The following is a 56,231-nucleotide window of genomic DNA, read 5'->3' on the forward strand; positions in this document are numbered from 1 at the left end:
GCAGGCCATGAAAGATTGGTACCAGACCCACCCGCACCTGTTTCACAAGCGACCATATGATCGTACGGGATGCGACACCTACCCCTTGAAACCTGGCCGAATTGCCTTATTATTAGCACTCGTTGGGTATGAGTGCTAACAATCCTCTGTCCCACATTGCTTCGAATGCCGGCCCGCCGGGCCGGCAAGTCTTTGTTTCAACTTTGTTGATGATTTAGGAGTTGGTATGAACCTGCGTCCCCTGCACGATCGCGTGATCGTCAAGCGCCTCGAAAACGAAACCAAGACGGCTTCGGGCATCGTGATCCCCGACAACGCCGCCGAGAAGCCCGACCAGGGCGAAGTGCTGGCAGTGGGTCCCGGCAAGAAGAACGACAAGGGTGAAGTGATCGCCCTGAACGTGAAGGTCGGCGACCGCGTTCTGTTCGGCAAGTACAGCGGCCAGACCGTCAAGGTCCATGGCGACGAACTGCTGGTGATGAAGGAAGACGACCTGTTCGCGGTCGTCGAAAAGTAATCCACGCGCTTCGAAACCGCACTTTCCAACTGAATCCGGAGAATTGAAATGGCAGCAAAAGACGTAGTTTTCGGCGGCGAAGCACGCGCCCGCATGGTTGAAGGCGTGAACATCCTGGCCAACGCGGTCAAGGTCACGCTGGGCCCCAAGGGCCGCAACGTGGTGCTGGAGCGCTCCTTCGGCGCCCCCACCGTGACCAAGGACGGCGTGTCGGTCGCCAAGGAAGTGGAACTCAAGGACAAGCTGCAGAACATGGGCGCCCAGCTCGTGAAGGAAGTGGCCTCCAAGACCAACGACATCGCCGGTGACGGCACGACCACCGCCACCGTGCTGGCACAGGCCATCGTCCGCGAAGGCATCAAGTACGTGGCCGCCGGCCTGAACCCCATGGACCTCAAGCGCGGCATCGACAAGGCTGTCGCCGCCCTGGTGGAAGAGCTGAAGAAGCAATCCAAGGCCACCACCACCTCCAAGGAAATCGCCCAGGTCGGCTCGATCTCCGCCAACTCCGACGAATCCGTGGGCAGCATCATTGCCGAAGCCATGGACAAGGTCGGCAAGGAAGGCGTGATCACCGTTGAAGAAGGCAAGTCGCTGGCCAACGAACTCGACGTCGTCGAGGGCATGCAGTTCGACCGCGGCTACCTGTCGCCCTACTTCATCAACAACCCCGAAAAGCAGGTTGCCCTGCTGGACAACCCCTTCGTGCTGCTGTTCGACAAGAAGATCAGCAACATCCGCGACCTACTGCCCACGCTGGAAGCCGTGGCAAAGGCCGGCCGTCCCCTGCTGATCATTGCAGAAGACGTCGAAGGCGAAGCCCTGGCAACGCTGGTGGTCAACACCATCCGCGGCATCCTGAAGGTTGTGGCTGTCAAGGCTCCTGGCTTCGGCGACCGCCGCAAGGCCATGCTGGAAGACATCGCCATCCTGACGGGCGGCAAGGTCATCGCTGAAGAAGTGGGCCTGGCGCTGGACAAGGTGACCCTGGAAGACCTGGGCCAGGCAGTGCGCATCGAAATCGGCAAGGAAAACACCACCATCATCGACGGTGCTGGCCAAGCTGCTGAAATCGAAGCCCGCGTCAAGCAGATCCGCATCCAGATCGAAGAAGCCACCAGCGACTACGACCGCGAAAAGCTGCAAGAGCGCGTGGCCAAGCTGGCCGGCGGCGTGGCCGTGATCAAGGTCGGCGCTGCCACCGAAGTCGAGATGAAGGAAAAGAAGGCCCGCGTTGAAGACGCCCTGCACGCTACCCGCGCTGCTGTGGAAGAAGGCATCGTGGCCGGCGGCGGCGTGGCTCTGCTGCGTGCCAAGCAAGCCGTGGGCGAACTGAAGACCGGCGACGCCGAGCAGGACGCCGGCATCAAGCTGATCATGAAGGCCATCGAAGCGCCCCTGCGCGAAATCGTGGCCAACGCCGGTGGCGAGCCCTCGGTGGTGGTCAACGCCGTGCTGAACGGCTCGGGCAACTACGGCTTCAACGCCGCCAACGACACCTACGGCGACATGCTGGAAATGGGTATCCTGGACCCGACCAAGGTGACGCGTACGGCCCTGCAGAACGCCGCTTCCGTGGCATCGCTGCTGCTGACGACCGAAGCCATGATCGCCGAGTCCCCCAAGGCTGAAGGCGCCCCCGCCATGCCCGACATGGGCGGCATGGGTGGCATGGGCGGCATGGGCATGTAATTGCCCGCCGCAACCGGGCAGGCCTTGCGCCATGCCCGGTTTGCCCCGCAAGAAAAAGGCCGCCCTCGGGCGGCCTTTTTCATTGCATGAACGCTGTTGCCGATGTCCTCAGGACACGGCCTGGCCCCAGGCCCGGCCCAGGCGCGCCACGGCCTCGGTGATCTGGGGCACGGTGGGCGCCGCATACGACAGGCGCATGCACAGGCCGGCCCGCTGCGCCGCCTCGGCCGGGAAGAAGGCCTTGCCTGGCACATAGAGCACGCCCTGCTCCACAGCGGCCGTGAACAGCGCCCGGGCCAGGGCCTCGGGCTCGCCCGCATGCCGTTGTGGCGGCAGCAGCTGCGCCCAGACGAACATGCCGCCCGCAGGCCGCACGAAGCGGATCTGCTCGCCCAGGGCCGATTGCATGCCCGAGCACAGCGCATCCATGCGCGCCGCGTACTCGGCGCAGGCCTGGGCCAGCTGGGGTGCATAGCGGCCCGAGCGCAGATAGTGCGCGGCGATCATCTGCGCCAGCGGCGAGGTGCACAGGTCGGCCGTCTGCTTGGCGATGGTGCAGCGGCGCAGCAATTGGGCGTCGGCCAGCATCCAGCCGATGCGCAGCGCAGGCGCCACGGTCTTGGACAGGCTGGACAGGTAAACCACGGGATTGGCCTGGGCGCCGCACAGCGCCAGGCCCGTTTCGTAGATCGACGGCTCGCGCTGGCCGGTAAAGCGCAGCTCGCCATAGGGATCGTCCTCGACGATGGCAAAGCCGTGCTGGCGCACCAGCGCCACCAGGGCCTCGCGCCGCGCCGCGGGCAGCAGCGTGCCGCCCGGGTTGGAGAAGTTGGGCACGGTGTAGAGCAGCTTGGGGCGGCGCGCATGGGGCCACTGCGCCAGCAGGCTGGCCAGGGCACCGGTGTCCAGGCCGTGTTCATCCGTGGGCACGGCCACGACCTGTGCCTGGGCCAGCTTGAGCGTCTGCAGCGTGGCCGGGTAGGCGGGCACCTCGACCAGCACCGGATCGCCAGGCTCCACCAGTACCTTGACCAGCAGGTCGAAGGCCTGTTGCGAGCCCGTGGTCACGATCATGTCGGCCGGCGTGCAGGCAATGCCGCGCGTGGCGCACAGCGCGGCCAGGGCTTCGCGCAGCGGCAGCTGGCCTTCGCTGGCGCCGTACTGCAGGCTGGCGCCAGCGTCCTGCTGCAAAGCGGCCATCGCGGCCTGTTGCAGGCCTTCGGCATCGAACAGGCTGGGCGAGGGATAGCCGCCCGCCAGCGAGAGCATGCCGGAGCGGCTCAGATAGGGAAACAGCTCGCGTATGGGCGAGCCTTCGGGATGTGCGAACAGCGGGTTGAACAGATGGGCGGTGGGCGACTGAATGCCCAGGTCTGCAGTGCTCATGAAGGCCTCTTGCGGCTTTGCAAAAAACAAAGGGGCGCGTGCACAGGCCTGGCGCCTGCGCATGCGCCCCGGGAAAGGGGATACAGGGTGGATGCCGGCCAAAGCCGGCCTCCAGGCAGCCGGTCAGGCCACAGCCTGGGCGGCCTGGGTGCGCAGCGCGCTGCGCAGCTGGTCGATGGAGCGCTGCTGCGCCTGCTCGTACAGCGCGATCTCGTCATGCACGCGGGCACCCAGGTCGGCCTCGAAGGCCTGCTGGGCCGCATGGGCCGCGTACTGCTTTTGCTCTTCGCCGCCCAGGTTGGACTGGAAGATGCCGGCCGCGCTCACGGGCAGGAAGTCCTCGTAGACGATGGGCTCGGCCTGGGCCAGGCCGCGGGCGATCAGGGCGTCCAGGTCCGAGGCGGCGGCCGCGGCGGCCTCGCCTGCGGCCAGGGCGGCGCCCTCATCGCTCAGCGTGAAGCGGTAGAAGGCCAGGTCCTGGCGGCGCAGTTGCTCATGGGTGTCGGGGAAAGCCTCGAAGACCTGGGCCAGGCGGCTGCCGTAGTCGGGTGCGGCACTGCCCGCGCTGCCCATGTCGCGCACCTGGGCCAGCAGCTGGTCGTAGAGCGCGCGGCCCTTGCGCGTAAGCGCAACGCCGCGCTGCTCGATCTCGCCGAAGCGCGCCGTGTGCGAGCCTGCGCCCGTGGCATCGCCGGCGAAACGCACGGTCTCCTTGAGCGCCTTGAAGCTGGTCTGGCGCAGCAGGATGGGGCAGTCGCGGCGCGGCGGGCCTTCGACCACGTCCTTGGCGTCCATGCCGCGTGCGGGCATGGCGGCCTGGGCGGCATCGATGTCCAGCGTGCGCGGCGTCAGGTGGTTGATGTGCGGGCCCTTGAAGCAGACCACGTCGGCGATCAGGCGGTGGGCCTTGTGCAGCGCGTCGTAGGTGGTGCCGTCCACGGTGGACTCGCTGTGCCAGCGGAAGGTCTCCAGCGCCTCGCCGACGAATTCATCGGCCTCGGCATCGGTGAGGCCGCCGTTGGCCTCGGACTGGGCGATCAGCGCCAGCGCGCGCTCGGTGAAGATGTTGCGGCGCGCCAGGATGGCGGCAGCATGGGCGCGCAGCGCCTCGTCGGCGATCAGGTCCAGGCGCAGCAGCGAGGTGAAGACGCGGAAAGGGTTGGCCAGCAGCGCGGCATCGCTGACGGGACGGAAGGCCGTGGAGTGCACGGGCACGCCGGCCACCGACAGGTCGTAGTAGCCCACGGGCTCCATGCCCATGATGGCGAACAGGCGGCGCAGCATGGACAGCTCGGTGGCCGTGCCCACGCGGATGGCGCCGTGGCGCTCCACGCCCAGGCGGGCCAGCTCGCCACTGCGCTGCATCCGGGCCAGCAGCTCAGGCTCGGCCTGCAGCGTGCGCTGGTTGATTTCGGCCACGAGTTCGATCAGCGTGCCGTACTGGGGCACTTCATCGCGGTACATCTCGGACATGGCGCTGGAAAAGCGCGCGCGGATCTCGTCGGAAGGCACGAAGGCGTTGGCGGACGTAGAGGACATGGTGCTCGTGGGGACTGATGGTGGGGCCGCAGATCAGCCTGCGGCATGGTGAATTCCTGGCACGCATGCTAGGTCTGCGCCTTGAGCCTGGTCAAACGATAATCGGGCCCATAGGTCATTCCCAAACAGAATGCCCCTCCCACGATTGCCCCACCGCTCCCTGCCATGCTGCTGTCCCGCCGTTTCCTGCCCCCCATGTCCCTGCTGTGCGCCTTCGAGGCAGCGGCCCGGCACCAGAGCTTCACGGCAGCTGCAGCCGAGCTGCACCTGACGCAAAGCGCCGTCAGCCGCCAGATCCGAGCGCTGGAGGAGCGGCTGGAGGCAGAACTCTTTGTGCGCGAGCGCCAGACCGTGCGCCTGAGCCCGGCCGGCCAGGCCTATGCGCAGGAAATCCGGGGCGCGCTGATGCGCATCTCCACGGCCACGCTGGGTTTTCGGGCCAACCCGCGCGGCGGCAGCCTGAACCTGGCCATCCTGCCCACCTTCGGCACGCGCTGGCTGGCGCCGCGCCTGCCGCAGTTCTTCAGCGCCCACCCGGGCATCACCATCAACCTGACGACGCGGCTGTCCCAATTCGACTTCCAGCTCGAAGCCGTGGACGCCGCCATCCATTTCGGCCTGCCGCACTGGCCGGGCGCCGAGCTGGCCTTTCTGATGAGCGAGACCGTGGTGCCTGCCTGCAGCCCCGCCCTGCTGGCCCAGCATGGCTTTGCCCAGCCCCAGGACCTGCTGCAGGCGCCGCTGCTGCACCTGGCATCGCGCCCCGATGCCTGGCAGCGCTGGCTGTCCGTGCACCACGCGCCCATGGCCGAGGGCCAGGGCATGCTGTTCGACCAGTTCGCCACCGCCGCCCAGGCCGCCATCGCCGGCGTGGGCGTGGCCTTGCTGCCACGCTTTCTGATCGAGCGGGAACTGGCCCAGGGCGACCTGGTGCGTGCCCTGCCCCATCTGCCCGAGATGGAAAGCGCCGAGCGCTACTACCTGGCCTGGCCCACGAGCCGCGGCAACTACCCGCCGCTGCAAAGCCTGCGCGAGTGGCTGCAGCAGGCAGCCCAGGATTTCATGCGGGACGGCCCGCAGCCCTGACGCCCGCAGCGCCTGCCACCAGCGCCTGCAGCGCCGCCACCGGCAACTGCCCGGCCAGGCCGATGGCCACGATGGCGGGCACCTGCTGCTGCGCGGGCGCGGGCGCTGATGCGGCACGCAGCCGGCCGCTGCGCCCGGCAAACTGAAGCTCGCTCCACTGGCCCGCCCCGGTCTGCACCACGCCCTTGAGCCGCAGCACGCCAGCCGGCATGGCCTGCAGCCACGCCTGCAGGGCCGTCTCGGCCAGCACCCCGGGCGGCTGGCAGGACCAGGTCTCGAACTGCCGGCCATGCATGGGGCGCGCAGTGCTGGCACCCCATGAAACTTCCCGCACGCCACGCAGCAGGGCTGCGCCACTGAGCAGCTCCACGGGCACCCGGGCTTCGTGCACATCGCAGCGTTGCGCGGCTGGCGCGTGGCTGGCTATCCAGCCGTGCACGCGCTCCAGGGTCCGGGCTTCGGCCAGATCGGTCTTGTTGACGATGACCAGGTCGGCCCTGGCCACCTGGCGCTGCAGCGTGTCGGCCAGCAGCGGATCGGCCGCCTGCCCGGGCAGGGCAGCGGCATCGACGACCACGATGACGCCGTCCAGCGCCAGTGCGGGATCGGCCAGGCCCAACTGGGCAATGCGCCAGGGGTCGGAGACGCCGCTGGCCTCGACCACCACGGCGTCGAAGCGCTCGCGCTGCTGCAGCACGCCGATCAGGGCCATGGACAGGTCATCGCCGATCTGGCAGCACACGCAGCCATTGGTCAGTGCAATGGTGTCGCCGCTGTGGGCCTTGATCAGGCCTGCATCGATGTTGAGCGCACCGAAGTCGTTGACCAGCACGGCCAGCCGCTGGCCATCCGCATGGCGCAGCCAGTGGTTGAGCAGCGTGGTCTTGCCGGCGCCCAGGAAACCGCCGATGACCGTGAACGGCAGCCGCTGCCCCATGTCATGCCGCCTTGAAGACGCGCCCCGACAGCACCGTGCCCCAGACCTTGAGGTCCTTCAGCACCATGGGGTCCAGGGACAGCGGATCGTCCTCCAGCACGCAGAAGTCGGCGCGCTTGCCGCATTCGATGCTGCCGATCTCGTGGTCCATCTTCAGTGTCCAGGCCGCGCCCAGCGTGACGGCATGCAGGGCCTGGGCCACGGTCAGGCGCTCGGCAGCGCCCAGCACGCGGCCCTTGGGCGTGATCCGGTGGACCGCGCACCAGGCGGTGAACAGCGGCCCCAGCGGCGTGACGGGCGCATCCGAGTGGATGGCCAGCGGCACGCCGGCGGCCAACGCGCTGGCGCAGGCATCGAGCCGCATGGCGCGGTCCGGCCCCATGGTCATCTCGTAGTGCTGGTCGCCCCAGTACCAGATGTGGTTGGCGAACAGGTTGGCGCACAGGCCCAGCGCCGCCATGCGGCGAAACAGCGGCGCATCGATCATCTGGCCATGCTGCAGCGTGTGGCGGTGGTCGGGCCGGGGGGCGCGGGCCAGCACGCGGCCTATGGCGTCGATGGCGGCCTCGCTGGCCTCGTCGCCATTGGTGTGCGTATGGATGAGCAGGCCTGCGCGGTGGTAGGTCTCGAAATCGGCCTCGTACTGCGCGGGCGCGGTGACCCAGATGCCGTTGGGCGCGCCGTTGTAGTGACCGGGCCAGCGCAGGCGCGCCGAAAAGCCCTGGATGGAGCCGTCCAGCATCATCTTGACCAGGCCGTAGCGCAGCCGGTCGGTGTTGCGCGCCATGAGCGTGCGCACATGCTCGGCACCGGCCTCGGCGCCATGCGTGCCGTGAAACGCCTGGAAGGCGGGCAGGATGCGGATGGGCACCTGGTCGTCGGCCAGCGCGGCCTCCAGCACGCGGCAGTCCTGCTCGCCCAGCCTGTTGACCAGGTCGGTGGCGGTGGTCACGCCCTGGCGGCAGGCCAGGCGGGCAAAGGAGCGCACGCCGGCCTCGGTCATGGGCGCCAGCAGCCCGGCGTTGCCGATCTTGCGCAGCACCAGGAACATGGCGGCCGGCTCCTGCAGCTCGCCCGTGGGCTCGCCGGCCAGGGCGTGGCCGGGCGCAAAGCGCACCACGCCCTCGACCTCGTTGTCGCGCGTGATCTCGGCCAGGCACAGCATGGCGCTGTTGACATTCATCAGATGGCCGTTGGCGTGCGAGATCACGATGGGACGGCCTCCTGCAGCCCGGTCCAGGTGCTCCACCGTCATGCGCTCGCCGCCAAAGTAGATGGGATCGAACCCCCAGGCGATCAGCGGCTGCCCGGGCGGCAGGCCCTGCGCATCCATGCGCGACGCCACCTCGGCCAGGCGGTCCACCACGGCATCCATGGAGCGCAGGCCGGGCCAGGTCTTTCCGTCGGGGTCGCGCCGTTCGAACCAGCCCGTGTATGTCCAATCCCACATGCTGCCTTCCTTGAGGTGACAGTGACCCTCCACCAGCCCGGGCAGCAGCACCTGGTCGGCAAAGCGCTCGTCGATGCGGCATTCGCCCCAGGCCGTGCAGCGCGCGAGGTCCCCGACAGCGAGGATGCGCCCGTCGCGCACGGCCACGTGCGTGGCCTCGGGCTGCATGGGGTTCATGGTGATGATCTTGCGGGCGGCGTAGACGGTGATACTCATGGTGGCGGGTGCTCCGGGTTCAAAGGGCCAGCGGCGCGCGCGGCACGCCATAGATGTGGTCCACGCGGATGCATCGCACCCAATGGCCGGGGGCGGCTTCGCGCAGCGGTGGCGCCTCGGCCGAGCACGCAGGCACGGCCACGGGGCAGCGCCCGGCGAAGCGGCAGCCCGCGGGCGGGTTGATGGGACTGGGCGGATCGCCGGCCAGCCGTATGCGCCGCGCCGCGCGCTCGCGCCCGCCGCGCACCGTGGGCACGGCCGACATCAGGGCCACGCTGTAGGGATGCAGCGGCCGCGCAAAGAAGGCCTGGCGCGGTGCGCGCTCCACGATCTGGCCCAGGTACATGACGGCGATGTCGTCGCAGATGTGCTCGACCACGGCCATGTCGTGCGAGATGAACAGGTAGCTCAGGCCCAGCTCGCGCTGCAGCCGCGCCAGCAGGTTGAGGATCTGGGCGCGGATGGCGATGTCCAGCGCCGACACGGGTTCGTCGCAGACCACGAGTTCGGGCCGCGTGGCCAGGGCGCGCGCGATGTTGATGCGCTGGCGCTGGCCGCCCGAGAACTGGTGCGGGAACAGCTGGCGCTGTTCGGGCCGCAGGCCGACCTGGGTGAACAGCTCGGCCACGCGCGCCTCGCGCTCGGCCGGCGTGCCCACGTCCATCAGGTCCAGCGGAGCGCGCACCGCATCGCCCGCGCGCTGTCGCGGATTCAGCGAGGAAAACGGGTCCTGGAACACGATCTGCATGCGCCGCCTCGCCTGGCGCAGGGCCTCGCCCGACAGGCCACCCAGGTCGGTATCGCCCAGCTGCATGCGGCCTGCCGTCACGGGCGCCAGGCGCATCACGGCCAGCGCCGTGGTGGTCTTGCCCGAGCCCGACTCGCCCACCACGGCCAGCGTGCTGCCGCGCCGCAGGCTGAAGGACACGCCGTCCACGGCCTTGACCACCTCGGGCCTGCCGAACAGGCCCTTGCCCGGGCGCGGAAAGTGGACCTGGAGATCGTCCACCTGCAAGAGGGTATCGTCCATGCGTGCGTTCATGCCAGGGCCTCCGTGTGGGCGCGGATGCGGGAAGCGGGAGCGTGCAGCCAGCAGGCCACGCCGTGGGATGGATCATCCAGCGCGACCAGCGGCGGCGCCTCGCTGGCGCAGCGCGGCTGGGCCTCGCGGCAGCGCGCACGGAAGGCGCAGCCGCTGCCCAACTCCCAGATCGAGGGCACGACGCCGGGGATCTCGGGCAGCTCGGTGCGCCCGCCTGCCTGGCTGCTGCCCAGCTCGGGCAGGCAGGCGATCAGGCCGCGCGTGTACGGATGGGCGGGCGCCGACAGCACCTGCTCGCAGCGGCCCTGCTCGATCACGCGGCCCGCATACATGACCATGACGCGGTCGGCCATCTCGGCCACGGCCCCCATGTCGTGCGTGATCAGCACGATGGCCGTGCCCTTGTCGCGCTGCAGCTCGCGCAGCAGGTCGAAGATCTGCGCCTGCACGGTCACATCCAGCGCCGTGGTGGGCTCGTCGGCGATCAGGATGTCGGGCCGGCAGGCCAGGGCCATGGCGATCATCACGCGCTGGCGCATGCCGCCCGACAACTGGTGCGGGTACTCGTGCACACGCCGCTCGGGTGCGGGGATGCCGACCTGCCGGAGCATCTCCACGGCGCGCTGGCGCGCGGCAGCCGCGTCCAGGCCAGCGTGCAGGCGCAGCGGCTCGGCGATCTGCTCGCCCACGGTGAGCACCGGGTTCAGCGAGGTCATGGGCTCCTGGAAGATCATGGAGATGCGGTTGCCGCGCACCTGGCGCATATGGGCCTCGCCGGCGGCCACCAGGTCCTCGCCCTGGAAGCGCACCTGCCCGCCCGTGATGCGACCCGGAGGCGAGGGAATGAGGCGCAGCAGCGCCAGCGCCGTCATGCTCTTGCCGCAGCCGGATTCGCCGACCACGCACAGGGTCTCGCCCGCGCGCAGATCGAAATCCACGCCGTTGAGCACCGTGGCCTGGCCGCGCCGGCCCTGGAAGGCCACGCGCAGGCCGCTGACTTGCAACAGGGGGGTGTCGGTGTCCATCAGCGCTCCCTCAGCTTGGGGTTGAGTGCATCGTTGAGGCCGTCGCCGATCAGGCTGACGGCCAGCACGGTGACGAAGATGGCGGCACCGGGAAAGGCCACGGCCCACCAGCACGACAGCAGGTACTGGCGGGCCGACCCGATCATCAGGCCCCAGCTCATCTGGTTGGGGTCCCCCAGGCCCAGGAAGGACAGGCCGGCCTCGAACAGGATGGCGGCGCCCACGGCCAGCGTGGCCGACACCACCAGCGGCGGCAGCGCATTGGGCAGGATCACCTTCCAGATGATGCGGCCGTGGCGCGCGCCGATGGCGCTCTCCGCGCGCACGAATTCAAGCTGGCGGATGCGCATGAACTCGGCCCGCGTCAACCGCGCCGTGGCCGGCCAGCTCACGCTGCCGATGGCCAGCGTGACCGTCACCAGCGAGGGCGAGAACAGCGTGACCACCACCATGGCGAACAGCAGCGCAGGCAGCACCTGGAAGAACTCGGTCACGCGCATCAGCAGCGCATCGACGCGGCCGCCGTAGTAGCCGGCCATCGCCCCCAGCGTCACGCCGATGCACACCGACAGCAAAGCCGCGAAGGCGCCCACCAGCAGCGTGGCGCGGCCGCCGTGGATGATGCCCGTGAGCACGTCGCGCCCCAGCTGGTCGCTGCCCAGCCAGGCCTCCTCGCTGAACGGCGGGCTCAGCGGCATGGTGCGGATCTCGAACGGGTCCGCAGGCCAGATCCAGGGGCCGGCGATGGCCACCAGCAGCACGATGAGCAGCATGGCCATGCCGGCAATGGCCGAGGGGTTGCGCAGGAACATGCGCAGCGCTTCGCGCGCCGGGTGCTCGGCATGGGCTGCGGCCTGCGGCGCGGCGACGGTCGGCACGGACACGGAAGGTGGTGTGATGGCATTCATGGTCTCAGGCCGCCTTGATGCGGGGATCGATCAGCCGGTAGCACAGGTCGGTGACGAGGTTCATCACGACCACGACGATGGAGGAGAACAGCAGCACGCCCAGGATGGTCGGGTAGTCGCGCCGCAGCACCGAGTCGAAGGCCAGCCGCCCCAGGCCCGGCCAGTTGAAGACCGTCTCCACGATGATGGCGCCGGCCATGACGTTGCCGAACTGCAGGCCCAGCATGGTCACCACGGGCAGCAGCGCGTTGCGCAGCGCATGGCGGTAGAGCACCACATGCTCGGCCAGCCCCTTGGCGCGCGCCGTGCGGATGTAGTCGGCGCCCAGCACGTCCAGCATGGACGAGCGCGACAGCCGGCTGTACTGCGCCAGGTAGACCAGGGCCAGTGTCAGCGCGGGCAGCACCAGGTGCCGTGCCACATCCAGCAGGTCGGCAAGGCCTGCGCCGCCTGCGGCATCGGCAGAGCGCATGCCCGACACCGGCAGCACGGGCCACCAGGAGGCAAACGCCAGCACCAGCAGCATGCCGGTCCAGAACACGGGCGCCGCAAAGCCCACCAGGGACAGCACGGTGATGCACTGCGACAGCAGGCCGTTGGGCCGGCGCGAGGACAGCACGCCCAGCAGCGTGCCCACCACGAAGGCCGTGAGCACGGCGGCCAGCACCAGCAGCAAGGTGGCGGGCACGCGCTCGGCAATCATCTGCGCCACCGGCAGGTTGAAGAAGTAGGAGTAGCCCAGATCACCACTGGCCACGCGCGCCAGGTAGATGCCCAGCTGCACGGGCAGCGGCCGATCCAGCCCGTAGCGTGTGCGCAGCTCGGCCATGAGCTCGGGCTCCATGCCGCCGCTGGCGCCGGCAATGGTCTCCACGGGGTCGCCGGGCGCCGCATGCACCAGCATGAAGTTCAGCACCACCACGGCCAGCACCAGCGCCAGGCCCTGCAGCAGCCGCTTGAAGAGTGTGCGGAGAAATGCCATGGCCGGGTCCTCCTGGATTACTTCAAGAAAATCTCGTCATAGGGCGAGGCCGGCCCCCAGACCGTGGTCGGCAGGTTGCCCACGTTCTTGCGCGCAGCCGTGTGATAGGGCGAGTTGTTGATGAAGATCACCGGCAGCTCGTCCGTCACGGTCTTCTGGAAGGCCGCATAGAGCTTCTTGCGCTCGGCCGTGTCCAGCGTGCCGCTGGCCGTGTTCAGCAGCTCGTCCACCTTGGGATTGCGGTAGGACTGGGTGTTGGTCCAGACCACGGGCTTGATGTTGGTGGACAGGTAGCTGCGGTGCACGCCGATGACCGGATCGCCCCAGTTGAAGACGATGTCCATGGACAGGTCGAAGTCATGCGTGGCCAGCCGCCGGGACCAGGCCGGGAAATCGGCCGAGGCGCGCACCTCGACGGCGATGCCCACCTTCTTGAGCTGGGCGCGCACGTACTCGGCCACGTTCTTTTGCTGCTCGTCCGTGCCCGGCAGGTAGTCGATGGTGATCTTGAAGCGCTCTCCGTTGGCGCCGGGCTTGAGGCCTGCCTCGTCCAGCAGGGCCGCCGACTTCTTGAGGTCCAGCGGATAGCGCACCAGGTCGGCCGAGGCAAAGGGGCTGGCCGCCACGATGGGGCCGTCGGCCACGCTGGCGAAGCCGCCCATCAGCGCCTTGGTGATGAAGTTCTTGTCGATGGCATGCGCAATGGCCTTGCGCACGCGCACGTCGTCCAGAGGCTTCCTGTCGGTGTTGATGGCCAGCCAGTTGATCGAGCCTATGCCCTCGAAGCCCTTGCCGGTCAGCGTGATCTGGGGATTGGTGGACAGGCGCTTCAGGTCGATGGAGGCCTGCAGGTAGGGCACCATCTGCACGTCGCCGCGCTCCAGGCTCAGCAGCAGGCTGGAGGAGTCGGGCACGATGTTGAAGACCAGCTTGTCCAGGTAGGGCCGGCCGGGCAGGAAGAACTTGTCGAAGCGCTCCATCACGATGCGCTGGCCCGCGCGGAACTCGGTCAGCTTGAACGGCCCCGAGCCCACCACGTCGGCGCTGTTGCGCGCATGGGTCTTGAGGTCGGCACCGTCGCCATAGATGTGCCTGGGCAGTATGGGCGCCAGCGCCGGGCTCATGGCCAGCAGGATGGCCGGATGCGGCGCGTTCATGCGGATGATGGCCGTGTAAGGGTCCGGCGTGTCCACCTTCTCCACGGGCCCCAGCATGGTCTGGAACGGGTGGTTGGCCTTGATGGCCATGATGGAGAAGGCCACGTCGGCCGAGGTGATGGGCTTGCCGTCGTGGAACACGGCATTCCTGCGCAGGTTCAGGGTCAGCGACTTGCCGTCCTCGGCCAGCTTCCAGGACTCGGCCAGGTAGGGCTGGGGCTTCCACTGGTCATCGAAGCGCAGCGGGCTGGCGAACAGCTGGGTGGAAGGCATGGCCGTGGCAATGCCCGATTGCACGGCGCCGTTCAGGTGCCGTGGCACCTGGGTGCTGCCCACGATCAGGGTGCCGCCGCGCTGCGGCTCCTGGGCCTGGGCCTGCAGCGGCGTGGCCGCCAGGCCCGCCAGCGCGCCGGCCAGGGCCAGGGCCGCCAGGGCGCGGCGTCGGAAAGTGATGGTGTGCATGGACTGTCTCCCTCGTTGGATCGCCAGGCCGCGCGGCTCGCTGCCTTCAATCCAGAATACGCAACAAGGGCGCGGGCCGCGGGGGCCACAGCCGTCCAAACGTAGGAGCCAGAGGCCCGGTGTTTACCCGCGTCGGCCGGCCCAAACCTTTACTTGCCCGCACCCGCACCGCAACATGGCGCCGACCGCGCGCCCTCTGCCCGGCCGCGCCAAGAACGCCCCCCGATTGCCTCCGTTGCGCCATGAGCACCCCTTCCGTCACAGACCCACGCCACCAGTGGGCCCGCCTGTTCGCGCTGCCCGAGCAGCCCGGCCTTCCCCTGAAGGACCGCCTGCGCCTGGCCCTGGTCCAGCCCATCCTCGAAGGCCGCCTGCCGCCCGGCGCGGCCATGCCACCCTCGCGCGAGCTGTCGCGCCTGCTGGAGGTGTCGCGCAATACCGTGACCACGGTCTACGAGCAGCTCGTGGATGAAGGCTTTCTGGAAGCCCGCCCGCGCAGCGGCGTGTTCGTGGCCCGGGATTCGCGCCTGGCTGGTGTGGACGGCGCCGTGGCCCTGCCTGCGGCAAGTCCCGGGGAGCCCGCACCGGACTGGTCTGCACGCGTGCTGCGCTCGCTGACGGACAGGCACACGCTGTCCAAGCCGCTGCAGTGGCGCGAGTACCCCTACCCCTTCGTCTACGGCATGCACGATCCCGCGCTGTTTCCCACCGAAGGCTTCCGGGAATGCTGCACGCGCAGCCTGGCGCGCGCCCAGCTGCCGCAGTGGACGCCGGACTTCGAGACCGACGATGTGCCCGACCTGATCGAGCAGATCCGCCTGCGCCTGCTGCCCCGGCGCGGCGTGTTCGCGCTCAAGGATGAGATCCTGGTCACCGTGGGCGCGCAGCAGGCCTTCTACCTGCTGGCCGACGCGCTGCTGGACCCCTCGCAGCGGCTGGGCTTCGAGGAGCCGGGCCACCCGCATGCGCGCAACACCTTTTCGCTGCGCCGCCCCCACTGGGTGCCCGTGGCCGTGGACGAGGAAGGCGTGGTGGTCGATGGCCTGCCGCCGCTGGACTATCTGTTCGTCACGCCCTCGCACCAGAGCCCCACCACCGTGACGCTGAGCCTGCAGCGGCGCGAGCAGCTGCTGCGCCGCGCCGAGCAGGGCGATTTCGTGATCATCGAGGACGACTACGAGGCCGAGAACCTCTACCAGGGCACGCCCATGCCCGCGCTCAAGAGCCTGGACAAGGGCGGGCGTGTGATCTATGTGGGGTCGCTGTCCAAGAGCCTGTCGCCCGCGCTGCGGCTGGGCTACATCGTTGCGCCGCGCGCGCTGATCGACGAGTTGCGCGTGCTGCGCCATGCCATGGTGCGCCACCCCAGCGCCTTTCTGCAGCACGCCTATGCGCTGTTCCTGTCGCTGGGCCACCATGAGGCCCATGCGCGCCGCGTGAACCAGGCCATGCTGGAGCGCGTGGCGCAGGTGGACCGCTCGCTGCGCGCACACCTGCCGGATTTCATCTTCCGCCAGCCCCAGGGAGGCGCATCGCTGTGGGTGCAGGCGCCGGCCTGGCTGGACACCGATGCGCTGGCCGCCGTGGCGCGCCGCCACGGCGTGCTGATCGAGGCAGGCAGCGCGTTCTTTGCGACGCCGCGCCAGCCCTGCCCCTTTTTCCGGCTGCGCCTGTCCTCCATTGCCACCGATCAGATCGATGCAGGCATTGCGGCACTGGCACAGGCGGTGGCCGAACTGGCCCGGTCGCGATGACCGGGTCCGGGCCCGTGGTCACTGCTGCGCGTAGGACTCCAGCGGCTTGTCGTTGGGCTTTTGCAGCAGCTGCTTGAGCATGTCGCTCATGGGCAGGTTCAACGGGGCATTCTTGGGCGGAATGGGCTGCACGAACCACTTGTCGTAGATCTTCGCCACTTCGCCCGAGGCCATCATGCCCACCAGCACGTCGTCCACGGCCTTCTTGAAGGCGGGATCGTCGCGGCGAAACAGGATGGCGATGGGTTCGGAGCCCAGCACCTCGCCCACGATCTTGAAGCCTGCAGGGTTCTTGGAGTTGGCGATGACGCCGGCCAGCAGGTTGTCGTCCAGCACGAAGGCATCGGCACGGCCCGATTCGAGCATCAGAAAGCTCTCGAAATGGTCCTTGCCCAGCGAGGTGGGCAGGTTCACGCCATTGTCGCGCCCGTACTTGCGCAGCAGCTGCACGGCAGTCGTGCCGGCCGAGGCCGCCACGGGCTTGCCGTCGAGCTGCTTGAAGGAGGTGATGCCCGAGTCGGCACGCACGGCCATGCGCACCTGGCTCACGTAGGTGGTCACGGCAAAGGCCACCTGCTTTTGGCGCGCGAGGTTGTTGGTGGTCGGGCCGCAGCCGATGTCCACGGTGCCGTTCTGCACCAGGGGCATGGTGTTCTGCGAGGTCAGGGCCATGTACTCGATCTTGGCCTTGGGCACGATCTGGGCCAGCACCTTCTCGCACAGCTCGACGTGGTAGCCCACGTACTTCTGCGTGGTCCCGAAGGCATAGGCCATGGGCGCCGAGCTTTCGCGCACGCCCATCACCACCTTGCCTGTGCTCTGGATTTTGTCCAGCGTGCCGGCCGCTTCCTGTGCATGGGCAGCGCCAGTTGTCGCCACCACACATGCCATCGCCACATGGGCCAGTACGAATCGCATCGAGGGTCTCCTTGGATAGTTGTTGCAGGTCCGAAGGCGCGCTGCGCCTCCACCCTGCCGAGCCGCCGTCACTGGCTGCATGCAAGCAGGGCCGCCGTCAAGGCGATTGCATCAACTATCGAGCAATCAGGCGCCTGTGCATAACGATGAAATGGAAGAAGGTCATGCTCCACCCACATGACCCGGCACCCTGCTGGTGCGCTGCGGGGGCCACAGGCCCGCAGCGCCCGGTCAGCCGGCCGACCCTGCCGCAAGCCGGTGCATGAGGCCCTGCGTCGAGGCATCGACGCCCTGCCAGTCGCCGCAGTCCTGGCGCGCATGCAGCTGGCGCGCCAGGTGCTTGCCCAGCTCCACGCCCCATTGGTCGAAGCTGTTGATGCCCCACACCGCACCGGCCGAGAAGACACGGTGCTCGTACAGTGCGATCAGGGCACCCAGCGATGCCGGATCGAGCTGCTGCAGCAGCAGGAAGCTGCTGGGCCGGTTGCCCGCGCAATGGCGCTCCGCACCCTCGCCGTGGCGCCCCTCCATCAGGGCCTGGGCCTGGGCAATGGCGTTGACGACCAGGCTCTGGTGGTGGGCGCCCAGGTATTTGCCGCCGTCGCGCAGTGCGATGAATTCCACGGGAATCACGTCCTGGCCCTGGTGCAGCATCTGGAAGAAGGCATGCTGGCCATTGGTGCCGGGCTCGCCCCAGATCACGGGCGCCGTGCGCACGGGCAGTGTCTGCCCGTCGCGCGTCACGCCCTTGCCATTGCTCTCCATCTCCAGCTGCTGCAGATAGGCGGTCAGCCGCCGCAGGCCATGGCTGTAGGGGGCAATGCAGCGGCTGGAGAAGCCGCAGAAATCGCGATACCAGACGTCCAGCAGGCCCAGGCGCAGCGGCAGGTTGCCCTCCACGCCGGAGGAAAAGAAATGCGCGTCCATGGCATGGGCGCCGTCCAGCAGCGCACGGAACTGCGCCGCCCCGATGGCGATGGCCACCGGCAGGCCGATGGCCGACCACAGCGAAAAACGCCCGCCCACCCAGTCCCAGAATCCCAGCGTGCGGCGGATGCCGAAGTCGGCTGCGGCCTGCACATTGGTGGTGAGCGCCACGAAGTGCCGGTCGATGGAGCACGCGGCCTGCGCATCCTCGCTGCCGCCCTGCTCCAGGAACCACCGGCGCGCCGAGTGCGCGTTGAGCATGGTCTCGGCCGTGGTGAAGGATTTGGAGGCGATCAGGAACAGCGTGCTGTGCGGGCGCACGCGGCGCAGCACATGGCCGAGCTCATGGCCATCGACGTTGGAGACGAAATGGAAATTCTTGCCCGCATCGACCCAGTCCTCCAGCGCATTGACCACCACTTCGGGGCCCAGGTGCGAGCCGCCGATGCCGATGTTCACGATGTCGGTGATGCCCCCGTCGCCACGCACCTGCTCGGCCAGGGCCAGCATGGCGTCCAGCGTCTCGTGCACCTGGGCCAGCGCCTCGTGCATGGCCGGCTGCCACTGCTGCACGGTGGCGCAGTGACGCAGCTGGCCGCCGTCGCGCGGCATGCGCAGCAGCCAGTGCATGACGGCGCGGCCCTCGGTGCAGTTGACGGGCTCGCCGGCCAGCATGGCGTTGCGCTGGGCCAGCACGCCGGCCTGCTGCGCCAGCTCGCGCAGCAGCGTCTCGGTGGCTTCGGTCCAGAGGTTCTTGGACAGGTCGGCGAAGACATGCGGGGCCTGCTGGCTCAGCGCGTCCAGCCGGCCCGCGTCCGCGGCAAAGGCCTGGCGCAGATCCAGGGACCGGATGTCTTCGTTGAAATGGCGTTCAAGTGCCGACCAGGCCGGCAAGGTGTTGCACAAAACGGGCAAGATCTTCATCCAATCAGTCTGCGGCCTGCTGCATCAATGCTTCGAGCTTGCGGGTGTCGGCAGCGAAGGCGCGTATGCCTTCGGCCAGCTTCTCGGTGGCCATGGCGTCCTCGTTGAGGGCCAGGCGGAAACCGGCCTCGTCGTAGTGCACGGGATCGAGGGCCAGGGTCCGCGCGGCCTCGGGGTCCAGGGCGCGCGCCAGGGGCGCATCGCTGGCGCCCAGCTGGGCCAGCAGTTCGGGGGCGATGGTCAGCAGGTCGCAGCCCGCCAGCGCCACGATCTGGCCCGTGTTGCGAAAGCTCGCGCCCATGACCTCGGTGGCGATGCCGAAGTGCTTGTAGTGCTCGTAGATGGCGCGCACGGAGCGCACGCCGGGATCGTTGGCGCCGGCCATGGCGGCCTCGTCCCACTGGGCGCCGGCCTGCTTCTTGTACCAGTCGTAGATGCGGCCCACGAAGGGCGAGATCAGCTGCACCTTGGCCTGTCCGCAGGCCACGGCCTGGGAGAACGAGAACAGCAGGGTGAGGTTGGTGTGGATGCCGCGCAGCTCCAGCTGGCGTGCGGCCTCGATGCCTTCCCAGGTGGAGGCGATCTTGATGAGCACGCGGTCGATGTGCACGCCTTCGGCCTGGTACAGCTCGATCAGGCGCTCGGCACGCGCCACGGTGGCCGAGGTATCGAACGACAGGCGCGCATCGACTTCGGTGGAGACGCGGCCCGGAATGGTGTTCAGGATCTCGCAGCCGAAGCGCACCAGCATGCGGTCCATGACCTCGTCGAGGCGGCGGCCCTTGTACTGGGCCACGGTGGCGCGCATCAGCGGCGCGTACTCGGGCTTTTGCACCGCCTTGAGGATGAGCGAGGGATTGGTGGTCGCGTCCCGCGGCTGGAACTGGGCCAGTTGGTGGAAGTCGCCGGTATCGGCCACCACGGTCGTGTACTGTCGAAGCGCATCAAGCTGGTTCATCGGTCATCCTTTGGGCGGGAGCCTGGGGGAAAGGCGGCGTCGCACCACAGCGGTGCGCTTGTACCGGCAAATCCTCAGAGTGTATGCGCCTGCATGGTTTGCATCGGCGTCGCGAAAGTAAGCAGAGGCTGCAGCTCATGCAAAATGCGCGCTGGACCTGCCTTGCGGCAACCGCCCCCTTCACCCACAGAACACCGCCCACCGCCTAATGCTGGACCGCATCACCGCCTCGCTGCCCTCGCTTGCTCCCGCCGAACAACGCGTGGCCCGCCTGGTGCTGGCCGATCCACGGGCCTTCGCACGGCAGCCGGTGCGCGAACTGGCCGAGCGAGCCCATGTCAGCAAGCCGACGGTGGTGCGTTTTTGCCGCAGCATGGGCTACGACGGCCTGGCCGACTTCAAGCTCAAGCTGGCCGGCAGCGTCAGCGAGGGTGTGCCCTTCATCCACCGCAGCGTGGACACCGACGACAAGACCAGCGACGTGATGGTCAAGGTGGTGGACAACGCCGTGGCCGCCTTCCTGCAATACCGCAATGCCGCCAGCACCACGGCCATAGAGCAGGCGGCGCAGGCCATCGCCTCGACCTGGCAGACAGGCCGGCGCATCGAGTTCTACGGGGCAGGCAACTCGGGCATCGTGGCGCAGGACGCGCAGCACAAGTTCTTTCGCCTGGGCGTGACCAGCCTGGCCACCAGCGACGGCCACATGCAGGTGATGAGCGCCACCCTGCTGGGACCCGGCGACTGCGCGGTGATCATCTCCAACTCGGGCCGCACGCGCGACCTGATGGACGCCGCCGACATCGCGCGCAAGAACGGCGCCACCACGATTGCCATCACCGCCAGCGGCTCGCCCCTGGCCTCGGCCTGCCACATCCATCTGGCCGCCGACCATCCCGAGGGCTACGACCGCTACAGCCCCATGGTGTCGCGCCTGCTGCACCTGCTGGTCATCGACGTGCTGGCCACCTGTGTGGCGCTGCGCATCGGCCCGGCCCTGCAGCCTGCGCTGGAGCAGATGAAGAACAACCTGCGGGCCAAGCGCTACACGTAGCACCAACCCCAGGCCCACCCGCCTCGTTCAGCCCTGCCAGCGCCTGAGCACCAGCGAGGCGTTGACGCCACCAAAGCCGAAACCGTTGACCAGGGCATGCTCCATGGCCCAGGGCCTGGCCGCGCCGGCGATCAGGTCCAGCCCCTGGGCCAGGGGATCGGGCTCCACGAGATTGCGCGTGGCCGGCGCCATCTGGTCGCGTAGCGCCAGCACCGTGAAGATGGCCGCCACCGCGCCCGCCGCGCCCAGCAGATGGCCCGTGGCCGACTTGGTGGAGCTGATCGCCACGCCGCTGCCCTCGCCAAACAGGGAGCGCATGGCCGCCAGCTCGCCCCGGTCGCCCACGGGCGTGGAGGTGGCGTGGGCATTGAGGTACTGCAACTGATCCGGCGACAGCCCGGCCATGGCCAGCGCCTGTGCCATGCTGCGGCGCGCGCCGTCGCCATCTTCCGGGCCCGAGGTGATGTGATAGGCATCGGCACTGGTGCCGTAGCCCACCACTTCGGCCAGCGGCACGGCGCCACGCGCCAGGGCGTGGTCCAGTCCCTCCAGCACCAGGGCGCCCGCGCCCTCGCCCATGACAAAGCCGTCGCGGCCCGCGTCGAAGGGGCGTGAGGCCTCTTCGGGCCGGTCGTTGTATCCCGTGGAAAGGGCCTTGGCCGCCGCGAACGCGCCCAGGCTCACGCGGTCGATGGCCGCCTCGGCGCCGCCGCACAGCGCCACATCGGCCTCGCCCGAACGGATCATGCGCAGGCCGTCGCCCAGGGCCTGCACGCTGGCTGCGCAGGCGGTGACGGGGGCTCCCAGCGGTCCCTTGAGCCCATGGCGTATCGACACATGCCCGGCCGCGAGATTGACCAGGAAAGACGGTACGGTGAAGGGCGACAGGCGCGACACCCCCCGGCTGTCCGTGGTGCGCACGGCCTGGGCAATGGCGCCAAAGCCGCCGATGCCCGAGCCAATGATGCAGGCCGTGCGCGTGCGCTCCTGCTCGCTGGCCGGCTGCCAGCCGGCCTGGGCCAGGGCCTGGTCCGAAGCGTCCAGTGCCAGCGGAATGAAGCGGTCCATCTTGCGCTGGTCCTTGGGCGAGACCACGGCATCGATGTCCCAGCCGCCTTCCGGGTCCCGGGCCAGGTCGGGCACCTGGCCTGCCACCTGGCCCGGCACATCGGGCGCCAGATCCTCGGGCAGCCGGCTCAGGCCCGATGCGCCGGACAGCAGCCGCCGCCAGGCCAATTCAGTGCCCCGACCCAGCGGCGAGACCATGCCCATGCCCGTGATGACCACGCGGCGTGCGAGAGGACCCGTGCTCATGAACGCTCCCTGATGGACCATGCAGAGACTGCAGCGCGCACGGGGCACAGGCTGCTCGGGATTGAAGAGGCGTTCATCGGTTCTTCCCTGTAGAGTGCACAGCCCCTGCCGCAGATGGTGAGCATTGCCTGCAGGCACGGACTTATGATGATGGCCGTCATCATAAACGCATTTTGATGACAACCATAATCATTGGACAGTGCACATGAAAGTCACGAAAGCCCAGGCCGCGCAGAACCGGCAGGACATCCTCGAAGCCGCCGCACGGCTGTACCGCGAGCACGGGCTGGACGGCGTCGGCGTGGCCGAGGTGACGCGCGGCGCGGGGCTCACGCACGGCGGGCTCTATCGCCACTTCGAATCCAAGGATGCGCTGGTGCGCGAGGCCTGCGCACGCGCCTTCGACTGGTCCATCGCGCCGCTGGACGGCCTGCAGGGTGTACAGGCCGGCAGCCTTGCCGCGCGCGTGCAGTCCTATCTGTCGCCGCAGCACCGCGACAGCCCCGGCGAGGGCTGCCCCGCTGCGGCGCTGGCCGTGGACGTGGCTCGGGCAGGTGGTGATCTTTCAGCGGTGTTCGCCGAAGGGGTGGAACGCAACATCGGCAGGTTTGCGCGCGTGATCGGCACACTTGGCGACGATCAGGCACCCGATGCCGCACAGCGCGCCCAGGCCATGGCCATGCTCAGCAGCATGGTGGGCGCCCTGGTCCTGGCACGTGCCACGGTCGCCGCCAATCCAGCCTTGTCCGACGAGATCCTGGAAACGGTAAAGGCCCACCTTCTTGCGACCGAGGGACCGCCCCGCTGACCGGCTCCGCCTGCGCTATACGTCCTGCGAAGGCAGCGGCATGGCCTGCTCGATCAGGCTGGCGTGCAGGGCAGCGCCCAGCGGCAGCACCTCGTCGTTGAAGTCATACCGGCTGCTGTGCAGCGGCACCCCGGGCTGGGCGCCCGTGGATTGCCCCAGGCGCAGGTAGGCGCCGGGTTTGTGCTGCAGCATGAAGGAAAAATCCTCCGCGCCCATGCTGGGCTCCAGCTGCCGGTCCAGGTTCTCCACGCCCACCAGCGCCTGGGCCACGTCGGCCGCAAAGGCGGCCTCCGTGGGGGAATTGATGGTGGCGGGATAGATGCGCTCGTAGTTGACCTTGGCCGTCGCACCCAGCCCCAGCGCCACCGCGCTGCACAACTCCTGCAGGCGCTGCTCGACACGGTCCTGCACGGCGGGATCGAAGGTCCGCACGGTTCCCACCAGCGTTGCCGTGCCCGGCATCACGCTGAAGGCGCCCAGGTCCCCGGCCTGCACGGCACACAGGCTGATGACGGCACTGTCGATGGCGCGCACATTGCGCGAGACGATGCTCTGCACCGCCGTGGTGATGTGCGCGGCCGCCAGCACCACGTCCACCGTCTGGTAGGGATGGGCGCCGTGGCCGCCGCGCCCCGTGATCTCGATGGTGATGCGGTCGGCCGCCGCCATCATCGCGCCCATGTTGATACCGACGGTGCCGGCGCGCATGGCGGGCCAGTTGTGCATGGCGTACACGGACTGCATGGGAAAGCGGTCGAAAAGCCCGTCATTGATCATGGCCCGCGCGCCGCCCCGTCCTTCCTCGGCAGGCTGAAAGACCAGCACGGCCGAGCCGTCGAAACGCCGTGTCGCAGCCAGGTAGCGGGCGGCGCCCACCAGCATGGCCGTATGGCCGTCATGCCCGCAGCCGTGCATCAGCCCCTGCTTGCCCGATTTCCAGGGAAATTCGTTGTGCTCGACCATGGGCAGTGCATCCATGTCGGCACGCAGGCCCACCATCGCTCCCGAGCTATGCCCCTGGCCACGGATCACGGCCACCAGGCCCGTGGTGCCCAGGCCTTCGTGGATCTCGTCCACGCCGCATTGCCGCAAGGCCTCCTTGACGCGCGCAGCCGTGAAGCGCTCCTCGAACCCCAGCTCAGGATGCGCATGCAGCTCGCGGCGCAGCGCCGTCAGCTCGGGGTGGTACTGAGCGATCTGGGCAAAGACCCGACCGCCTGCCTTGTATCGAGTGGCTTCCATCGCCTTGGTTCTTTCGCTTCATTGGCCTGCGCATTACCTTAACGCAGGAAATCGCGCCCGCCCACCGTCAGCCCATCGACAGGAAACAAAAAGGCCTCCCGAAGGAGGCCATCCGTTGCGCAAACGCCGCGCGCTCAGAAGCGATGGCGCAGGCCGACGGTGAAGCCCGTGCGCTTGGTGGCGCCATTGGCGTCGAGCATCACGCCCGAGCCGCCACTGGTCTTGGTGTGGTCCAGGGCCACATAGGCATCCGTACGCTTGGAGAAGGCGTAGTCGAGCACCGCCACCAGGAAGTCTGCCTTGCCATTGAAATTGCCCGTGCCCGAGCCCGACTGCTTGGCATGGTAGTAATGCGCGCCCACATTGATCTGGGGCGTGATCTGGTAGCCGAAGCCCATCTTGTACATCTGGCGCTTGTTGGCGTCGCCGGCCACGAAGCCGCCGTTGGACGAACCCGTCCAGAAGGAGTTGAGGATGGCCTGGTCGAATCCACCGCCTGCGGTTGCCGCCGGGAATGCGTCCTTGCGCTTGTTCAGGCCGTAGCCCAGGTTGACGTACCAGGGACCCACGCGGTAGGAGCCGCCCAGGGTATAGGCATCGACCTTGGTGCCGGCCGGCAGCGTCGTGCCCAGGTAGCCGGCGCCTGCGGAAATGCCGCTTTGCGAGTAGCGCAGATAGCCGCCGGCCGTCTTGATGGCGCCACCGGGCACCACGCCAGTGCCGACCTTGTCGAAGGTGTTGTTCTCGTCGAACGAATACTGCAATGCGCCGCGCACGGGGCCGAACTCGGCCAGGTACTTGACCATGTTGCTGGCGCGCGCGCCCATGGACATGCCGATTTCAGGCTTGTAGGCCTCCATGTACGGCGAATACGGGAAGGAGGCATAGGTGGACGTCACCAGATCGAACAGCATGTTGTACTGGCGACCCAGGGTGATCTGGCCGAAGCTCTTGCTGCGCAGGCCCACCCAGGATTGCTGGAAGTAGCTTGCCGCAGCCTGCTCGCCGGTGTCGGTGAGGAAACGGGCTTCCAGGTTGGCAATGGCTGCCAGACCGCCGCCCAGGTCCTCGGTGATGTTGATGCCCCAGCGGCTTTGCGACATGCCGCCGCCGATCATCTGGGTCTTGCCGCTCTTGGTCGGGCCTTCATTGGTGGTGTGGCGCACGCCGGCATCGACGATGCCGTACAGCTGTACGCTGCTTTGCTGGGCGAATGCTGCCAAGGGTGCCGTTGCTGCCAACACCGCCAGTGCCACGCTCTTTTTCACGAATGAAGAATTCATTGTGTTGTCTCTCTCTTGTTAACGATTGGTTGGTGGAAATTTCATTCTAGAAACGCTTTTCCCGCCTCGTCACCGTTGGCACAAGCACAACACAGGTCTTTCCCTAGCACAAAACAAAAGAGCCAGTCCGAAGACTGGCTCTTTTTTGCTTCAAATGGCAACTGGCTTACGCCAGCCGTTCATTAGAAAGCGTGGCGGATACCGACTTGCACGCCAGTCTGGCTTTCGCCAGCTTGCACGCCACCAGCGTACACGCCCTTGGCTTGCAGGCCCAGGGTCGAAGCATCCTTGTTCTTCAGGAATGCCAGGTTGCCGTACAGAGCGGTGCGCTTGGACAGGTTGTGCACGTAGCCCAGAGTGATCTGGTGAGCCTTGGAGTCGATGGCCTTCTGGTCGTACAGAGCGTACTGCAGCTTGACTTCGCCCACGCCGCCCACGGGAGCCGAAGCGCCCAGCATGTAGGAGTTGGTCTTGATGTCGCCGCCGATGTCGCGCTTGAACTTGGTCTGTTGCAGCAGGCCGCTCAGCTTGGCAACGCCGAAGTTGTACGAAGCACCCAGGGTGATTTCGTCACGGTCGGTAGCCAGGCCGCCAACGGCAGTCTTTTGCTGGGCAACGCCCAGGCTGGCGCTCAGGGGGCCGTTGTCGTATGCAACGTAACCGCCGATGTAACGGCCGACGCTGTCAGCAGTACCGATGGTTTGCTTTTCGTCGAAAGCGTAGCCAAAGCCGGCGTTGAAACCGCCGAAGTTGGGGGTGTAGTACGAGATCAGGTTGTTAGCGCGGATGCCGTTGTCGTCGGCGCCTTGGCCAGCAGCCCAGTTACGGAAGCCCATGAACTGGCCGATACCGGTGGCGCTGAACAGGTCGTAGGAGGTCAGCTTTTGGAAGGTCGGAACTTGGTCACGGCCCAGGCGCACTTCACCGAAGTTGCCCGACAGGCTCACGGTGGAACGACGCTTGAAGTTGAAGCCGCTGGCGTTGCCATCGTCACCGAAGATTTCGCCTTCCAGCCAGAAGCCAGCCTTCAGACCACCACCCAGGTCTTCCGTGCCGCGCAGGCCCAGACGGCTCGTGGAAGCGCCGCTGGTGCCCAGACCATAACGGCTGTCGCCAGCTGCGTCCTTGTTCACGTAGGCAACGTTGGTGTCCACGATACCGAACAGGGTCACGGAGGATTGAGCCATTGCGGCGCCGGAAGCAGCCAGCACTGCCAGGGCAATCAGAGATTTTTTCATTACGAGTTACTCCAAGGTTTAGAAGGGCGCCGGTCGTGAGGAAGAGAGGCTTGGCCTGAGGCTCCACCGGTTTCCCGCGCCAACCTCCTGGTGGGGAAGTTAGGGCCTATTGCACCAGACCGCCGCTGCCCATGCAAAGAAATTCACCCACAAACGGGCTTGAACCCCCGTTTTTCGTTGCACTGCCGCAACAAACCTGCAGACCAACACAATCAGGCCCAACCCGAACATCGCGCCGGCCTTGTTGCGCTTGCACAAAGAGAGGGCATGTCGTCCTGGTGTACCGTTCAGACCCTGAATTTGCCAAGATTTTCCGCTCTAGGGACCGCCCATGGACAAGATACTGACTGCCGCCGATGCGGCGCTTCGCACCCTGTTTGCACAGCCTTCCGCGGCCGAGCGCTCGCCCGCCACCGGCATCGCGGAAGGTGAGCTGACCGAGGCACAGCGCCGCCTGTCGGGCGCCTTGATGCGCGTCAATCATGTCGGAGAGGTCTGCGCCCAGGCGCTGTACAACGCCCAGGCCATGGTGACGCGCGACATGGTGCTGCGCGAGCATCTGCTGGAGGCAGCCCGCGAGGAAACCGACCATCTGGCATGGACCCGCGACCGCCTCAACGCCCTGGGCGACCGACCCAGCCTGCTGAACCCGCTGTGGTTCGCCGGGGCATTCGCCATCGGCGTGGTGGCCGCCAAGATCAGTGACGCCGCCAGCCTGGGCTTCGTGGTGGAGACCGAGGAGCAGGTTTCCGCCCACCTGGAATCCCATCTGGGCCGTCTGCCCGAGGAGGACCGCCCTTCGCTGGCCGTGGTGGCCCGCATGAAGGACGATGAGGAGCGCCATGCCGCCGCTGCGCGTGAAGCCGGCGCACTGGAGCTGCCGCCGCCCGCCCGCGCCTTGATGCGCCTGGCCGCCAAGGTCATGACGACGACCGCTCACCGCATCTGAGATCCGAAGCTTCTGAAACGACGGGAGCTGCATCCAGCCAAAAAAGAAGCGGGCCCGGCCCGCTTTCTTCATTCTTGCCGAGTCCCTGCCGAGGCACGGACCCAAGCCCCCAGACACATCAGGCCTCGACGATGTCGAACCCCGTGGTGATCTCGGCCGTCTTGCCCAGCATGATGGTGGCCGAGCAGTATTTGTCGTGGCTCATGGCAATGGCCCGCTCCACCGCGCCCGCTGGCAGGCCGGTGCCGCTGACGGTGAACTGCATGTGGATCTTGGTGAACACCTTGGGGTCGGTGTCCGCGCGCTCCGAAGTGAGCTTGACGCTGCAGCCTTTGACCGCGTGCCTGCCGCGCTTGAGGATCAGCACCACGTCGTAGGCCGTGCAGCCGCCTGCGCCTGCCAGCAGCATTTCCATGGGGCGGGGTGCCTGGTTCTGGCCTCCATTGGCAGGATTGGCCGCATCCGGCGCCCCGTCCATATTGACCACATGGCCGCTGCCCGTTTCCGCCACGAAGCCCATGCCCGAGCGCATGCCGGTCGTGCCGCCTGTCCAACTCACTGTGCATTCCATTGTTGCGTCCTCAAAAAACTGTTGCTATTTTGCATCAACTACACAAAAACCCTGATTTTGTTGCAACGCAGCACCTGCCGTGCATACAATGCACCCAAGCGTTATCTGAAGGGTTAACCCGGACAGCCCTCCAGATGGACTGCAGATTGTGAACCAACTTCACTCTGCATCGCACCAGTTGTCTCCTCCACCTCCTCTATTGGTGGATTCAGCCCCCGGCTTTACAGCCTGGGGCTTTTTTTTGCCTTTGTCGTCCCTGGCCCAGCCTGGACGCTGCACTGCAGCATGAGTCACAAGCGCCTATGATGGCCGCCTGACACCGACGGGCCGCCTCCCGGCCTGCTGCTCTCCAGCCTTTCGCCGACGATGAACCACCCCCTGACCCCTGCCGACTACCTGACCAAGATCCTTACCGCGCGCGTATACGACGTGGCCGTGGAGTCGGACCTGGAGCCCGCCAAGGCGCTGAGCCGCCGCCTGCACAACAAGGTGCTGCTCAAGCGCGAGGACCAGCAGCCGGTGTTCAGTTTCAAGCTGCGAGGCGCCTACAACAAGATGGCACACCTGTCCGCCGAGCAGCTGGAAAAGGGCGTGATCTGCGCCTCGGCCGGCAACCATGCGCAAGGCGTGGCGCTGGGCGCACGCAAGCTCGGTTGCCGCGCCGTGATCGTGATGCCCACCACCACGCCGCAGGTCAAGATCGATGCGGTGCAGGCGCTGGGCGGCGAGGTGGAACTGGCCGGGGAAAGCTATTCCGACGCCTACAAGCACGCCGTCAGGCTGCAAAAGGAAAAGGGCCTGACCTTTGTGCACCCCTTCGACGATCCCTATGTGATCGCCGGCCAGGGCACGATTGCCATGGAAATGCTGAGCCAGCTGCAAAAGCTGGGCAGCCCGCGCCTGGATGCCGTATTTGTCGCCATCGGCGGCGGCGGCCTGATCTCGGGCGTGGCCAACTACATCAAGGCCGTGCGCCCCGACGTGAAGGTGATCGGCGTGCACACCAAGGATTCGGACGCCATGCTGCAGTCCGTGCGCGCTGGCCACCGCGTGGAGCTGGCCGACGTGGGCCTGTTCGCCGACGGCACGGCCGTCAAGCTGGTGGGCGAGGAGACCTTCCGCATCGCCCAGGGCCTGGTGGACGACTACGTGGTGGTCGATACCGATGCCGTCTGCGCCGCGATCAAGGACATCTTCGTGGACACGCGCTCCATCGTCGAGCCCTCCGGCGCCCTGGCCGTGGCGGCGATCAAGCAGTACGTCGCGAAGAACAAGACCAGGGGCGAGACCTATGCCGCCATCCTGTGCGGCGCCAACATGAACTTCGACCGGCTGCGCTTCGTGGCCGAGCGTGCCGAGGTGGGCGAGGAGCGCGAGGCGCTTTTTGCCGTGACCATCCCCGAGGAACGCGGCAGCTTCAAGCGCTTTTGCGAAGTCGTGGGCAAGCTGCCTGGCGGCCCGCGCAACGTGACCGAGTTCAACTACCGCATCAGCCACGAGAACAAGGCCCATGTCTTCGTGGGCCTGACCACGGCAGCGCGCGGCGAGTCCGAGAAGATCGCCAGGAACTTCGAGAAGCAGGGCTTCGAGGCGCTGGACCTGACCTTCGACGACATGGCCAAGGAGCATCTGCGCCACATGGTCGGCGGCCATTCGCCGCTGGCGCAGGAAGAGCGCCTGCTGCGCTTCGTCTTCCCCGAGCGCCCCGGCGCACTGTTCAAGTTCCTCAGCCTGATGGCGCCGACCTGGAACATCTCGCTGTTCCACTACCGCAACCAGGGTGCGGACTACGGCCGCATCCTGGTCGGCATGCAGGTGCCCGCCAAGGATGGCAAGAAATTCGACGCCTTCCTGAGCAATCTTGGCTACCCCTGGGTCGAGGAAACCGGCAACCCTGCCTACCAGCTCTTCCTGAAGTAGGCCCCGCCTCGGCTGTCCAGACATGCAGCCCATACGCCATTTCCTGCTGGCCCTGCAGTTCTTCAGCCGCATTCCGGTCACCGGGCGGCTTGCGGCCTGGGCCGGCTGGAGTCCGGCAATGCAGCACGCCAGCGTGGCCCATCTGCCGGGCGTGGGCTGGCTGGTCGGCGCCTGGGGCGCGGCGTGGCTGCTGGCCGCAGGCTGGCTGCTGGCACCCAGCCCCTGGATGCCTCTGGTGGCTGCCGTGCTGTCCACCATTGCCACGCTATGGATGACAGGGGGCTTGCACGAGGATGGATTGGCCGACGTGGCCGACGGCCTGGGCGGCTTTGTCCCGCCCGAGCGCGCGCTGGAAATCATGAAGGATTCGCGCCTGGGAGCCTACGGCGCCATGGCCCTGGTGATGGCACTGCTGGCCAAGCTATCCCTGGTCGCGCTGCTGGTCGACATCCACGTGCAATGGGCGGCCTTGCTGCTGTGCAGCATCCATGTGCTGTCGCGCATGGCGCCGCTGGCCCTCATGCAATGCCTTCCCTATGTGGGCCAGGCCGCCCACTCCAAGGCCTTGCACGCCGCGGGTCGGCCATTGGCTGCCAGGGGCCTGGTCGCGGCAATCCTCTGGTGCCTGCCCGCCCTGGCGCTGCCGGCGTGGCTGGCGGGCCTGCCGCTCGTCATCGGCCTGGTCCTGCCCGGCGCCATGGTCACGGCCGCCATGGTGCGCTGGCTGCGCCGTCGCCTGGGCGGCATGACGGGCGATTGCCTGGGCGCCGCCCAGCAGGTCTGTGAACTGGCCATGCTGCTGGGCGCCGCCGCTGTGCTGATGCGCATGCAATGAACGCTCTCCCAACGCCGCGCCTTTGGCTGGTACGCCATGCCCGCCCCCTGGTGGAGCCCGGCATCTGCTATGGCCGGCTCGACATGGAGGCCGACGCCCAGGCCACGGCCGATGCGGCGCAGGCCCTGCACCTCGCCCTGCCTGCGGATTGTCTGCTGGCGCATTCGCCACTGCGCCGATGCCATCAATTGGCACAGGCCCTGCAGGCATTGCGGCCCGGCCTGGCATCGGCGGCGGACAGCCGCCTGCTGGAGATGGACTTCGGCGATTGGGAAGGCCAGCCATGGGATGCGCTGGACCGCAGCGCCATCGATGCCTGGGCGGCAGACCTTGCCGGGCACGCGCCGGGCCGGGGAGAGTCCCTGGCCGCCATGCTGCGCAGGGTGGACGAGGCCTTGCAGCAGGCAAGGATGTACTCGAAGGACGACGGCGCCGGGCGCGACATCGTCTGGATCACCCATGCCGGCGTGGCGCGCTGCGTGCAATGGCTGATGCGTGAAGGCAACGCCCTGCCTCAGGCGGCCCAGTGGACGCTGCCGGCGCCTGACTTTGGCGGCTGGCTGGTATTGGAACTGCAGCCGCCGCATTGACCGGACTCAGCGCTTGTCGGGCAGGGACAGCTGCAGCGTGATGGAGGCGGGGCCATCGACGCTGGGGCCCAGGCGCGCCTCGCGGCCCGAGACCGACTGCAGCACCACGCCCTCTTCCACGGCACGCCCCACGCGAAACGGCTTGGCCGGCTGGTTGCCCACGGCGATGACCGCCGCGCCGCCGCCGCTGTCGCGACCGGCCAGCACACCCACCAGCGCATAGCGCGAGACCACAGGCGCCGCGACGGGCACAGCAACACCCTGAGCAGCGGCCACGCCCCCCAGGGCCTGCGCCAGCGCGGGTGCATCGACCTGCAGTGCCTCGGGGGGAGCCGGTGGCACGGGCGCCCCCGCGCCGCCATTGCCCAGGCGCATGGCCCAGAAAGCCACGATGCCGGCCGCCAGCAGCCAGAGCACGAATGTGGCCGCCTTGACGTGCCAGGTCCGGGCCTGGCCCCGGTTCAATGAAAGTGTCACCATCGCGCGATTATGATGGAGCGATATGTCCAATTTGCTGCACCGTTCCATGACCAGCCTTCCCCGCCGTCCGCTGCCTGCCCTGCGCACCGCCGTCCAGCGCGGCTTCACGCTGATCGAGCTGATGGTGGTCCTGGTCATCATCGGCGTGCTGGCGGCCCTGATCGTGCCCAACGTGCTGGACCGCGCCGACGATGCCCGCGTCACGGCTGCACGCACCGACATCACCAACATCTCCCAGGCGCTCAAGCTCTACCGCCTCGACAACCAGCGCTATCCCACGGCCGAGCAGGGCCTGCAGGCCCTGATCATCCGTCCCACGAGCGGACCGCTGCCCAACAACTGGAAGCCCTACCTGGAAAAGCTGCCCAACGATCCCTGGGGCCGCCCGTACCAGTACCTGAATCCGGGCATCAAGGGCCCCATCGACATCATGTCCTTCGGTGCCGACGGCCAGGCCGGCGGAGAGGGCAAGGATGCCGACATCGGCAGCTGGCAGTAAGTCGATGGCCCGGGCGATGGCCCGCAAGCGCCGCGCTGCACCGCACCACAGGCCCGCACTCCCGGCGGGCCTGCCTGCTCTCATGCCCCGCCAGACGGTTGCGCCCACCCTGACCATTCCTTCGCGCGGCTTCACCCTGCTGGAACTGCTGGTGGTCATCAGCATCATGGCGATTGCCGCTGCCGGCGCAAGCCTGTCTCTGCGCAACAGCGGGCAGGCCCAGCTGGAACGCGAGGCCGAGCGCCTGGCCGCACTGCTGGAATCGGCCCGCGCACAGGCACGAGCCAACGGCGTGCCCGTGCGCTGGCGGCCCATGCCGCAGGGCTTTCGCTTCGAGGGCCTGCCGGCCAGCGCGCAATTGCCTTCGCAATGGCTGCAGCCCGGGGTGCAGGCACAGCCGGCGACGCCGCTGATCCTCGGCCCCGAGCCACTGATTCCTCCCCAGTCCGTCACGCTGACGCTGCGCGACTCCAACAGCCCGCCGCTGCGCGTGGCCACGGATGGACTGCGGCCCTTTGCCGTGCAATCCCTGCCATGACAGGCATCCACGGACCACGCCGCAGGCACGGCGCGCCAAGGCGCCTGCCGCACGGCTTCACGCTGATCGAGGTCCTGGTGGCCCTGGGCATCGTGGGCATTGCACTGATGGCAGGCCTGCAGGCCACATCGGCCCTGACTCGCAATGCCGAGCGCCAGTCCGAGGTGCTGCTGGCCCAGCTGTGCGCGCAAAACGAACTGGTGCGCCTGCGCCTGTCGCGCCAGATGCCGCCCGTGGGCGACAACAGCTTCACTTGCGAGCAGGGCAGCCGGCAGCTGCAGGTCCAGCTCAGCGTGCGCCCCACGCCCAACCCCAGCTTCCGCCGCGTGGATGCCCTGGTCGTCACGGCCGAGCATCCGGTGCTGCGGGTATCGACCATCGTGGGCCGCTTCTAGATGCGTTTGCGCCCTTTCTCCCGCGCGCAAGGCTTCACCCTGGTGGAGCTGATGGTGGCCATCGCCGTCATGGCCCTGCTGGCCCTGGTGAGCTGGCGCGGACTGGACAGCATGGTGCGCTCGCAGGAGACCATTCGCGCGCGCAACGAGCAGCAGATCGTGCTGCAGACCGTGATCGCCCAGTGGAATGCCGACCTCGAAGCACTGATGCCGCTGGAGCACGCCCAGGTCATCGACTGGGATGGCCAGGTGCTGCGCATGACCCGCAAGAGCAGTGCCGCCGTGGACGATGGCGCCGTGGTCGTGGCCTGGGCCCGCCGCCAGACAGCCGGACGCGACCAGTGGCTGCGCTGGCAGTCGCCACCGCTGCGCACGCGCGCCCAGTGGCGCGAGGCCTGGAACCAGGGGGCGCAATGGGGACGCAATCCTTCGGACGACCAGCGCCGCCGCGAAACCGTGCTGCTGCCCCTGGACCAGTGGCGCCTGTACTACTACCGTGACAACGCCTGGAGCAACCCGCAGTCCAGCGGCTCGGACAACGGCACGGGCACGCCCAATCCACCATCCGGCGGCACCAACAGCAGCGCACAGCTGCCCGCGATTCCTGACGGCATACGCGTCGAACTGACCCTGCCGCCCGACAGCGCCGTCCCCGGCCGCGTCACCATGGACTGGGTCAACCCCCTGCGATCCAACAGCCGATCATGATGCGCGCACCCCGCACCCTGCCCGTCCGCCGCCGCCATCGCGGCGTGGCCCTGCTGGCCGCCATGCTCACGGTCACGCTGGTCGCCACCTTTGCTGCCACCGCGCTGTGGCAGCAGTGGCGCAGCGTGGAGGTCGAGACCGCCGAGCGCAACCGCATGCAGGCCGCCTGGATTTTGCTGGGTGCGCTGGACTGGTCGCGCGTGGTGCTGGCCGAGGATGCGCGCACCAGCCTGCAGGTGGACCACCTGGCCGAACCCTGGGCCGTACCGCTGCAGGAGGCGCGCCTGTCCACCTTCCTGGCGGCGCAGAACAACGTCAGCCAGGTCGATGACGGCATGGCCGACATGCAGGACGCCTTTCTCTCGGGCCAGATCATCGACCTGCAGTCGCGCCTGAACCTGCGCAACCTGCTGGGCGCGCCCGACAAGCCCGAAACCCTGCGCCCGCTGGCACGCCTGCTGGAACGCCTGAACCTGCCCCCTGCCTATGCCGCCCAGATCGTCCAGGCCCTGCGCGCAGCGGCCACCGCCGGCGAGGGCGCGCAGTTCCTGATGCCGCGCACGCTGAGCCAGCTCGGCTGGCTGGGATTGCCGCCCGAGGTCGTCTCGCGCCTGGAGCCCTACATCACCCTGCTGCCCGAGAACACGCCCGTCAACCTCAACACCGCCAGCGCCGAAGTCATCTGGGCCAGCGTGGAGGACCTGACCTGGTCCCAGGCCAGCCAGTTGGTGCAGCTGCGCGCATCGCGCCCGCTGCGCAGCCTGGCCGATGCCTCCAACGCGCTGGGCCTGCCGCAGAAATTCGAGGGACAGAACCTGTCGGTCGCCACCAGCTTCTTCGAGGCGCGTGGCCGCATGCGCCTGGGCGAGATCGTGGCCAGCGAACGCTCCATGTTGCGGCGCAACAACATGACAGTCACTACCATCTGGCGCGAGAGGGGGGACTGGGGATTGCCCGAAGCTCCCGCGCCGTGACAGATGCCTGTCACACTCGGCCCCTACAATGCCCGCTTCCGTCCATGAGCACCTTGATTCTTCATCTGCCTGCGGGCCCCGCTGGCGAATACGCCTACGCACTCAGCAGCGACGGCCTGCGCGCCGACCGGCATGGCCACGCCGCAGCAGGCCTGCTGCCCGATCCTGGCCGCACCGGCCAGACGGTTGCCGTGGTGCCGCACCAGGCCTTGTCCTGGCATCTGGTCAGCCTCCCCCATGGCGTGCCTACGGGGAGCCGGCGTGGACATGTGCGCCTGCGTGCCGTGCTCGACGGGCTGCTGGAAGAGCGCCTGCTCGACGACCCCTCCCAACTGCATCTGGCGCTGCAGCCTCAGGCACGCGCGGGCGAGCCCTGCTGGGTTGCCGCCTGCGACAAGGCCTGGCTCCATGCCCATCTGCAGGCCCTGGAGACCGCAGGCCGGCCCGTGGGCCGCATCGTGCCCGAATGCCCGCCCCAGTCCACGCCCCAGCTGTGGGCCGTGGGCACACCTGAATCGGCCTGGCTGCTGGCCACCGGCCTGAGCACGGCCCCGCAAGGCATGGACTCGCTGGCCTGCCTGCCGCTGCGCACCGACAGTGCCGACCCCGCCATGCTGGCCGCCCTGCTGCAGGCCCTGCCCCCCGACACCCCGATCCAGGCGGACCCGGCGCTGGCCCGCGCCGCCGAGGCCCTGCAGCGCCCCGTCAGCCTGCTGACGGACGCCCAGCGCGGCCTGGCGGCCCGCGCACAAAACTGGGACCTGGCGCAGTTCGACCTCGACCTGGGCGGCGGCAGCCGCACCCGCCGACGCATGCTCGACGGCTGGCAGAGCTTTCTGCGCGCGCCGCAATGGAAGGCCGCGCGCTGGGGTACCGCGCTCGCACTGCTGGCCCAGGTGGTGGGCCTCAATGCCTGGGCCTGGACCGAAAACCGCGCCATCGCGGCCAAGCAGGTCCAGGTGCGCTCCACGCTGGCCACCAGCTTTCCGCGCGTTCCCGTCATCGTCGATGCGCCCGTTCAAATGCAGCGCGAAGTCGCCACGCTGCGCCAGAGCGCCGGCGCGCTGACGCAGGGCGACCTGGAACCCCTGCTGGCCGCCGCATCCCGGGCCCTGCCTGCCGGCCAGTTGCCGCAGGCCATGGACTACCAGGACCGTCAGCTGCGCCTCAAGGGCGTCTCGCTGGAGGCCGAGGCACTGGAGCAGGCACAACAACATCTGGCCGGCAGCGGCCTGCGACTGCAGCGCGACGGTGCCGACCTGCTGCTTGCCCAGGAGGCCCGGCCATGAACATGCGCGCATCCCGCCAAAGCCTGGCCCCACTGCGCGCGCGCTGGAATGCCCTGGCGCCGCGTGAACAGAACATGACGCTGCTGGCCGGTGGTGTGGTGGCACTGGCCCTGCTGTGGTGGCTGGCCCTGGCCCCCGCCCTGCACAGCCTGCGCACCGCGCCCGAACGCCATGCCCAGGCAGACCGCCAGTTGCGCCAGATGCAGCTGCTGCAGGCCGAGGCCGAGCAGCTGCGCAGCAACGCACGCCCCGTGGTCGGCGATGCCAAGGCGCTGCTGCAAAGCTCGCTGTCCGCCGAACTGGGCGCCTCCGCCCAATTGAACTGGATGGGCGACCGCGCACAGATCACGCTCAAGGCCGCGCCCGCCGCCGCGCTGGCGCGCTGGCTGGCCCAGGTCCGCAGCAACACGCACGCCGTTCCCGCCGAGATGAAGCTGGCCCGCAGTGCTTCTGCAAGCGCCGCAGGCGCTGCCGATGCCGTGCGCTGGGATGGCAGCCTGGTGCTGGACCTGCCTGTCGATCCGTCGCGGGCACCTTGAGCATGCGCCGCCAGCCCCGCTCCCAGCCTGTCCTGCGCTCACCGCGCGGGTGGGCGCTGGCAGGCGCCCTGTGCGGCCTGGTGGCCACCACCGTCGTCTGGGCACCCGCCGCCTGGCTGGCACGCGGCGTGGATTCCGCCACACAGGGCCAGGTACTGCTGCTGCAACCGCGCGGCACGCTGTGGAACGGCTCGGCCTCCCTGGCCTTCACCGGAGGCGCCGGCAGCCGCGACCGCACGGCCCTGCCCACGCGGCTGGAATGGACGCTGCGCCCGCGCCTGGACGGCGCCCGCATTCAGCTGCGCAGCGAATGCTGCACACCCACGCCCGTGGTGCTGGACCTGCTGCCGCGCTGGCAGGGTCTGAGCGCCGTGGTGCACGACAGCGACACGCGCTGGCCTGCCTCGCTGCTGTCCGGCCTGGGCACGCCCTGGAACACGGTGGACCTGCAAGGCCAGCTGCGGCTGGCCACGCAGGCCCTGCAACTGCAATTGCTGTGGCAATCGGGGCGCTGGCGCAGCGACGGCAGCACGCGGCTGGAGGCGCTGGCCGTATCCTCGCGGCTGTCCCCTCTGCGCCCGCTGGGCAGCTACCGGCTGGACATCCTCGGGGGCGACAGTCCGCAGCTGCAGCTCAGCACCCTGAACGGAGACCTGCGCCTGAGCGGCCAGGGCCAATGGGTAGGCCAGCGGCTGCACTTCCAGGGCGAGGCCTCGGCCAGCCCCGAGCGCGAAACCGCGCTGTCCAACTTGCTCAACATTCTGGGACGGCGCCAGGGGCCCCGGTCCATCATTTCCTTTGGTTGATCCATGACTCAGCAGCACACGACCCCGTTCTGGCGCAACACCCTGCACACGCTGGCCGTCAGCGCCATGCTGGCCTGCACCGCTGGCACCGCCCAGGCCCAGCAGACCAATGCACCGGCCGGCGCCACGCCCAGCCTGCGTCCGGGCGAGCCTGTGACGCTGAATTTCTCGGGTGCAGACATCGAGGCCGTCTCGCGTGCCATCGGCGCCATCACCAACCGCAACGTGGTGGTCGACCCCCGCGTCAAGGGCCAGATCACGCTGCTGACCGACAAGCCCGTGCCGCCCGCCACCGCCTACCAGCAGTTCCTGGCCGCGTTGCGCCTGCAGGGCTTCACCATCGTTGAATCGGCCGGCCTGTACAAAGTCATCCCCGAAGCCGACGCCAAGCTGCAGGCCAGCGAAGTGGCCGTGGGCGCGGGCCGCAGCAGCACCGGCAGCCAGATCGTCACCCAGATCTTCAAGCTCAACTACGAGAACGCGGCCAACCTGGTGCCCGTACTGCGCCCCCTGATCAGCCCCAACAACACCATCAACGTCAACCCGGGCAACAACTCGCTGGTCATCACCGACTACGCAGACAACCTGCAGCGCATCTCGCGCATCGTGGCGACCATGGATGTGTCCAACGCCACCGATGTCGAAATCATTCCGCTGCGCCATGCCGTGGCCACCGACATGGTGGCCCTGGTCTCGCGCCTGATCGAAGGCGGCACGGCCAGCCCCGGCGGCCTCACCGTGACCGCAGGCGGCGCCAATATTCCGGGCCAGAGCGACAACGCCTTCAAGACCTCGCTGATGGCCGAGCCGCGCAGCAACTCCATCGTGCTGCGCGCAGCCAACCCGGCACGCCTGGCCCAGGTGCGCTCGCTGATCGCGCGGCTGGACCAGCCCGCCATGAACGGCGGCGGCGACCAGGGCAACATCCACGTGGTCTATCTCAAGAACGCCGACGCCGTGGCGCTGGCCGCCACCTTGCGCGCCGCCATCGGCGCCCAGGCCACGGCCGCCGGCACGGCCAGCGGCCAGCCCGGTGCGGGCGGCACCCTGCCGCAGGGCGGCGGCATGTCCTCCATCCCCACCTCGCAGCCCGTGGTCTCGCGCGACTCCAGCGGCACGGCATCCATGGGCATGGGCTCGTCCTCGGGCCTGGGCAGCGGCGGCGGGGGCGGCGCGCTGGGCGTGGCCCAGCAGCCCTCCACGGGCGGCATGATCCAGGCCGATCCTTCGACCAACTCGCTGATCATCACGGCACCGCCGCCCGTCTACCGCCAACTGCGCGCCGTGATCGACAAGCTCGACGGCCGCCGCGCCCAGGTGCTGATCGAAAGCCTGATCGTCGAAATCAAGGACAACCGGCTGGCCCAGTTCGGCATCCAGTGGCAGGCCATGCTCAGCAACAACGGCCGCGTGATCGGCACCCTGGGCACGAACTCCAATGTGGCGGGCGCCAACATCCTGAACCTGCTCGGCCTGGTCAAGGATGGAGGCCTCGACGGCAGCGCCATCACGGGCGACACGCTGACCAGCCTGAGGGGCACCAACCTCGGCTTCACGCAGCGCGTCAACGGCAAGGACACGCTGGGCTTTCTGGCCAACTTCCTGCAAAACAGCGGTGACGCCAACATCCTGTCCACGCCCAACCTGATGACGCTGGACAACGAGGAGGCGCGCATCATCGTAGGCCAGAACGTGCCCATGGTCACGGGCTCGTACGCCAGCAACTCCACGGGCGGCACGGTCAACCCCTTCACCACGGTGGAGCGCAAGGACGTGGGTCTGATGCTGCGCGTGCGCCCGCAGATCAACGAGAACGGCACGGTGAAGCTGGCCGTGTTCCAGGAAGTCTCCTCGGTGGACGAGTCCACCCGCAAGGACACCAACGGCCTGACCACCAACAAGCGCTCCATCGAGTCCAACGTGCTGGTCGAGGACGGCAACATCGTCGTGCTCGGCGGCCTGATCGACGACAACTACTCCCAGGCCGAGGACCGGGTGCCTCTGCTGGGCGACATCCCCGTGGTCGGCAACCTGTTCCGCAACACCAACCGCAAGCGCAACAAGACCAACCTGATGGTCTTCCTGCGCCCCGTGGTGATGCGCGATGCGACTGCGACCAACCAGGTCTCTTCCGAGCGCTACGAAGCCATTCGCGCGCAGCAACAGAGCCTGCAGCCCGAGCCCAGCGCCCTGCTGCGCTCGGTCAATGCCGCGCCCGTGCTGCCCACGCTGACGCCGCAGCCGGACCCCGGCTCGTTCACCAACCCGGCCGCCATCGTCAACGTGCCGGGCGCCAGGCCCGAGCTGATCGACTTCACCCAGCCGCAGCCCGCCGCTCCCGCCGTGCCGGCAGCCCCCGGCGCGCTCTGAGGCAGGAAGGCCCCATGCGCTATCCCCTGCCCTATGCGTTTGCGCGCACCAGCCAGCTGCTGATCGAGGACGACGGCCACGAGCCCCTGCTCTGGCACGGCCCCTCGCCGGACTGGCAGGCCCTGTCCGAAGTCCAGCGCAGGCATGCGGTGCAGCGCTGGCAGATGCTGGACGCGGGCACGCTGGCCCACCGCATCAGCGCCGCCTATTCGCAGGGCGAGTCCAGCGCGGCCCTGGTGGTCAGCGAGGTCGAGTCCGACGCCGACCTCTCGCGCATGATGCAGGAGCTGCCTGCGGTCGAGGACCTGCTGGAGACGGCCGACGACGCGCCCATCATCCGCATGCTCAACGCCCTGCTCACGCAGGCCGCGCGCGACGGTGCCAGCGACATCCACATCGAGCCCTACGAGCGCCATTCCAGCGTGCGCTTTCGCGTGGACGGCGACCTGCGCGAAGTCGTGCAGCCCAACCGCGCACTGCATGCAGCGCTGATCTCGCGACTGAAGATCATGGCCGACCTGGACATCGCCGAAAAGCGCCTGCCCCAGGACGGCCGCATCAGCCTGCGCCTGGGCACGCGCGCCATCGACGTGCGCGTCTCCACCCTGCCCAGCGCCCACGGCGAGCGCGCCGTGCTGCGCCTGCTGGACAAGAGCGAGAGCAAGCTCAGCCTGGAGGCCGTGGGCATGCAGGGCGAGACGCTGAGGCGATTCACCCACCTGACGGCCCAGCCGCACGGCATCGTGCTGGTCACCGGCCCCACGGGCTCGGGCAAGACCACCACGCTGTATGCGGCACTGTCGCGCATGGACGCCAGCCACAGCAACATCATGACGGTGGAGGACCCCATCGAGTACGAGCTGGCCGGCGTGGGGCAGACCCAGGTCAACGCCAAGATCGACCTGACCTTCGCCAAGGCCCTGCGCGCCATCCTGCGCCAGGACCCGGATGTGATCATGATCGGCGAAATCCGCGACTTCGAGACCGCGCAGATCGCCATCCAGGCCTCGCTGACCGGCCACCTGGTGCTGGCCACGCTGCACACCAACGATGCCTCCAGCGCCGTCACGCGCCTGATCGACATGGGGGTGGAACCCTTCCTGCTGTCGTCCTCCCTGCTGGGTGTGCTGGCCCAGCGCCTGGTGCGCAAGATCGACACCACCGAGCCCAGCGGCTACCGGGGGCGCACCGGCATCTTCGAGATGCTGGTGGTGGACGACACCATCCGCGCGCAGATCCACCGCCAGGCCAGCGAGGCCGAGATCCGCGACACCGCGCTGGCCGCGGGCATGCGCCTGATGCGCGACGATGGCGAGCGCCTGGTGCGCGAGGGCATCACCACGCCCGAGGAAGTGCTGCGCGTCACGCGCGACTAGGCGCAGGCGACCACGCCCGACCCTGCGCAGCACGGGGCATCCCTGTTTGCCACAATGGTCGGCATGTTGGAATCCCTACGCGCCTGGAGCGCTCCCTATGGCGGCGACCTGTTCCTGTGGGTCGCCACGCTGAGCCTGATCAGCTACATCGCCCTGTGGTGGTTCAAGTCCCGCCTGTCCACCAGCCAGCTGCGCCGCGTCATCCGCCTGTCGGCGCTGGTGGCGCTGCCGCTGTCCTGGCTGGCCATCCAGCAGGGCGAGAACCATCTGGCGGCAGCCATCCTCCCCCTGGTCTGGTGCGTGGTGCTGGGCATCACCTGCGCGCGGGAAATGTCCAGAAGAAACTGAGTGCGCGGACGCGCACCAGGAATGCCCTGGCGCGGCAAGGCCCGCGCCGCCCCCACCCACCGTGAACTGGAAGTTGGAACCTGCCATGACATCATTCAATGAAGTCCGTCTGTCCATGCTCGACCTCGTGGCCGTGCGCGAAGGCGGCACCGTCGCCGAGGCCCTGGACATCGCGCTGGCCACGGCCCGCAAGGCCGAGGCACTGGGATTCGAGCGCTACTGGCTGGCCGAGCACCACAACATGCCCGGCATCGCCAGCTCGGCCACGGCCGTGCTGATCGGCCACATTGCAGGCGGCACCTCGAAGATCCGCGTGGGCTCGGGCGGCATCATGCTGCCCAACCATGCCCCGCTGGTGGTGGCCGAAGCCTTCGGCACGCTGGCCGAGCTGTACCCGGGCCGCATCGACCTGGGCCTGGGCCGTGCGCCCGGCACCGATGGCGCCACCATGCGCGCACTGCGCCGCGACCGCGTCGAGACCGAGGAAGACTTCCCGCGCGACGTGATGGAGCTGCAACGCCTGCTGGCCCCGGCCACGCCGGATCAAAAGCTGGTGGCCACGCCCGGCGCGGGCACCAACGTGCCGATCTGGCTGCTGGGCTCCAGCCTGTTCTCGGCCCAGCTCGCAGCCCATCTGGGCCTGCCCTACGCCTTTGCCTCGCACTTCGCGCCGCGCATGCTCTACCAGGCCGTACAGCTGTACCGCAGCCTGTTCAAGCCGTCGGCCCAACTGGCCAAGCCCTACGTGATCGTCGGCGCACCCGTGATCGCCGCGCCCACCGATGACGAGGCCGAGTACCTGGCCAGCAGCACCTACCAGCGCGTGCTGGGCATCATCACGGGCCGGCGCGGACTGCTGCCGCGCCCCATCGAGAACTACGCGGCCCAGCTCGGCGAGCAGGAGCGCCGCGCCATCGGCGACTTCCTGGCCGTGGCCTCCATCGGCGGCCCGGACAAGGTGCGCACGCGCCTGCAGAAGCTGCAGGCCGACACCGAGGCCGACGAGCTGATCCTGGTCAGCGACGTGTATGACCGCGACCTGCGCCTGCGCTCGCTGGAGATCACGGCCGGCGTCATGGGCCGCTGAAGGCATGAGCCGCTCCGCCCGGCTGCTGCAGCTGATCGACCTGCTGCGCCGCGCGCGCCTGCCCCAGGCCGGGCCGGCGCTGGCCCGGCAGCTGGACGTGAGCCTGCGCACCCTCTACCGTGACATCGCCACCCTGCGCGAACAGGGTGCCGCGATTGCGGGCGACCCGGGCGTGGGCTACGAGATGCGGCCCGGCTTTCTGCTGCCGCCGCTGATGTTCACGCCCGATGAGCTGGAAGCCCTGCTGCTGGGCGCGCGCTGGGCCAGCCGCCAGGCCGACCCCGAGCTCGCCCAGGCCGCCACCGCCGCGCTGGACCGCATACGCAGCGCGCTGCCGCTGGAGCTGCGCATCGAGGTGGACACCAGCGGCCTGCTGGTGCCGCCCATCTGCCACGAATCCGTGACCGAGCCCTGGCAGACCGCGCTGCGCCTGGCGATACGGCGCCAGCACCGGGTGCTGCTGCACTACACGGATGAGAAGGGCCAGCCGACCGAGCGCCGGATCTGGCCTTTTGCCATGGCTTTCTTCGATCAGCGGCGCATTCTTGCGGCCTGGTGCGAACTGCGCCAGGACTTCCGCCATTTCCGCGCCGACCGCGTGCGCTCCGTCACCGATCTGCAGGAACGCTATCCCGACCACCGCAGCGGCCTGATCGAACGCTGGTCGCGGCAACTGGGCTACACGGTCCGCTGACACCACTGCTGACAAAAACTGTCAGCATGGCCTCCTACAGTCGCTCCCATGGCCTTCTCGCCATGCATTCAAACCACTGGGAGCCTTCATGAACGACTCGATCAAGCCTCTGCGCTTTTACTTCCACCCCCGCTCGCGCGCCGTCATCGCGCGCTGGATGCTGGAGGAATGCGGCGCCCGCTATGAGCCCGTGCGGCTGGAATTCGGCAGCACCATGAAGGCTGCCGACTACCTGGCCATCAACCCCATGGGCAAGGTCCCCGCCCTGGTGCATGGCGAGACCGTGATCACCGAACAGGCCGCCATCCTTGCCTATCTGGCCGACATCTTCCCCGAACGAAGGCTCGCGCCGGCCGTGGACAGCCCGCTGCGCGGCGTCTACCACCGCTGGATGTTCTTCCTGGCCGGCCCTGTCGACGCGTTGATGACAGCCAAGAGCCAGGGCCACCTGGAGCAGCAGACGGCCGACCAGGCCATGTCCGCCGGCTATGGCCGCTATGACGACGTGGTGCAGACGCTGCGCCAGGCCGTGGCCGGCAGGCGCTACCTGTGCGGCGACCAGTTCACCGCGGCCGACGTGCTCATGGCCAGCTACCTGCGCTGGGGGACGATGATGAAGCTGCTGCCCGCGCTGCCCGAGTTCAGCGACTACGGCCAGCCGCTGATGGAACGCCCGGCCTCGCTGCGCTCCATCCAGCTCAACGAAGCGGACCTGGCCGCCCAGCCGGCATAGGCACCTCCGGGACCTGGGGACGAGGCCCGAGACGGCCTCGCCATCCAGCCGTCACCGGCAGCGGCTACCATCGGGGGTTGGATCGCCGCCTGGCGTTTCCTGAACGCCATCCTTCCCCAGCCCCTCCCGACTCCCGCCGCGCATGCCTGCCTTTTCCTTCGAAGCCCTGGATGCCCAAGGTCAGACCCGCAAGGGCACGATCGAAGCCGACAACGCGCGCGCTGCGCGCAGCCAGCTGCGCGCCCAGGCCCTGGTGCCCATGGCCGTGGAGATCGTGGCCTCGGGGTCGGCGTCCGGCCCGCAGGGTGGCCCCTCGCGCTGGCTGACCCGCCCCGTCCTTGGCTCCACAGGGCTCACCGTGTGGACGCGCCAGATGGCGGGGCTGGTCGGATCAGGCCTGCCCATAGAGCGCGCACTGGCCGCGCTGTCCGAAGAAGCCGACGACCCGCGCCAGCACCACCTGGTGGCCGCGCTGCGCGCCGAGGTCAACGCAGGCTCCACCTTTGCCCGCGCACTGGCCCAGCACCCGCGCGAATTCTCCGACATCTACTGCGCCGTGATCGGCGCCGGCGAGGCCAGCGGCAGCCTGGGCCCGGTGCTGGAGCGGCTGGCCGACGACCTGGAATCGCGCCAGGCCCTGCAGTCCAAGCTCATTGGCGCAGCCCTGTACCCGGCCATCGTGACCCTGGTGGCCATCGTCATCGTGCTGTTCCTGGTCAGCTACGTGGTGCCCCAGGTGGCCAGCGTGTTCGCGGGCACCAAGCGCGCCCTGCCCTGGCTCACCGTGGCCATGCTGGCGCTCAGCGACTTTGTGCGCAGCTATGGCTGGGCCGCGCTGATCGCCCTGGTGCTGGGCGCCGTGGGATTCCGGCTGTCCATGAAGAACCCCGTGCTGCGCGAGCGCTTCGACGCTTGGTGGCTGCGCCTGCCGCTGATCGGCCGGCTGGCGCGCAACTACAACGCGGCACGCTTTGCCGGCACGCTGGCCATGCTGGCGGGCGCAGGCGTGCCCATTCTCAAGGCCTTGCAGGCCGCCGCCGAAACGCTGGGCAACCGCGCGCTGCGCGCCGATGCCATGGACGCGCTGGCCCTGGTGCGCGAGGGCGCGCCGCTGGCCTCGGCCCTGGCGCAGAAAAAGCGCTTCCCGGGCCTGATCTCCATGTTTGCCCGCCTGGGCGAGCAGACCGGCCAGCTGCCCGTGATGCTGCAGCGCGCGGCCAACCAGCTGTCCACCGAGGTGCAGCGCCGCGCCATGCACCTGGCCACCATCCTGGAGCCGCTGCTGATCGTGGCCATGGGCATGGTCGTGGCCCTGATCGTGCTGGCCGTGCTCATGCCCATCATCCAGCTCAACCAATTCGTCAAATAGCGACAAGCGCCAAGCCATGCCCGTGACCCTGCAAGACAAGCTGGTCGTTGCCATCTCATCGCGCGCACTGTTCGACTTCGAGGAAGAGAACCGGCTGTTCGATGCGGGCGACGAGCAGGCCTACATGCGCCGCCAGCTGTACCTGGTGCACCAGCCGGCACGCCCGGGCATCGCCTTCCCGCTGGTGCGCAAGCTGCTGGCCTTCAATACGCCTGAAGTGCAGCGCGTGGAGGTGATGATGCTCTCGCGCAACGACCCGGCCAGCGGCATGCGCGTGTTCGCCTCGGCCAAGGCGGCCGACATGCACATAGAGCGCGGCGTGTTCACGCGCGGGCGCGATCCGTTTTCCTACCTGCGGCCGCTGGGCGCCCACCTGTTCCTCTCGGCCAACGAGGTCGATGTGCGCAAGGCCCTGTCCATCGGCTTTCCCGCGGCGCGCGTGATGGTCGACTCCACGCCCGCAGGCGACCGCTACCCGCAGGAAGTGCGCATTGCCTTCGACGGCGATGCCGTGCTGTTCTCCGACGAGGCCGAGCGCATCTACCAGCAAGGCGGGCTGCCGGCCTTTCTGCGCCATGAGGTATCCCATGCCGCCACGCCCCTGGGAGAAGGGCCGTTCAAACCCCTGCTGCAAGCCCTTCACCGGCTTCAGCAGCAGGCGGACTCGTCCCAGACCATGCGCATTCGCACGGCCCTGGTGACGGCGCGCAGTGCGCCGGCGCACGAGCGCGCCATCCGCACATTGCTCGATTGGGGAATCACCGTGGACGAGGCCATGTTCCTCGGCGGCCTGGAAAAAGGCCCCTTCCTGCGCGAGTTCGAGCCGGATTTCTTCTTCGACGACCAATCGGGCCATGTCAGCTCGGCGGCCCGCCATGTGCCCGCAGGCCATGTGAACAGCGGCGTCTCCAATCCGGACGCCGATCCGCTGAAGTAAACAATTGCAAAGGGCGCACAGCCCTGGCTTGCAGACACCGGTTCCATGCCCAAATAGGTGCCATGCATTTTCCCCTCATGAACCGCTCCGCCCTGCTGCGCCGGCCGCCTGTGCTGCAGGCCGCCGCTGCCGTCCTGCTGACCAGCGCCTTCATGCTGCCCGCCGCGCGCGCGCAGGCGACCGAGACGGCCGACAAGGCGTCCACCGGACAGGCCTCGGCCAGCCCGGCGCCATTGACCAAGGGGGAAATCAAGGCCCAGCGCGAATTCAAGATGCTGGACTTCAACAAGGACGGCAAGCTCAGCCGCACCGAAGTGGCGCTGTTCCCGCGCCTGGCGGCGGCCTTCGACGAGGCCGACACTGACAAGGACGGCTACGTCTCCTATGCGGAGGTGCAGGCTTTTGCCGTCAAGTACCGCGCCGAGCGCGACAAGGCGAAGGCCAAGGCGCAGGCCGAAGAGGCAAAGGCCGCCGAGCATGCCGCAGCCGTGTCCGCTGCCAGGGACACGAAGGAAGGCGAAGGCTCAAAGGACTGAGCCTGCGCATTCAGCCACTGACACTCAAAGTCCGCCGGTACGCTTGACCTTGGGTTCCGAATAGGTCAACGGCTCCTCGCGCACCTGCAGCTTGTTGCGGGCCACGTCATCGGCCTTGCTGACCTCCTGGGCCTGCTCCACGGCCATGGCGCTGGCGCGCCACATGGACTGGATGAACTCGATGAGCTGCTTGGAAATCGGCTCCTTGGGCGGCTCCTCGACCTCTTCCTTCTGCTTGATCTCCTCGGCCAGCGTCCAGTCGCGGTTTTCCTGGTCCACCACGGACGGTTTTTCAGGATCGCGAATCACACGGCCTTCTCCGATGCGGTCCGTGGATTCGACAGGATTGGCAGCGTTCACGGGACGCACGGGCACCGCGCCCGACGCGCCGGTGGAGTACAGATCGGCGCTTTGCGGGCGCCACGGTATGGGCGATCGGTCAACAGGTGGAATTGGCATGGCTCGACCCTCTTGCTGGATGTGTGCTGTGGGCGGGAATTTCCCGCCGTCGCCTCATCATCGACAGAACCTGAAAGAACTGAAGCGCTTTTTTTGAAAGACGCCCAGGCCTGCCTCAAACCAAGGGTAAACCCTTAAACCACCCTGACCAGGCGCTAGAGGAAACGCTCCAGCATCTTGCGCGAGGCACGGTCCAGCGCCGTGCTGTCGGGCACGCTGAACTGCACGCCGTCCTGGCTGGTGATCATCAGGTGCGTGCGGCCCGACAGGCGGCGGATATCCTCCTCGGCCTTGAGCACGAGCTGCGCGGGACCGCGGTCGGTCTCCAGGTCCCAGGTGCTGGGCGTGGAATAGCTGGACACCTTGCGGATGCGCTGGATGACGGGCACGAACTCGCGCACGGCCAGATCCTGCTCGATCAGCGTGCGGGCCTGCGCGGGCAGGTGGTCCATGTGGTCCACCCACAGCGCCTCCTTGCCATCGGCACAGACCAGGGACAGGCCTTGCAGCGGCGCGGCAATCGGAAAGGCGCGCACGGGCACCACGGATTCATGGCGCGTGCCGTCGGCCAGGATCAGCACCAGGCGGCCATGGGCGTTGCGCTCCACGCGTACGCGGCTCAGATCGGCGCCGGCGGCGCAATGTTGGGCAGTGGACATGGCTTATTCCTCGATGGTGGTTGCGACCAGGGTCAGGCCTGCGGCCTGGGCATCCTCTTCGGCGCGCCGCGCCTGGGCCTGGTACAGGCGCCAGTAGGCGCCCTGCTTTTCCATCAGTTCGTCGTGCGGCCCCACTTCCACGATCTCGCCCCGGTCCATGACCACGAGGCGGTCTGCCTTGCGCAGCGTGGACAGACGGTGGGCGATGGCAATCGTCGTGCGGCCCTGCACCAGATTGTCCAGCGCCTTCTGGATTTCCTTCTCGGTCTCGGTGTCCACGGCAGAAGTGGCCTCGTCCAGGATCAGGATGCGCGGGTCGATCAGCAGTGCGCGCGCAATGGAGATGCGCTGGCGCTCGCCGCCGGACAGGCCCTGGCCGCGTTCGCCGACCAGGGAGTCATAGCCATGCGGCAGGCGCAGGATGAATTCATGGGCATGGGCCGCACGCGCGGCCGCCACGATTTCCTCGCGCGTGGCGTCGGGCTTGCCGTAGGCGATGTTCTCGGCAATGGTGCCGAAGAACAGGAAGGGCTCCTGCAGCACCAGGCCGATGTTGCTGCGGAAGTCCGACACCTTGAGCCGGCGGATATCCACGCCGTCGAGCTGGATGGAGCCTTCGCTCACGTCGTAGAAGCGGCTGATCAGGTTGACCAGGGTGCTCTTGCCCGAGCCGCTGTGGCCGACCAGGCCGATCATTTCACCCGGGCGAATCTGCAGATCCAGGTTCTTGATGACGGCGCGGCTGCCGTAGCGGAAGGTCAGGTTGTCCAGCGTGATGGCACCCTGCACGCGCGGCAGCTTGACCGGGTTGACCGGGTCGGGCACGTTGCTCACGTGGTCCAGGATGTCGAAGATGCGCTTGGCGCCGGCTGCCGCCTTCTGTGTGACCGAGACGATGCGGCTCATCGAATCCAGGCGGCTGTAGAAGCGGCCGATGTAGGCGATGAAGGCCGTCAGAATACCGACCGTGATCTGGCCGCCCGCCACCAGCCAGATGCCGAAGCCCCAGACCACCAGCAGGCCGATCTCGGTCAGCAGCGTCACCGTGGGCGTGAACAGCGACCAGGTCTTGTTGACCTTGTCGTTGGCCTGCAGGTTGACCAGATTGGCCTGGGCGAAGCGGTCGGCCTCGCGCTTTTCCTGGGCGAAGGCCTTGACCACACGGATGCCGGGAATGGTGTCGGCCAGCACATTGGTCACCTCGGACCAGACGCGGTCGATCTTCTCGAAGCCCGTGCGCAGGCGGTCACGCACCAGGTGGATCATCCAGGCGATGAAGGGCAGCGGCACCAGGGTGACCAGGGCCAGCCACGGATTGATGGAGAACAGGATGACCGAGGTCATCACGATCATCAGCACATCGGTGGCGAAATCCAGCGCGTTCAAGGATAGAAACAAATTGATGCGATCTGTTTCCGCCCCGATGCGCGCCATCAGGTCGCCCGTGCGTTTGCTGCCGTAGTAGTCCAGCGACAGCGTCAGCAGGTGGTTGTAGGTGGTCGTGCGCAGGTCCGAGCCAATGCGCTCGGAGACCTTGGCCAGCACGAAGGTGCGCGCCCAGCCCAGGCCCCAGGCCACCAGGGCCGCAGCCAGCAGGCCGCTCAGGTAGAAGACCATCAGGCTGCTGTCGATCTGCTGCCCGTTCTGGAACGGGATCAGGATCTTGTCCACGATGGGAATGGTCAGATAGGGCGCCACCAGGGTGGCGCCTGTGGAGGCCAGGGTCAGCAAAAAGCCCAGCAGCAGCTGATGCCGGTAGGGATGGGCAAAGCGCCACAGGCGCAGCAGCACCCAGGTGGAGGTCTGCGGACCCTGCTGGCGCGCGCAGGCCGGGCATTCGTCGGCCTCGGGCGGCAGCTCGGTCTGGCAGGCCGGGCAGCGGGGCACATCGTCCTCGGGCCCGTCGAAGTCCTCGCCACGCGCCATGCGCTCACGCTGGTGATCGAACTGTTGCAGCAGGCGCAATACGCCCGCCTGGTGGCGCAGGGTGAAGCGCCACAGCGCCAGCCGAGCCGCAGGACCATGCAATTCGAGGTTGCCCACGCCGCCGTGGTCCAGCGTACGCAAATTCTGATCGACCGAGAGTATCCACTCACTCCATCGCTGATCCTCAGGATCACAGGCGATGAGGCGCTGGTTGGTCAGGACAACCCAGCCTTCGCCGAAGCGCATATCCAGGGTCAGGTCAACCGTGGCGAGGGCCAGCACGTTTTCATTGGAAGCGAGCCTGGCTCGCAGCTCAGCCCCGCGGGGGCTGGCAAGGAAGGCCGAAACGTCCACAGAATGGTGTTCTTGCATGTTGAGTTGTTTTTCCCGCCCCTGGCGGCTCCTGGTGTCATGCGGGCAACCGCAGCTCCCCGGTGGATATCCCGCGCGTTGCACGGCATACCCTGCTCAACGCGCCAACCCTGGTTTAGGCTGACAAAACTGCGCATGGGTTTTCTGGGCGCACAATCCTCTCCCATTCTCCGGCGATCCGAATCCGGGTCGTCGTTCACGCTTACCCGTTGACCGACATGGCGAAATTCAAAGACATCCAACTCTTGCGCACCACCTACCTGCGTGGACCCAGCGTCTGGACCTACCGTCCCGTGCTGGAGGTCTGGCTGGATCTGGGCGAGCTGGAGGACTATCCCTCGAACAAGCTTCCCGGTTTCAACGAGCGCCTGACGGCCTGGCTGCCCGACCTGGTCGAGCACCACTGCGGCGTGGGCGAGCGCGGCGGCTTCATCCAGCGCCTGGAAGGCGGCACATGGTGCGGCCACGTGCTGGAGCACATCATCATCGAGCTGCTGAACCTGGCGGGCATGCCTGCCGAGTTCGGCCAGACCCGCGAGATCTCGCAGCGCGGCGTGTACCGCATGGTCTTCCGCTGCCCCGAGGAAACCGTGGCGCGCACGGCCCTGGCCCATGGCCACAGGCTGATCATGGCCGCCATCAATGACGAGCCCTTCGACCTGAAGGCCGCCATCAAGGCCATCAAGACCGAGATCAACGACCGCTACCTGGGCCCGAGCACGGGCTGCATCGTCGATGCGGCCGGCGAGCGCCGCATCCCCCACATCCGCCTCAATGACGGCAACCTCGTGCAACTGGGCTATGGCGCCGCGCAGCGCCGCATCTGGACCGCCGAGAGCGACCAGACCAGCGCCATCGCCGAGGGCATTGCCCAGGACAAGGACTTCACCAAGCGCCTGCTGGCCGCCTGCGGCGTGCCCGTGCCCGAAGGCCAGATCGTCCACAGCCCCGAGGAAGCCTGGGAAGTGGCGCAGGACATCGGCTTTCCCGTCACCGTCAAGCCCTCGGACGGCAACCACGCACGCGGCGTGACGCTGGACCTGCGCGACGAGGCCGACATCAAGGCCGCCTTCGCGCTGGCCCAGCCCGAAGGCTCGGACGTCATCGTCGAACGCTTCATCGACGGCACCGAGCACCGCATCCTGGTGGTGGGCGGCAAGGTGGTTGCCGCCTGCCGTGGCGAGACCGTGAGCGTGGCCGGCAATGGCAAGTCCACGGTTCGCGAACTGGTCGCCGTGGTCAACCAGGACCCGCGCCGCGGCCCCGAGCAGGAATACCCGCTGGACTGGATCAACCTCGAAGCCCCGGCCGTGAAGCTGGAACTCAAGCGCCAGAACGTCACGCCCGACACCATTCCTGCCCAGGGCACCAGCGTGCTGCTGCAGCGCAACGGCAACATGGCCATCGACTGCACCGACGAAGTCCATCCCGAAGTGGCCTACATGGCCACGCTGGCCGCCAAGATCGTGGGCCTGGACATCGCGGGCATGGACATGATCCTGCAGGACGTCTCGCGCCCCATGAAGGAGCAGGGCGGCGCCATCCTCGAAGTCAACGCCGGCCCCGGCCTGCTGATGCACCTGAAGCCCACCAGCGGCGCGCCGCGCCCCGTGGGCATGGCCATCGCCGACCACCTGTTCCCGCGCACCGAAGAGGGCACGGGCGCCGGCCGCATCCCCCTGGTCGGCATTGCCGGCACGCGCAACAACGGTTTCACGGCCCGCCTGGTGGGCTGGCTGCTGCAGCTGTCGGGCAAGCTCACGGGCGTGGCCAGCAGCGAGGGCATGTTCCTGTCCAACCGCCAAACGCAGAAGACCAATACCGCCAACTGGGCCGGCGCCCACCGGCTGCTGACCAACCGCCTGGCCCAGGCCGCCGTCATCCAGACCACGGCCCGTTCCATCCTGGAGGAAGGCCTGGCCTACGACCGCTGCCTGGTCGGCGTGGTCACCGACATGGACGGCTTCGAGCAGTTGCCCGACCATGACGTGCACGAGCAGTCACAGATGACGCGCGTGATGCGCACCCAGATCGACGTGGTGCTGGACGAAGGCGCGGGCGTGCTCAATGCCGACATCGAACAGGTGGCCGACCTGGCCCGCCTGTGCGACGGCGAGGTGCTGTTCTATTCGATGCAGGCAGACAGCCCCGTGGTAGCGGCCCACCGTTGCGAGAGCGAAGGCCGTGCCGTCTTCGTGCGCGGCAACCAGGTGATCCTGGCCACGGGCGCCGCCGAGCGCGTGCTGGGAACGCTGGACGCGCTGAGCCTGCCCGGCGGCCTGCGCCCGGACACGCCGGCCCTGCTCGCTGCCATTGCCGCGGCGTGGTCCATGGACATTGCCCCCGACCTCATCGTCGCCGGCATCAAGACCTTCGACTACACGCCGGCCGCCGCAGCCACCGCCGCCTGAGCCCGACCACACGATGACATGCAGGCAGGCCCGGCGACGCGGGCCTGCCCTCCGAAAGAAGACACTATGCAGATCACCCGCATCCGAGCCCTGCGCGGCCCCAATCTCTGGACCCGCAGCACCGCCATCGAAGCCATCGTGCAATGCGAGCCCGGCGACTGTGACTACTCGGCCCTGGCAGGGTTCGAGGACCGGCTGCGCGCACGCTTTCCCAAGATCGGCACGCTGCAGCCGCACGGTGCCGACCAGCGCCTGTCGCTGGCCCATGTGCTGGAAGTGGCGGCCCTGTCGCTGCAGGCCCAGGCCGGCTGCCCCGTGACCTTCAGCCGCACGCACGAGACCGTGGAAGCCGGCACCTACCAGGTGGTGGTGGAGTACACCGAGGAATCCGTGGGCCGCCTGGCCATGGAACAGGCCGGTGCGCTGCTGCAGTCGGCACTGGCCGACACGCCCTTCGACGCCGACAAGGTGGTGGCCGAGCTGCGTGAACTCGACGAGGACGAGCGCATCGGCCCCTCCACAGGCTCCATCGTCGATGCGGCCGTGGCGCGCGGCATTCCCATCCGCCGCCTGACCTCGGGCTCGCTGGTACAGCTGGGCTGGGGCTCCAAGGCCCGCCGCATCCAGGCCGCCGAGCTGGACCAGACCAGCGCCGTGGCCGAATCCATCGCCCAGGACAAGGACCTGACCAAGCGCCTGCTGCACGCCGCCGGCGTGCCCGTGCCGCTGGGCCGCCCCGTCAAGGACGTGGAAGAAGCCTGGCTCGTGGCCCAGGAAGTGGGCCTGCCCGTGGTGGTCAAGCCCCAGGACGGCAACCAGGGCAAGGGCGTGGTGGTCAACATCACCACGCACGAGCAGCTCAAGGCCGCCTTTGCCACCGCCTCGGAATTCGGCGACGACATCATGGTCGAACGCTTCCTGCCGGGCCACGACTTCCGCCTGCTGGTGGTCGGCGGCCAGCTGGTGGCCGCTGCGCGCCGCGAGCCGCCCCAGGTGCTGGGCGACGGCCAGCACACCATCCGCGAACTGGTCGAGCTGGTCAACCAGGACCCGCGCCGCGGCTCGGGCCACGGCACGGCGCTGACCAAGATCCGCCTGGACGACATCGCCATCGCGCGCATCGCCACAGAAGGGCTCACGCCCGAATCCGTGCCGGCCCAGGGCCAGCGCGTGGTGCTGCGCAACAACGCCAACCTGTCCACGGGCGGCAGCGCCACCGATGTCACGGACGACGTGCACCCCGACATCGCCGCGCGCGCCGTCGAGGCCGCCCAGACCATCGGCCTGCACATCTGCGGCGTGGACGTGGTCTGCGAGACCATGCTGCGCCCGCTGGAGGAGCAAAACGGCGGCATCGTCGAAGTCAACGCCGCACCGGGCCTGCGCATGCACCTGGCGCCGTCCTTCGGCAAGCCCCGCAACGTGGGCGTGCCCATGGTCGATGAGCTGTTCGCACCCGGCCAGGACGGCCGCATCCCGCTGGTGGCCGTCACCGGCACCAATGGCAAGACAACGACCACGCGCCTGATCGCCCACCTGTTCACCTCGCATGGCTGGCGCACGGCCATGACGAACACGGACGGTGTCTACGTCAACGGCCGCCAGATCGACAGCGGCGACTGCTCGGGCCCGCGCAGCGCGCGCAACGCCCTGGCCCACCCCGAGACCGATGCAGCCGTGCTCGAATGCGCGCGCGGCGGCATCCTGCGCGAAGGGCTGGGCTTCGACCGCTGCCAGGTGGCCGTGGTCACCAACGTGGGCGCAGGCGACCACCTGGGCCTGAACTACATCACCACGGTGGAAGACGTGGCCGTGCTCAAGCGCGTCATCGTGCAGAACGTGGCCGCCGACGGCTATGCCGTGCTCAACGCCGCCGACCCGCTGGTGGCGGCCATGGCCTCCACCTCGCCGGGCAAGGTCATCTATTTCGCGGCCGATCGCCACCACCCCGTGATGGCCACGCACCGTGCCCAGGGCAACCGCGTGGTCTACGTGGACGGCGACAGCATCGTCGCGGCCGAAAGCTCGTGGCGCGAGACCATCGCCCTGCGCGAGATCCCCATCACGCGCAACGGCACCATCACCTTCCAGGTGGAGAACGTCATGGCCGCCATCGCCGCCGCCTGGGGCGTGGGCCTGCCGTGGCAGACCATCCGCCGCGGGCTGGCCGGCTTCGTCAACGACAGCGACAACGCCCCCGGACGCTTCAACGTCATGGACTACCGTGGCGCCACGCTGATCGCCGACTACGGCCACAACCCCGACGCCATCCGCGCCCTGGTGCAGGCCGTGGATGCCATGCCGGCCCAGCGCCGCAGCGTGGTCATCAGCGGCGCGGGCGACCGCCGCGACCAGGACATCACCGAGCAGACACAGATCCTGGGCCGCGCCTTCGACGACGTCATCCTCTACCAGGACGCCTGCCAGCGCGGCCGCGCCGACGGGGAAGTCCTGGCCCTGCTGCAGCAAGGCCTGCAAGGCGCACCGCGCACCGGCTACGTGACCCAGATCCAGGGTGAGTTCAACGCCATCGACCATGCGCTGGCGCGGCTGACGCCCGGCGACCTGTGCCTGGTGCTGGTGGATCAGGTCGAGGAAGCCCTCGAACACCTGCGCCGCCATGTGACGGGTGAGGCCTGACATGAACAGCCGGGCCTTGCTCACGGCCGCTCTGGCCACGCTGCTGCTGGGCGCCTGCGGTGCGCGCGCCGAGCAGGTGGGCGCGGTGGACACGGTGTTCAAGTTCATAGGCCCGGACCACAAGATCGTGGTCGATGCCTATGACGATCCCAAGGTGGCGGGCGTGACCTGCTATGTCTCGCGCGCCAAGACCGGCGGCATCAAGGGCGGCCTGGGCCTGGCCGAGGACCGCGCCGAAGCCTCGATCAGCTGCGTGCAGACCGGACCCATCCAGATCCCTGCGCCGCTCAAGCAGCAGGACGAGGTGTTCACCGAACGCATCTCGCTGCTGTTCAAGCGCCTGCGCGTGGTGCGCATGGTCGATGCGCAGCGCAACACCCTGGTCTACATGACCTACTCGGA

The 56,231-nt window shown here is 68.2% G+C and carries 51 protein-coding genes (1 of these 51 running past the window's edge); 30 read left to right on the forward strand and 21 right to left on the reverse strand.

The window, feature by feature from the left end; translation table 11 throughout:
- Positions 1-226: 226 nt before the first annotated feature.
- Together groES and groL are read left to right on the forward strand one after the other, a co-directional pair.
- Complete coding sequence (groES, locus tag PO605_RS17075; RefSeq protein WP_016445456.1) at positions 227-517, forward strand: co-chaperone GroES; 291 nt, start codon at positions 227-229, stop codon at positions 515-517.
- A gap of 48 nt (positions 518-565) precedes the next feature.
- Positions 566-2,209, forward strand: coding sequence for a chaperonin GroEL (gene groL / locus PO605_RS17080; protein ID WP_016445455.1), 1,644 nt, complete (start codon positions 566-568; stop codon positions 2,207-2,209).
- 108 nt (positions 2,210-2,317) lie between these two features.
- Here the strand turns inward: groL and PO605_RS17085 are convergent, their stop codons facing one another.
- Positions 2,318-3,595 carry an aminotransferase-like domain-containing protein gene (locus PO605_RS17085; protein WP_047473679.1) on the reverse strand — a complete coding sequence of 426 codons (1,278 nt, stop codon included), beginning with the start codon at positions 3,593-3,595 and terminating at the stop codon, positions 2,318-2,320.
- A 123-nt stretch (positions 3,596-3,718) separates the two neighbouring features.
- Complete coding sequence (gene hglS / locus PO605_RS17090) at positions 3,719-5,134, reverse strand: 2-oxoadipate dioxygenase/decarboxylase HglS (protein ID WP_047473677.1); 1,416 nt, start codon at positions 5,132-5,134, stop codon at positions 3,719-3,721.
- 165 nt (positions 5,135-5,299) lie between these two features.
- Between hglS and PO605_RS17095 the strand changes: the two genes are divergently transcribed.
- Positions 5,300-6,220: a LysR family transcriptional regulator gene (locus PO605_RS17095; RefSeq protein ID WP_012207461.1), complete on the forward strand. Its 921-nt coding sequence runs from the start codon at positions 5,300-5,302 to the stop codon at positions 6,218-6,220.
- On the opposite strand, the gene PO605_RS17100 is transcribed toward PO605_RS17095, so the two are convergent.
- From PO605_RS17100 to PO605_RS17130, 7 genes are read right to left on the reverse strand one after another with little or no spacing between them, the layout of a single operon-like run.
- Positions 6,195-7,157 (reverse strand): CobW family GTP-binding protein, encoded by a 963-nt coding sequence (locus PO605_RS17100; RefSeq protein WP_272206662.1) that lies wholly within the window; start codon positions 7,155-7,157, stop codon positions 6,195-6,197. The two genes, PO605_RS17095 and PO605_RS17100, sit on opposite strands and share 26 nt — an antisense overlap.
- Before the next feature lies 1 nt (position 7,158).
- Complete coding sequence (locus PO605_RS17105) at positions 7,159-8,823, reverse strand: amidohydrolase (RefSeq protein ID WP_047468482.1); 1,665 nt, start codon at positions 8,821-8,823, stop codon at positions 7,159-7,161.
- Between the two features lie 19 nt (positions 8,824-8,842).
- Positions 8,843-9,865: an ABC transporter ATP-binding protein gene (locus tag PO605_RS17110; protein ID WP_272206663.1), complete on the reverse strand. Its 1,023-nt coding sequence runs from the start codon at positions 9,863-9,865 to the stop codon at positions 8,843-8,845.
- Positions 9,862-10,890 (reverse strand): ABC transporter ATP-binding protein, encoded by a 1,029-nt coding sequence (locus tag PO605_RS17115; RefSeq protein ID WP_047471800.1) that lies wholly within the window; start codon positions 10,888-10,890, stop codon positions 9,862-9,864. The genes PO605_RS17110 and PO605_RS17115 overlap by 4 nt, the downstream gene beginning before the upstream one ends.
- A complete protein-coding gene (locus PO605_RS17120; protein ID WP_047471803.1) occupies positions 10,890-11,798 on the reverse strand; it encodes an ABC transporter permease in 909 nt (302 codons plus the stop codon). Before PO605_RS17120 ends, PO605_RS17115 begins: the two co-directional genes overlap by 1 nt.
- Before the next feature lie 4 nt (positions 11,799-11,802).
- Positions 11,803-12,780, reverse strand: a complete 978-nt coding sequence (locus tag PO605_RS17125) for an ABC transporter permease (protein WP_047471806.1) — start codon at positions 12,778-12,780, stop codon at positions 11,803-11,805.
- 17 nt (positions 12,781-12,797) lie between these two features.
- Positions 12,798-14,399 carry an ABC transporter substrate-binding protein gene (locus tag PO605_RS17130; RefSeq protein ID WP_272206664.1) on the reverse strand — a complete coding sequence of 534 codons (1,602 nt, stop codon included), beginning with the start codon at positions 14,397-14,399 and terminating at the stop codon, positions 12,798-12,800.
- Positions 14,400-14,641: 242 nt separating this feature from the next.
- Between PO605_RS17130 and pdxR the strand changes: the two genes are divergently transcribed.
- Positions 14,642-16,153 carry a MocR-like pyridoxine biosynthesis transcription factor PdxR gene (gene pdxR / locus PO605_RS17135; protein ID WP_047472717.1) on the forward strand — a complete coding sequence of 504 codons (1,512 nt, stop codon included), beginning with the start codon at positions 14,642-14,644 and terminating at the stop codon, positions 16,151-16,153.
- Positions 16,154-16,171: 18 nt separating this feature from the next.
- Here the strand turns inward: pdxR and PO605_RS17140 are convergent, their stop codons facing one another.
- The 3 genes from PO605_RS17140 to tal all read right to left on the reverse strand — a co-directional run bounded on the left by PO605_RS17140 (position 16,172) and on the right by tal (position 19,880).
- The gene (locus tag PO605_RS17140; protein WP_047472718.1) at positions 16,172-17,071 is read right to left on the reverse strand and encodes a transporter substrate-binding domain-containing protein; all 900 of its coding nucleotides are present in this window, start codon (positions 17,069-17,071) and stop codon (positions 16,172-16,174) included.
- Positions 17,072-17,302: 231 nt separating this feature from the next.
- A complete protein-coding gene (gene pgi / locus PO605_RS17145; protein ID WP_047472719.1) occupies positions 17,303-18,922 on the reverse strand; it encodes a glucose-6-phosphate isomerase in 1,620 nt (539 codons plus the stop codon).
- Positions 18,923-18,926: 4 nt separating this feature from the next.
- Entirely contained in the window at positions 18,927-19,880 is a 954-nt protein-coding gene (gene tal, locus PO605_RS17150; protein WP_047472720.1) for a transaldolase, read from the reverse strand.
- Positions 19,881-20,088: 208 nt separating this feature from the next.
- Here tal and PO605_RS17155 point away from each other — a divergent pair, with 208 nt between their 5' ends.
- Complete coding sequence (locus PO605_RS17155) at positions 20,089-20,934, forward strand: MurR/RpiR family transcriptional regulator (protein WP_016448717.1); 846 nt, start codon at positions 20,089-20,091, stop codon at positions 20,932-20,934.
- A 27-nt stretch (positions 20,935-20,961) separates the two neighbouring features.
- On the opposite strand, the gene fabF is transcribed toward PO605_RS17155, so the two are convergent.
- Positions 20,962-22,248, reverse strand: coding sequence for a beta-ketoacyl-ACP synthase II (fabF, locus tag PO605_RS17160; protein ID WP_047218864.1), 1,287 nt, complete (start codon positions 22,246-22,248; stop codon positions 20,962-20,964).
- Between the two features lie 205 nt (positions 22,249-22,453).
- Here fabF and PO605_RS17165 point away from each other — a divergent pair, with 205 nt between their 5' ends.
- Entirely contained in the window at positions 22,454-23,056 is a 603-nt protein-coding gene (locus PO605_RS17165) for a TetR/AcrR family transcriptional regulator (protein WP_272206665.1), read from the forward strand.
- Positions 23,057-23,071: 15 nt separating this feature from the next.
- Here the strand turns inward: PO605_RS17165 and PO605_RS17170 are convergent, their stop codons facing one another.
- From PO605_RS17170 to PO605_RS17180, 3 genes are all read right to left on the reverse strand, one after another.
- On the reverse strand, positions 23,072-24,298 hold the full coding sequence (locus PO605_RS17170) for a M20 aminoacylase family protein (protein WP_047472722.1): 1,227 nt from the start codon (positions 24,296-24,298) through the stop codon (positions 23,072-23,074).
- 134 nt (positions 24,299-24,432) lie between these two features.
- Entirely contained in the window at positions 24,433-25,581 is a 1,149-nt protein-coding gene (locus tag PO605_RS17175; protein WP_016448721.1) for a porin, read from the reverse strand.
- Between the two features lie 182 nt (positions 25,582-25,763).
- Complete coding sequence (locus PO605_RS17180; protein ID WP_047326424.1) at positions 25,764-26,819, reverse strand: porin; 1,056 nt, start codon at positions 26,817-26,819, stop codon at positions 25,764-25,766.
- A gap of 331 nt (positions 26,820-27,150) precedes the next feature.
- Here PO605_RS17180 and coq7 point away from each other — a divergent pair, with 331 nt between their 5' ends.
- Complete coding sequence (gene coq7, locus PO605_RS17185; protein WP_016448723.1) at positions 27,151-27,768, forward strand: 2-polyprenyl-3-methyl-6-methoxy-1,4-benzoquinone monooxygenase; 618 nt, start codon at positions 27,151-27,153, stop codon at positions 27,766-27,768.
- Positions 27,769-27,886: 118 nt separating this feature from the next.
- Here the strand turns inward: coq7 and PO605_RS17190 are convergent, their stop codons facing one another.
- Entirely contained in the window at positions 27,887-28,339 is a 453-nt protein-coding gene (locus PO605_RS17190) for an OsmC family protein (protein WP_016448724.1), read from the reverse strand.
- Positions 28,340-28,705: 366 nt separating this feature from the next.
- Here PO605_RS17190 and ilvA point away from each other — a divergent pair, with 366 nt between their 5' ends.
- From ilvA to PO605_RS17205, 3 genes are read left to right on the forward strand one after another with little or no spacing between them, the layout of a single operon-like run.
- Positions 28,706-30,259, forward strand: a complete 1,554-nt coding sequence (gene ilvA / locus PO605_RS17195) for a threonine ammonia-lyase, biosynthetic (protein WP_017404585.1) — start codon at positions 28,706-28,708, stop codon at positions 30,257-30,259.
- A 22-nt stretch (positions 30,260-30,281) separates the two neighbouring features.
- On the forward strand, positions 30,282-31,094 hold the full coding sequence (locus PO605_RS17200) for an adenosylcobinamide-GDP ribazoletransferase (protein ID WP_272206666.1): 813 nt from the start codon (positions 30,282-30,284) through the stop codon (positions 31,092-31,094).
- A complete protein-coding gene (locus tag PO605_RS17205; protein ID WP_047467935.1) occupies positions 31,091-31,684 on the forward strand; it encodes a histidine phosphatase family protein in 594 nt (197 codons plus the stop codon). The genes PO605_RS17200 and PO605_RS17205 overlap by 4 nt, the downstream gene beginning before the upstream one ends.
- A 6-nt stretch (positions 31,685-31,690) precedes the next feature.
- Here the strand turns inward: PO605_RS17205 and PO605_RS17210 are convergent, their stop codons facing one another.
- Positions 31,691-32,164 carry a type II secretion system protein N gene (locus PO605_RS17210; RefSeq protein WP_016448728.1) on the reverse strand — a complete coding sequence of 158 codons (474 nt, stop codon included), beginning with the start codon at positions 32,162-32,164 and terminating at the stop codon, positions 31,691-31,693.
- A gap of 22 nt (positions 32,165-32,186) precedes the next feature.
- On the opposite strand from PO605_RS17210, the gene gspG reads away from it, so the two are divergent.
- The 17 genes from gspG to PO605_RS17295 all read left to right on the forward strand — a co-directional run bounded on the left by gspG (position 32,187) and on the right by PO605_RS17295 (position 47,362).
- Positions 32,187-32,663, forward strand: coding sequence for a type II secretion system major pseudopilin GspG (gene gspG / locus PO605_RS17215; protein WP_016448729.1), 477 nt, complete (start codon positions 32,187-32,189; stop codon positions 32,661-32,663).
- A gap of 82 nt (positions 32,664-32,745) precedes the next feature.
- Positions 32,746-33,201: a GspH/FimT family pseudopilin gene (locus PO605_RS17220; protein WP_047467942.1), complete on the forward strand. Its 456-nt coding sequence runs from the start codon at positions 32,746-32,748 to the stop codon at positions 33,199-33,201.
- Positions 33,198-33,596, forward strand: coding sequence for a type II secretion system minor pseudopilin GspI (gene gspI / locus PO605_RS17225; RefSeq protein ID WP_016448731.1), 399 nt, complete (start codon positions 33,198-33,200; stop codon positions 33,594-33,596). The genes PO605_RS17220 and gspI overlap by 4 nt, the downstream gene beginning before the upstream one ends.
- Entirely contained in the window at positions 33,597-34,304 is a 708-nt protein-coding gene (locus PO605_RS17230; RefSeq protein WP_043790035.1) for a prepilin-type N-terminal cleavage/methylation domain-containing protein, read from the forward strand.
- A complete protein-coding gene (gspK, locus tag PO605_RS17235) occupies positions 34,301-35,278 on the forward strand; it encodes a type II secretion system minor pseudopilin GspK (protein WP_016448733.1) in 978 nt (325 codons plus the stop codon). Before PO605_RS17230 ends, gspK begins: the two co-directional genes overlap by 4 nt.
- Before the next feature lie 44 nt (positions 35,279-35,322).
- On the forward strand, positions 35,323-36,567 hold the full coding sequence (gspL, locus tag PO605_RS17240; RefSeq protein ID WP_272206667.1) for a type II secretion system protein GspL: 1,245 nt from the start codon (positions 35,323-35,325) through the stop codon (positions 36,565-36,567).
- Positions 36,564-37,106, forward strand: a complete 543-nt coding sequence (gene gspM / locus PO605_RS17245) for a type II secretion system protein GspM (RefSeq protein ID WP_016448735.1) — start codon at positions 36,564-36,566, stop codon at positions 37,104-37,106. The genes gspL and gspM overlap by 4 nt, the downstream gene beginning before the upstream one ends.
- A gap of 2 nt (positions 37,107-37,108) precedes the next feature.
- Positions 37,109-37,912 carry a type II secretion system protein N gene (gspN, locus tag PO605_RS17250; RefSeq protein WP_046988431.1) on the forward strand — a complete coding sequence of 268 codons (804 nt, stop codon included), beginning with the start codon at positions 37,109-37,111 and terminating at the stop codon, positions 37,910-37,912.
- A gap of 3 nt (positions 37,913-37,915) precedes the next feature.
- Positions 37,916-40,282: a type II secretion system secretin GspD gene (gene gspD, locus PO605_RS17255; RefSeq protein WP_272206668.1), complete on the forward strand. Its 2,367-nt coding sequence runs from the start codon at positions 37,916-37,918 to the stop codon at positions 40,280-40,282.
- A gap of 14 nt (positions 40,283-40,296) precedes the next feature.
- Positions 40,297-41,658 (forward strand): GspE/PulE family protein, encoded by a 1,362-nt coding sequence (locus tag PO605_RS17260; RefSeq protein ID WP_016448738.1) that lies wholly within the window; start codon positions 40,297-40,299, stop codon positions 41,656-41,658.
- Between the two features lie 63 nt (positions 41,659-41,721).
- Positions 41,722-42,006: a hypothetical protein gene (locus PO605_RS17265; protein ID WP_223275171.1), complete on the forward strand. Its 285-nt coding sequence runs from the start codon at positions 41,722-41,724 to the stop codon at positions 42,004-42,006.
- An 85-nt stretch (positions 42,007-42,091) separates the two neighbouring features.
- Positions 42,092-43,093: an LLM class flavin-dependent oxidoreductase gene (locus PO605_RS17270; RefSeq protein WP_016448739.1), complete on the forward strand. Its 1,002-nt coding sequence runs from the start codon at positions 42,092-42,094 to the stop codon at positions 43,091-43,093.
- A 4-nt stretch (positions 43,094-43,097) separates the two neighbouring features.
- Positions 43,098-43,787 carry a helix-turn-helix transcriptional regulator gene (locus PO605_RS17275; RefSeq protein ID WP_047470798.1) on the forward strand — a complete coding sequence of 230 codons (690 nt, stop codon included), beginning with the start codon at positions 43,098-43,100 and terminating at the stop codon, positions 43,785-43,787.
- 88 nt (positions 43,788-43,875) lie between these two features.
- Positions 43,876-44,520 carry a glutathione S-transferase family protein gene (locus PO605_RS17280; protein ID WP_016448741.1) on the forward strand — a complete coding sequence of 215 codons (645 nt, stop codon included), beginning with the start codon at positions 43,876-43,878 and terminating at the stop codon, positions 44,518-44,520.
- Between the two features lie 142 nt (positions 44,521-44,662).
- Complete coding sequence (gspF, locus tag PO605_RS17285; protein WP_272206669.1) at positions 44,663-45,889, forward strand: type II secretion system inner membrane protein GspF; 1,227 nt, start codon at positions 44,663-44,665, stop codon at positions 45,887-45,889.
- Between the two features lie 16 nt (positions 45,890-45,905).
- Complete coding sequence (locus PO605_RS17290) at positions 45,906-46,826, forward strand: 5'-nucleotidase (protein ID WP_016448743.1); 921 nt, start codon at positions 45,906-45,908, stop codon at positions 46,824-46,826.
- A 62-nt stretch (positions 46,827-46,888) separates the two neighbouring features.
- Complete coding sequence (locus PO605_RS17295; RefSeq protein WP_047470800.1) at positions 46,889-47,362, forward strand: EF-hand domain-containing protein; 474 nt, start codon at positions 46,889-46,891, stop codon at positions 47,360-47,362.
- 24 nt (positions 47,363-47,386) lie between these two features.
- Here the strand turns inward: PO605_RS17295 and PO605_RS17300 are convergent, their stop codons facing one another.
- The 3 genes from PO605_RS17300 to PO605_RS17310 all read right to left on the reverse strand — a co-directional run bounded on the left by PO605_RS17300 (position 47,387) and on the right by PO605_RS17310 (position 50,778).
- Positions 47,387-47,821: a hypothetical protein gene (locus tag PO605_RS17300; RefSeq protein ID WP_016450864.1), complete on the reverse strand. Its 435-nt coding sequence runs from the start codon at positions 47,819-47,821 to the stop codon at positions 47,387-47,389.
- 155 nt (positions 47,822-47,976) lie between these two features.
- Positions 47,977-48,480: a cyanophycin metabolism-associated DUF1854 family protein gene (locus PO605_RS17305; RefSeq protein ID WP_016448746.1), complete on the reverse strand. Its 504-nt coding sequence runs from the start codon at positions 48,478-48,480 to the stop codon at positions 47,977-47,979.
- Between the two features lie 3 nt (positions 48,481-48,483).
- Positions 48,484-50,778: a cyanophycin metabolism-associated ABC transporter gene (locus tag PO605_RS17310; RefSeq protein ID WP_047470803.1), complete on the reverse strand. Its 2,295-nt coding sequence runs from the start codon at positions 50,776-50,778 to the stop codon at positions 48,484-48,486.
- A 218-nt stretch (positions 50,779-50,996) separates the two neighbouring features.
- Between PO605_RS17310 and PO605_RS17315 the strand changes: the two genes are divergently transcribed.
- The 3 genes from PO605_RS17315 to PO605_RS17325 all read left to right on the forward strand — a co-directional run.
- The gene (locus PO605_RS17315) at positions 50,997-53,189 is read left to right on the forward strand and encodes a cyanophycin synthetase (RefSeq protein WP_047470808.1); all 2,193 of its coding nucleotides are present in this window, start codon (positions 50,997-50,999) and stop codon (positions 53,187-53,189) included.
- A 66-nt stretch (positions 53,190-53,255) separates the two neighbouring features.
- Complete coding sequence (cphA, locus tag PO605_RS17320) at positions 53,256-55,829, forward strand: cyanophycin synthetase (RefSeq protein ID WP_047470805.1); 2,574 nt, start codon at positions 53,256-53,258, stop codon at positions 55,827-55,829.
- A gap of 1 nt (position 55,830) precedes the next feature.
- On the forward strand, positions 55,831-56,231 hold the 5' portion of the coding sequence (locus tag PO605_RS17325; RefSeq protein ID WP_197065117.1) for a CreA family protein. It continues 82 nt past the right edge of the window; 401 of the gene's 483 nt are visible here — the first part of the coding sequence; the start codon lies at positions 55,831-55,833; the stop codon falls past the right edge of the window.

Origin of the sequence: Delftia sp. DT-2 (assembly GCF_028401915.1) — a bacterium.
In the GTDB taxonomy this organism is placed as follows: domain Bacteria; phylum Pseudomonadota; class Gammaproteobacteria; order Burkholderiales; family Burkholderiaceae_C; genus Comamonas; species Comamonas tsuruhatensis.

Excerpts from the sequence above, each read along its gene's own strand:
- PO605_RS17230 (WP_043790035.1), top strand. The coding sequence starts at position 33,597 with ATGCGTTTGCGCCCTTTCTCCCGCGCGCAAGGCTTCACCCTGGTGGAG.
- PO605_RS17155 (WP_016448717.1), top strand. The coding sequence starts at position 20,089 with ATGCTGGACCGCATCACCGCCTCGCTGCCCTCGCTTGCTCCCGCCGAA.
- pdxR (WP_047472717.1), top strand. The coding sequence starts at position 14,642 with ATGAGCACCCCTTCCGTCACAGACCCACGCCACCAGTGGGCCCGCCTG.
- fabF (WP_047218864.1), bottom strand. The coding sequence starts at position 22,248 with ATGAGCACGGGTCCTCTCGCACGCCGCGTGGTCATCACGGGCATGGGC.
- PO605_RS17265 (WP_223275171.1), top strand. The coding sequence starts at position 41,722 with ATGTTGGAATCCCTACGCGCCTGGAGCGCTCCCTATGGCGGCGACCTG.
- PO605_RS17140 (WP_047472718.1), bottom strand. The coding sequence starts at position 17,071 with ATGCGATTCGTACTGGCCCATGTGGCGATGGCATGTGTGGTGGCGACA.
- groES (WP_016445456.1), top strand. The coding sequence starts at position 227 with ATGAACCTGCGTCCCCTGCACGATCGCGTGATCGTCAAGCGCCTCGAA.
- PO605_RS17170 (WP_047472722.1), bottom strand. The coding sequence starts at position 24,298 with ATGGAAGCCACTCGATACAAGGCAGGCGGTCGGGTCTTTGCCCAGATC.
- PO605_RS17305 (WP_016448746.1), bottom strand. The coding sequence starts at position 48,480 with ATGTCCACTGCCCAACATTGCGCCGCCGGCGCCGATCTGAGCCGCGTA.
- PO605_RS17190 (WP_016448724.1), bottom strand. The coding sequence starts at position 28,339 with ATGGAATGCACAGTGAGTTGGACAGGCGGCACGACCGGCATGCGCTCG.
- PO605_RS17200 (WP_272206666.1), top strand. The coding sequence starts at position 30,282 with ATGCAGCCCATACGCCATTTCCTGCTGGCCCTGCAGTTCTTCAGCCGC.
- ilvA (WP_017404585.1), top strand. The coding sequence starts at position 28,706 with ATGAACCACCCCCTGACCCCTGCCGACTACCTGACCAAGATCCTTACC.
- PO605_RS17270 (WP_016448739.1), top strand. The coding sequence starts at position 42,092 with ATGACATCATTCAATGAAGTCCGTCTGTCCATGCTCGACCTCGTGGCC.
- cphA (WP_047470805.1), top strand. The coding sequence starts at position 53,256 with ATGCAGATCACCCGCATCCGAGCCCTGCGCGGCCCCAATCTCTGGACC.
- PO605_RS17220 (WP_047467942.1), top strand. The coding sequence starts at position 32,746 with ATGCCCCGCCAGACGGTTGCGCCCACCCTGACCATTCCTTCGCGCGGC.
- PO605_RS17300 (WP_016450864.1), bottom strand. The coding sequence starts at position 47,821 with ATGCCAATTCCACCTGTTGACCGATCGCCCATACCGTGGCGCCCGCAA.
- gspN (WP_046988431.1), top strand. The coding sequence starts at position 37,109 with ATGCGCCGCCAGCCCCGCTCCCAGCCTGTCCTGCGCTCACCGCGCGGG.
- tal (WP_047472720.1), bottom strand. The coding sequence starts at position 19,880 with ATGAACCAGCTTGATGCGCTTCGACAGTACACGACCGTGGTGGCCGAT.
- gspI (WP_016448731.1), top strand. The coding sequence starts at position 33,198 with ATGACAGGCATCCACGGACCACGCCGCAGGCACGGCGCGCCAAGGCGC.
- PO605_RS17290 (WP_016448743.1), top strand. The coding sequence starts at position 45,906 with ATGCCCGTGACCCTGCAAGACAAGCTGGTCGTTGCCATCTCATCGCGC.
- PO605_RS17260 (WP_016448738.1), top strand. The coding sequence starts at position 40,297 with ATGCGCTATCCCCTGCCCTATGCGTTTGCGCGCACCAGCCAGCTGCTG.
- PO605_RS17210 (WP_016448728.1), bottom strand. The coding sequence starts at position 32,164 with ATGGTGACACTTTCATTGAACCGGGGCCAGGCCCGGACCTGGCACGTC.
- PO605_RS17175 (WP_016448721.1), bottom strand. The coding sequence starts at position 25,581 with ATGAATTCTTCATTCGTGAAAAAGAGCGTGGCACTGGCGGTGTTGGCA.
- PO605_RS17280 (WP_016448741.1), top strand. The coding sequence starts at position 43,876 with ATGAACGACTCGATCAAGCCTCTGCGCTTTTACTTCCACCCCCGCTCG.
- gspL (WP_272206667.1), top strand. The coding sequence starts at position 35,323 with ATGAGCACCTTGATTCTTCATCTGCCTGCGGGCCCCGCTGGCGAATAC.
- PO605_RS17180 (WP_047326424.1), bottom strand. The coding sequence starts at position 26,819 with ATGAAAAAATCTCTGATTGCCCTGGCAGTGCTGGCTGCTTCCGGCGCC.
- gspF (WP_272206669.1), top strand. The coding sequence starts at position 44,663 with ATGCCTGCCTTTTCCTTCGAAGCCCTGGATGCCCAAGGTCAGACCCGC.
- PO605_RS17125 (WP_047471806.1), bottom strand. The coding sequence starts at position 12,780 with ATGGCATTTCTCCGCACACTCTTCAAGCGGCTGCTGCAGGGCCTGGCG.
- PO605_RS17165 (WP_272206665.1), top strand. The coding sequence starts at position 22,454 with ATGAAAGTCACGAAAGCCCAGGCCGCGCAGAACCGGCAGGACATCCTC.
- pgi (WP_047472719.1), bottom strand. The coding sequence starts at position 18,922 with ATGAAGATCTTGCCCGTTTTGTGCAACACCTTGCCGGCCTGGTCGGCA.
- PO605_RS17095 (WP_012207461.1), top strand. The coding sequence starts at position 5,300 with ATGCTGCTGTCCCGCCGTTTCCTGCCCCCCATGTCCCTGCTGTGCGCC.
- PO605_RS17315 (WP_047470808.1), top strand. The coding sequence starts at position 50,997 with ATGGCGAAATTCAAAGACATCCAACTCTTGCGCACCACCTACCTGCGT.
- PO605_RS17100 (WP_272206662.1), bottom strand. The coding sequence starts at position 7,157 with ATGGGGCAGCGGCTGCCGTTCACGGTCATCGGCGGTTTCCTGGGCGCC.
- gspM (WP_016448735.1), top strand. The coding sequence starts at position 36,564 with ATGAACATGCGCGCATCCCGCCAAAGCCTGGCCCCACTGCGCGCGCGC.
- PO605_RS17275 (WP_047470798.1), top strand. The coding sequence starts at position 43,098 with ATGAGCCGCTCCGCCCGGCTGCTGCAGCTGATCGACCTGCTGCGCCGC.
- PO605_RS17120 (WP_047471803.1), bottom strand. The coding sequence starts at position 11,798 with ATGAATGCCATCACACCACCTTCCGTGTCCGTGCCGACCGTCGCCGCG.
- PO605_RS17130 (WP_272206664.1), bottom strand. The coding sequence starts at position 14,399 with ATGCACACCATCACTTTCCGACGCCGCGCCCTGGCGGCCCTGGCCCTG.
- PO605_RS17295 (WP_047470800.1), top strand. The coding sequence starts at position 46,889 with ATGCATTTTCCCCTCATGAACCGCTCCGCCCTGCTGCGCCGGCCGCCT.
- PO605_RS17105 (WP_047468482.1), bottom strand. The coding sequence starts at position 8,823 with ATGAGTATCACCGTCTACGCCGCCCGCAAGATCATCACCATGAACCCC.
- gspG (WP_016448729.1), top strand. The coding sequence starts at position 32,187 with ATGTCCAATTTGCTGCACCGTTCCATGACCAGCCTTCCCCGCCGTCCG.
- PO605_RS17110 (WP_272206663.1), bottom strand. The coding sequence starts at position 9,865 with ATGAACGCACGCATGGACGATACCCTCTTGCAGGTGGACGATCTCCAG.
- hglS (WP_047473677.1), bottom strand. The coding sequence starts at position 5,134 with ATGTCCTCTACGTCCGCCAACGCCTTCGTGCCTTCCGACGAGATCCGC.
- PO605_RS17115 (WP_047471800.1), bottom strand. The coding sequence starts at position 10,890 with ATGGACACCGACACCCCCCTGTTGCAAGTCAGCGGCCTGCGCGTGGCC.
- PO605_RS17310 (WP_047470803.1), bottom strand. The coding sequence starts at position 50,778 with ATGCAAGAACACCATTCTGTGGACGTTTCGGCCTTCCTTGCCAGCCCC.
- groL (WP_016445455.1), top strand. The coding sequence starts at position 566 with ATGGCAGCAAAAGACGTAGTTTTCGGCGGCGAAGCACGCGCCCGCATG.
- coq7 (WP_016448723.1), top strand. The coding sequence starts at position 27,151 with ATGGACAAGATACTGACTGCCGCCGATGCGGCGCTTCGCACCCTGTTT.
- gspK (WP_016448733.1), top strand. The coding sequence starts at position 34,301 with ATGATGCGCGCACCCCGCACCCTGCCCGTCCGCCGCCGCCATCGCGGC.
- gspD (WP_272206668.1), top strand. The coding sequence starts at position 37,916 with ATGACTCAGCAGCACACGACCCCGTTCTGGCGCAACACCCTGCACACG.
- PO605_RS17205 (WP_047467935.1), top strand. The coding sequence starts at position 31,091 with ATGAACGCTCTCCCAACGCCGCGCCTTTGGCTGGTACGCCATGCCCGC.
- PO605_RS17085 (WP_047473679.1), bottom strand. The coding sequence starts at position 3,595 with ATGAGCACTGCAGACCTGGGCATTCAGTCGCCCACCGCCCATCTGTTC.